Origin of the sequence: Krasilnikovia cinnamomea, assembly GCF_004217545.1 — a bacterium.
Taxonomy (GTDB): domain Bacteria; phylum Actinomycetota; class Actinomycetes; order Mycobacteriales; family Micromonosporaceae; genus Actinoplanes; species Actinoplanes cinnamomeus.
Genome location: NZ_SHKY01000001.1, coordinates 1,781,657 through 1,839,327, shown reverse-complemented (window position 1 = coordinate 1,839,327; position 57,671 = coordinate 1,781,657). Strand labels below are relative to the sequence as shown.

Genomic DNA, 57,671 nt, shown 5'->3' with positions numbered 1-57,671 from the left:
CGAGGATGGTGGCCCGCTTGGCGGGGACGCGGCGCAGCGCCAGCCGGTCGCCGGTGGTCAGCTCGCTCTGCACGATCGCGGGCTCCCACACCACCCGCCAGCCGTCGCTGTCCTGCTTGGTCATCCGCACGGTGCTCTGGTACGACCACGGGGTGCCGCCGGGCAGCGTCCAGTCGAGCTTGATCGCGCCGGCGGCGATGTCGCCGGTGACCTTGGGTTCGCCCTGGGCGTTGAGCACCAGCGGGGAACGGGCCAGGTCGCCGGCCAGCGCCTGGAGCTGATCCAGGACCTCGGTCGCCTTGATCGAGCCGCCGTCGGCCCGGACGAAGCCGACCTTGTCGAGGTTGCCCGAGCGCCAACCGGTCAGGAAGTCGGCCAGGGTGTCGTCCGGGCCGTTCGACGAGGAGCATCCCGTGGCGGCGCCGACCAGCAGCAGCACGGCGGCGGCCGCCGCGGCCGTGCGGCGGTGCCGCAGGTCACGAGCGCGGGCCGAGTGCCGGAAGCGGCGCATGGGATTCTCCCCTCCGAAAGTACGTTTCAGAAACTTAGGGAACGGTAGTCGGACTCGGGCGGTTCCGTGGACCCGCAACGGGTGAGATGTATCAAAACTGGTGCCGGAACGGCCGGTTCCCACCCGCGCGTTTTCGGGGCCCGCCGCCCACGTTCTAGGCTGTGGTCGAGACGTCGAACCCACAGTGTCGTGGGTGAGGGGAGCGCCAGACCATGGCTGTCGCCGACGAGGCAGCGACCGAATCCGATCCCGAGCTCGACTTCGCGGCGGGCCCCGGCTTAGCCCTGACGGGCCGACTGGGCTCCTCCGGCGAGGACGCCGTACTGGACGAGCCCCTGCCGAACGGCGAGAGACTCGTCGCCCAGGCGGTCGCCCTGGCGGGCGACGACCATGTGACGGCCGCGCTGGTCGACCGCTTCTGGCGCTTCGCGCCGGACGAGGAGCTGGTCGGGTACACCCCCAAGGAGATGTACGCCGCCGCGCTCGCGCACCGCGACCTCGCCACCGACCGCCTGCCGGGCGAGCTGAAGCTCGCGATCCACGCTCCGGACAACACCCAGTGTCACACGGTGCTGCAGATTGTCACGGACGACATGCCGTTCCTGGTCGATTCCGTGATCGCCCTGCTCAACGCCCATCAGCTCCAGGTGCACCTGCTGGTGCACCCGCTGATCGTGGTGCGCCGCCAGCCGCTGGGCGCGCTGGCTCAGGTGGAGGCGGACGTCGAGCCGGACGACGCGATCGACGGCGACCTGGTGGAGAGCTGGATCCGGATCGAGCTGGACCCGGTCCGCGACGCGGCCGCCCGGGCGCAGCTGCACAACGAGGTCCGCCGGATCCTGACCGACGTGCGCGACGCCGTGGACGACTGGGCCCGGATGCGCCAGCGGGCCCTGGTGATCTCCGACGAGCTGGCCTCCGCCCGGGGTTCGGACACCAAGCTGCCCGTGCCGGACAAGGACGTCACGGACGCGATCGAGCTGCTCAAGTGGCTGGCCCACGATCACTTCACGTTCCTGGGCTACCGCGAGTACCGGCTGGACGGGGACCTGCTGGTGGCGGTGCCGGGCAGCGGGCTGGGCATCCTGCGCGGCGACCAGAACACCCCGCGCAAGCTGTCCTCGATGACCCCGGAGGCGTACCAGCGGGCGCTGGAGAAGCGCCTGTTGATCATTACGAAGGCGAACTCCCGGGCGACCGTGCACCGCTCCGCGTACCTGGACTATGTCGGGATCAAGGTCTTCGACGCGGACGGTCAGGTGGTCGGCGAGCGCCGGTTCCTGGGGCTGTTCTCCTCCTCGGCGTACCGGACCAGCGTGCGGGAACTGCCGGTGGTGCGGCGCAAGGTGATGGAGGTGCTGGACCGCTCCGGCCTGTCGCCGCGCGGGCACTCCGGCAAGGACCTCATGCAGATCCTGGAGACGTACCCGCGCGACGAGCTGTTCCAGATCAAGACCGATGATCTGTACGAGGCGGTCATCGGCGTGCTGCGCATGGCGGGGCGCCGCCAGCTGCGGTTGTTCCTGCGCCGCGACGGGTACGGCCGGTTCATCTCCTGCCTGATCTACCTGCCCCGGGACCGGTTCACCACGCACAACCGGCTGCGCATGCAGGAGATCCTGCTGCGCGAGCTGAACGGCATCGGGGTCGACTACACGACCCGGGTGACCGAGCGGATGCTGGCCCGGATCCACTTCATCGTGCGGACCGACCCGGCCGACCCGCCGGGCAAGGTCGACCCGAACGCGCTGGCCGAGATCCTCGCCGACGCGACCCGGATGTGGGACGACGACTTCTCCCTGGTGCTGGACCGCAAGCTGGGCGAGGAGCCGTCCCGGGAGCTGTTCGCCCGCTACGCCCCCGCCTTCCCGGACGGCTACAAGGACGACCACACCCCGTACGAGGCGGTGCAGGACATCGCCAAGCTGGAGCTGCTGGAGGAGCGCGGCCAGCTGGAGATGCACCTGTACCGCAAGCCGCACGTGCACGCCGCCGCCACGGCCGCCGAGAACGACGTCCGGTTCAAGGTCTACCGGTACGGCGAGCCGATGATGCTCTCCGCCGTGCTGCCGGTGCTGCACTCGCTGGGTGTCCGGGTGGTCGACGAGCGCCCGTACGAGGTGCGCCGCGGCGACGGCACCATCTACATCTACGACTTCGGCCTGCGCCCGCCCCAGGGGCACCGGGAGCTGAACGAGGTCCGCCCGCAGGTGGAGAACGCGTTCGCGGCGGCGTGGCGCGGCGAGGTGGAGGTCGACGGCTTCAACGAGCTGGTGCTGCGGGCGGGGCTGACCTGGCGCCAGGTCGTCGTGCTCCGGGCGTACGCCAAGTACCAGCGGCAGGCGGGCGGGCACTTCTCGCAGCGCTACGTCGAGTCGACGTTCATCGCGTACCCGGAGATCGCCCGGGGGCTGGTGGAGCTGTTCGAGACGCGGTTCTCGCCACGGCTGGAGATCGGCGAGCAGGAGCGGGCCCGCCGGGCCGGTGAGCTGGTCGAGCGGATCACGGAGCTGCTGGACGGGGTGGACAGCCTCGACCAGGACCGGATCCTGCGCTCGTACCTGACGTTGATCTCGGCGACGCTGCGGACCAGCTTCTTCCAGCGCTCGGTGGGTGGACGCCCGAAGTCGTACGTGGCGTTCAAGCTGGACCCGCAGGCCATCCCGGAGCTGCCCGCGCCCCGCCCGAAGTACGAGATCTTCGTGTACTCCCCGCGCTTCGAGGGGGTGCACCTGCGCTTCGGGGCGGTGGCCCGGGGCGGGCTGCGCTGGTCGGACCGGCGCGAGGACTTCCGCACCGAGATCCTGGGCCTGGTCAAGGCGCAGATGGTGAAGAACGCCGTGATCGTGCCGGTGGGCGCGAAGGGCGGCTTCGTGCTGAAGCTCAAGCCTGGGGACCGGGACGAGGCCGTGGCCTGCTACCGGATGTTCATCACGGCGCTGCTGGACGTCACGGACAACATCCTCAGCGGCAAGATCGTCCCGCCGCGCGACGTGGTGCGCCACGACGCGGACGACCCGTACCTGGTGGTGGCAGCCGACAAAGGCACCGCGACGTTCTCCGACATCGCCAACGAGATCTCGGTGGCCAAGGACTTCTGGCTCGGCGACGCGTTCGCCTCCGGCGGTTCGGCGGGCTACGACCACAAGAAGATGGGCATCACCGCGCGCGGTGCGTGGGAGTCGGTGAAGCGGCACTTCCGGGACATGGGCGTCGACTGCCAGTCGCAGGACTTCACCGTGGTCGGGGTCGGCGACATGTCCGGCGACGTGTTCGGCAACGGGATGCTGCTGTCGGAGCACATCCGGCTGGTGGCCGCGTTCGACCACCGGCACATCTTCCTGGACCCGGACCCGAGCGCCGCGACCTCGTACGCGGAACGCCGCCGCCTGTTCGACCTGCCCCGCTCGTCGTGGGCGGACTACGACACGTCGCTGATCAGCGAGGGCGGCGGGGTGTTCCCGCGCAGCGCCAAGTCGATCCCGGTGTCCCCGCAGGTGCGGGCGGCGCTGGGGCTGGCGGACTCGGTCACGGCGATGAGCCCGGTCGAGCTGATGCGGGCCATCCTGGGCGCCCCGGTGGACCTGTTGTGGAACGGCGGCATCGGCACGTACGTGAAGGCGTCGACGGAGTCGCACGCGGACGTCGGTGACAAGGCCAACGACGCGATTCGGCTCAACGGCAAGGACCTGCGGGTCAAGGTGGTCGGCGAGGGCGGCAACCTGGGCCTGACCCAGCGCGGCCGGATCGAGTTCGCCCGGTCCGGCGGTGCCACCGACGAGGCCGAGCACCGCAGCGGCGGGCGCATCTTCACCGACTTCATCGACAACTCGGCCGGGGTGGACTGCTCGGACCACGAGGTCAACATCAAGATCCTGCTCGGCGGCGCGGTCACCGACGGCGAACTGTCCATCCAGGAGCGCGACGAGCTGCTGGCGGCGATGACCGACGAGGTCGCGGCGCTGGTGCTGCGGACCAACTACGAGCAGGCCACCGCGCTGGGCAACGCCGGCTCGCAGGCCCACTCGCTGCTGCCGGTGCACCGGCGGATGCTCAAGGAGCTGGAGCAGTCGGGGCAGCTCGACCGGGAGCTGGAGGCCCTGCCGACGGACAAGGCGCTGGCCGCCCGGTACGAGTCCGGCGAGGGACTGAGCGCGCCGGAGTTCGCGGTGCTGCTGGCGTACGTGAAGATGACGCTGGAGCGCGAGGTCCTCGCGGACGTCATCGTCGACGAGGCCTGGACCACCGACGTGCTGACCCGGTATTTCCCGACCCCGCTGCGTGAGCGGTGTTCCGGCCGGATGGCCGGGCATCGGCTGCGCCGCGAGATCATCACGACCTCGCTGGTCAACGAGGTGGTCAACCGGGGCGGGACGTCGTTCGTCTTCCGGGCGATGGAGGAGAGCGGCGCGTCGGCGGCGGACGTCATCCGGGCGTACGTGGTGGTCCGTGACGTCTTCGGCCTGCGGGAGGTGTGGCAGGCGGCCGAGCGGCTGGACAACAAGGCGCCGACCGGGGCGCAGATCCGGGTGTTCCTGGAGACCCGGCGGCTGCTGGACCGGGCGGTGCGCTGGCTGGTCAGCACCCGGCGCTCGCCGATCGACGTGGCGGGCGAGACCGCCCGGCTGGGCCCCGGCGTGAGCGAGCTGCTGCCGCAGATGTTCAACCTGGTGGTGGGCGCGGAGCGGCAGGCCATGGCCGAGCACGTGGACGAGATCGTCGCCGCCGGGGTGCCGCAGTCGCTGGCCGAGGCGACCACCCGGGTCGCGTACGCGTTCGGCCTGCTGGACGTGCTGGAGACCGCGGCGCAGACGGGGCGGCCGGCGGCGGAGGTGGCCTCGGTCTACTTCGAGATGTCCGAGCGGTTCCAGATCGACGTGCTGCTGTCGCGCATCTCCGAGCTGCCGCGCAACGACCGGTGGCAGACGCTGGCCCGGATGGCGCTGCGCTACGACCTGTACGCGGCACTGGCGGCGCTCACGGCGGAGGTGTTGCAGTCGACCGAGTCGGAGCTGCCCCCGGCGGACCGCATCTCGGAGTGGGCGCAGGTCAACGCGGCGTCGATCGCCCGGGCGGGCAATGCCATCGGCAACGTGGACGACACCCCCGGGGATCTGGCGGCGCTGTCCGTGCTGCTGCGCCAGATCCGCACCCTGGTGCGTACCTCGGCGGCCGCCGGCTGACCGGCCCGACCGTACGACCCGACGCCCCGCCGCTGCCCTGCGGCGGGGCGTCGCGTCTTCGGGCGGTCGAGGCCCGCGCGGGGAGCTGGCCGGTGCGGGGTACCCCCGAGGGGTATAGAGTGGGGGTGTGACGCGGCAGATCGAGCTTGAGATCGGCGGGATGACCTGCGCGGCCTGCGCCAACCGGATCGAGAAGAAGCTCAACCGGCTCGACGGCGTGACCGCCACGGTCAACTACGCCACGGAGAAGGCGCGGGCCACGGTGTCGCCCGAGATCACCGCCGCGGACCTCATCGCGGTGGTGGAGAAGACCGGGTACACCGCCGCGCTGCCCGCCGCGCCGCAGGAGTCGCCCGCCCCGGCCGCGGACCCGCTGCGTACCCGGCTGATCATCTCCGCGGTGCTGACCGTGCCGGTCGTCGTGCTGGCCATGGTCCCGGCCTGGCAGTTCACCTACTGGCAGTGGCTGTCGCTCACGCTGGCCGCCCCGGTCGTCGGGTACGGCGGGTGGCCGTTCCACCGGTCCGCGTTCGTGAACCTGCGGCACGGCACCGCCAGCATGGACACCCTGGTCAGCCTGGGCACCCTGGCGGCGTTCGGCTGGTCGGTGTGGGCGCTGTTCCTCGGCGACGCGGGGATGCCCGGCATGACGCACCCGTTCGAGCTGCGCGCGGGTGGCGGCGAGGACGCCATCTACCTGGAGGCGGCGGCCGGGGTCACCACGTTCCTGCTGGCCGGGCGCTATCTGGAGGCGCGGGCCAAGCGGCGGGCCGGTGACGCCCTGCGGGCGCTGTTGGAGATGGGCGCGAAGCGGGTCACGGTGCTGCGCGACGGCGCCGAACGCGAGATCCCGGCCGAACAGCTGGCGGTCGGCGACGAGTTTCTGGTCCGGCCGGGGGAGAAGATCGCCACCGACGGCGTGGTGGTCGATGGGGCGTCCGCGCTGGACCTGAGCATGCTCACGGGTGAGTCCGTCCCGGTCGAGGTCCGGGCCGGGGATCCGGTCACCGGCGCCACGGTGAACGCGGGCGGCCGGCTCGTCGTCCGGGCCACCCGGGTCGGTGCGGACACCCAGCTCGCGCAGATGGCCCGCCTCGTCGAGCAGGCGCAGGACGGCAAGGCGGCGGTGCAACGGTTGGCCGACCGGATCTCCGGGGTGTTCGTGCCGGTGGTGATCGCGCTGTCGGTGGCCACGCTCGGGTTCTGGCTGGGCGCGGGGGCGCAGACCACGGCGGCGTTCACCGCGGCGGTGGCCGTACTGATCATCGCCTGCCCGTGCGCGCTCGGCCTGGCCACCCCCACGGCGTTGCTGGTGGGCACGGGCCGGGGTGCCCAGCTGGGCATCCTGGTGCGCGGGGTGGAGGCGCTGGAGTCGGCGCGGCGCATCGACACGATCGTGCTGGACAAGACCGGCACCGTGACGACGGGCCGGATGGAGGTCGTGGACGTGGTGCCCGTGCCCGGCGGCGACCGCGCGGAACTGCTGCGGCTGGCCGGGGCGGTGGAGGCGGCGTCGGAGCATCCGCTGGGCCGGGCGATCGCGCGCGCGGCGGTCGCCGCAGGCGGGCCGTTGCCCGCGATCACGGACTTCCAGGCCTCGGCCGGGGTCGGCGTGCGCGGCCGGGTCGGCGGCGTGGACGTGCGGGTCGGCCGCGAGGACGACGTCGACGCGGCCGGGCGGGCCGACGGCGCGACGGGGCCGGCGGGCCTCGACGTCACGGCTGAGGGAGCACGGACCTGGGTTACGGTCCGCGCGGACGGTGCGGTGCTCGGGCGGCTGGGCCTCGCCGATCGGGTACGCCCGAGCAGCGCGGCCGCCGTCGCGCGGCTGCGCGGGCTGGGCCTGACCCCGATCCTGCTTACGGGCGACGCGCCGGCGGTGGCGCAGGCGGTGGCCGCCGAGGTCGGCATCGACGAGGTGGTGGCCGGGGTGCTGCCCGCGGGCAAGCTCGACGCGGTACGGCGCCTGCAGCGCGACGGCCGGACCGTGGCGATGGTCGGCGACGGGGTGAACGACGCGGCCGCCCTGGCCGGATCCGATCTGGGGATCGCCATGGGCGCCGGTACGGACGTGGCGATCGAGGCGTCGGATCTGACCCTGATGCGCGATGACCTGTTCGCCGCCGTGGACGCCGTGCGCTTGTCGCGGCGAACCCTCGGGGTGATCCACGGCAATCTGTTCTGGGCGTTCGCGTACAACGTGGCGGCGCTGCCGTTGGCGGCGGCCGGACTGCTCAATCCGATGATCGCGGGTGCGGCGATGGCGCTGAGCTCGGTCTTCGTCGTGCTGAACAGCCTGCGGCTGCGCCGCTTCCGGCCGGACCAGCCCGCGTAGACAAGGCAGGGTGAGCCGGGCGCTTACGGCGGCTGCTCCCGAAGCCGCCGGGCCGCGCCCGGCTCACTGTCTGTGCCGCGGGGAGTCAGGATGGTCCCGTATCCCAGCTTCCCGCGGCGTCCCCAGATCCACCTACCAGATGTAACGCTAGGTGGTGATTGCCCTTAATCGGAAGCGCTCCGTACGGGATCTGGCCGTTCGGTTGGCCGGCTCCGGGCGACAGATGCGGATTTCCCGCAGATAAGATCCTCAAACCTCGCAGGCCAACGCCAGAAGATGCGTGCTCCGATTACCTTGCGTAACTGCAGGTAGTTGCGAAAAGTGATCAAGTGTCATTACGCAGTGTGGCGATGAGGCTGGTGACCTGGCGCAGCGCGGGCCGCAGGACCCGCAGCCGGGACAGTGCCACCAGCCGGTCGACCAGGGGAACGACGCCGTCGATCAGCCGCCGCGTCCGGCGCTGATCCGGCGAGGAGTCGTAGACCCAGAACAGCACGACCCCCATCCACCCCAGCCAGAGCAACTCGGGCAGTTCCTTGCGCAGCTCCGGGTCCAGCTTGGCCGACGAGCCCTCCACCACGTCGCGGAAGATCCCGATGGCCGCCTCGCGGGCCGGTGACGACTCCGCCGAGAACGGGCTCAGCGGGGACGACGGCTCGGCGGCGGTCTTGAAGAACGTCGCCGCGAACGCGTGGTACGGCGCGTTCACGTCGATCCCCGCATGCAGCGCCGCACGCAGCCGGGCGGCGAAGTCCCGCTCGGCGGCCAGGACCGGCGCCACGGCAGCCCGGTGCGCGGCCTGGTTCTGGTCGTAGAACCCCTGGATCAGGTGTTCCTTGGAATCGAAGTAGTAGTACGCGTTGCCGACCGCGACCCCGGCCTCCTTCGCGATCGCGCGCATCGTGGTCTCGGCGTAGCCCCGCTCGCGGAAGAGTCGCAACGCGGTCTGCAGGATCAGCTCGCGGGTCTGCTCGCCCCGGGCCCGGCGCGGTTTTCCCTCACCGGCCTGAACCGGGGGCGGGTCAGAGGCAGCGGTCGTCACGGAGGTCACCGTAGTCTGCCGCGCGCGTCCGATCCCGGACGGCGGACGCGGCGGCGATGAAGCGCCGGGCCGTGGGCAGCAGGCGGGGCGAGCTGAGCCGCTCGGCCGTCGCCCGGTGGTCGGCCAGCGCCCAGAGGCAGGCCAGCCAGGCGCCGTCGGACACGTACACGTCCCCGGTGTCCGCGATCACGGTCAGATCCCGCAGCGTGGCGGCGTGGTCGAGGCCCGGGAAGCGCCGCCGGGCCTCGGCGGACCCGGCAGCGACGAACTCCAGGGGTACGAGCTGGGCGCGGCTCGCCAGCCACCGCCGCGCGGTCCGGCACACCGGGCACGCGGCGTCGAACAGGACGGTGAACCCGCTGACCCGGCCGGCCCCGTGTCCGGCCGGATCGGCGGTGCCGGGCCCGGTCACGCCAGGCCCGGCTGCGGTGCGGCCGGTGGGTGCTGCGGGTGCTGGGGGTGGATCGGCAGGCGCCCGGCGGGTGGCAGCGGCGGCTGGCCCTGCTGGCGGCGCAGCCGGCCCCGGCGGTAGCGGCCGAGGAAGAAGACGTTGCAGAAGTGCAGGACGCCGAGGACCAGCAGGACCAGGCCGATCTTCGTGGAGAGCACCTCCAGCGCCCGTCCGGCGTCGGGCACGGTCGCGCTGGACCGCATGGCCACCGTGACGTAGCCGAGGTTGAGCAGGTAGAAGCCCATCACGAGCAGATGGTTGACCGCTCGGGCCAGCCGGTCGTCGTCGAACACGTCCTCCAGGAAGACCAGCCCGTTGCGCGACAGGGTGGTGGCCACCCACACCGTCAACCCGACGCTGACGACCAGGTAGGCGAGATACATCCAGACCTTGTGATCCACGGTGTTGCCTTTCTCGAACGTGTTCAACTATCGCCGGGCTCAGCCTAAGCCCCTTCTTGAACGCGTTCAAGAGATGTGCTGGTGATCACCGCACCGGCTTCGAACCCCTTTTCGGGTCCTGATGCGGACAGCCGGACGACAGTCCTCGTTACGGGATTGGTCGGCCGGTGACCTGGGTAGGCTTCCGGAGGCTGCGTCGCCACCGCCCTGCGGGCGGCCGAGGCAGCTCCTGGGGGGGTGTGTGATGGAAGTCAGCTGCAATGCCGTGCCGGACGATCCGCACGCGGTCCTCGCGGCTGCGCTCGACGCGTACGTGGCGATCGACGCGTCCGGGCGGGTGGTCAGCTGGAATCCCGCCGCCGAGCGGACGTTCGGCTTCTCGTACGCCGACGCCTGCGGGCGGACCGTGGAGGAACTGATCATCCCGGCTCGGTACCGCGCGGCGCACCGCGCGGGGCTGGCCCGGCTCGCGGCGAACGAACCCGGCCGCGTGCTGGGGCAGCGGCTCCAGCTGTTCGCGCTGCACCGCGACGGGCACGAGTTTCCGGTCGAGCTGACGCTGACGGCCACCGACGAGCGGGACGGCCGGATGTTTCACGCCTTCGCGCACGACGTGACGGCCGCCCAGCGGGCCAGCCAGTTCCTCGCGGTCGAGTCGGCGGTGGCGCGCGGCCTGGCCGAGGCCGACTCCAGCGCGACCGCGGCCGCCCGGGTCGTCGAGGCGCTCGGCGTACGGATGGAATGGCCGGTTGTCGAGCTGTGGCTGGTCGACGAGCGTCGGCAGCTGCTGTGCTGCGAGGCCCGCTATGTCGAGCGCGGCCGCAACATCGGCCACTTCGCCGTCGACGAGATGGAACCCGGCATGGGGCTGCCGGGGCGGGTGTTCCTGCACAACCGCGCGCACTGGATCCCCGATCTCGCGCAGGACAGCAGATCGGTACGCAGCCGTGCCGCCGCCCGCGCCGGGCTGCACCTGGCCACCGGGGTGCCGATCTGCGCCGCCGAGCAGTCCCTCGGGGCGTTGTGCGTCTACGGCGACCATGTCGAGGAGACCGACGAGGGAGTCATGGCGCTGCTCTCCGGGGTGGCCGCCCAGCTCGGCCAGTACCTCGACCGGCGCCGCGCCGAGGAACTGGCCATCGAGCTGGCCCGCACCAAGGACGAGTTCCTCACCCTGGTCACGCACGAGCTGCGCAACCCGCTGTCGGTGATCATGGCAACGGCGTCGCTGGCCGAGGAGGAACTCGACACCCTGTCGCTGGAGGACCAGCGGGGCTATCTGCGCACCATCTCCCGGAGCGCGCAACGGCTGTCCGTGCTGGCCGAAGACCTGCTCGACCTCGGTCGCCTGGAGTCCGGCCACCTGGGGATGCGTCCGGAGCCCACCGACCTGAGCGCGATCGTCGGCGCCGCGGTGCAGGCCCACGCCGGTCTCGCCGAGGCCAAGGCGCTGACCGTCAACGTGCTGGTGCCGCCCGAGGTGCCGCTGTACGCCGATCCGCACCGGCTGCGCCAGGTCGCCGACAACCTGCTCTCCAACGCGATCAAGTACACCCCGTCCGGTGGGACGGTGACGGTGTCCGTCAACACCGGTCCGACCGACCAAGTCACCTGGACGGTCGCCGACACCGGCATCGGGATCCCGCTGGCGGACCGCCCCCGGATGTTCCGCCGCTTCTACCGCGCCTCGACCGCCGTGGACAAGCGCATCCCGGGCACCGGCCTGGGTCTGGTCATCACCCGCGCCATCATCGAGCGCCACCACGGCACCATCGACCTGGCCGACGGGCACACCCCGGGCACCAAGTTCGTGATCCAGCTACCCACCAAGCCGCCACCGTCGCCCGAGTAGGGCCGCACCACCCGACAGCGTGAGTTCGCGCCGTCGGCCGGACCTCGGACCCCGGTCACGGCAATGCTGCGGCGAGGACGGTGATCAGATGGCAGTGGTTGTGACGGCGGAAGACGACGAGGACATCCGGTTCGTGATCCAGCGGGTCCTGCGCGGTGCGGGGCACACGGTGATCGACACCGCCGACGGCGTCGCGGCGCTGGCGGCCGTGCGGGAGCACCATCCGCAGGCCGTGGTGACGGACTTTCGCATGCCGAACATGGACGGCCAGCAGTTGTGCCAGGCGATCCGCGACGACCCGCAACTGCGGCACATCCCGGTGGTGGTCGTCAGCGGCTCGATCGACGCGTACGACGAACACGCCCTGGCGTGTTTCGACGCGGTGGTGGGCAAGCCGTTCCTGCCCGATGCGCTGCTCACCGAGGTGACCGACGTGCTCACCCGGACGGCGGTCGACCCCTAGCGGGCGGCCAGGCCCAGAACCTCCGCGGCCGCCCGCCCGTTCGCGTGGCTGGCGCCGTACGTGGTGACGAACGCGCGGACGCCCACCGGGCGCCAGGCCGAGGGCCAGCCCATCTCCACCACCGCGACCGGGCGGGCGGCGGCCAGCCGCTCGATCAGCGCGCGGGTGGCCGTGGCCCGGTGGGTATGCCGTCCGACCACGACGATCGGCCGGGCACCGGCCCGGCCGAGCAGCGCCTCGGCGGACGCCTCGGCGGCCACCACGGACACCTGCTCCGTGCCGTCGAGGTGCGGCAGCAGGCCCCACGGGACCCGGCCCTCCGCGATGGAGTGGCCGGATTCCAGGTGCACGACGAGCGGGCCGGCCAGGCCGGTGAGCGAGCCCTCGACGCGGACCGCGCGGCGCGCCGCGGCGTACCCGAGTGTGGTGTCGAGCGGTGCCGCTCCGTTCCCGGACTTGGCCCAGGCGGCCAGGGTGGCGGTGCGCTCGGCGGCCTCCTCCAGCCGGCCCGCCGCCAGGCGGCCGTCGCGCACGCCGGCCGCGATCTCGGCGACCACCGCCTCGACCAGGGCGTGATCCACGTCGGCGCCGACGCAGAGCAGGTCCGCACCGGCGGCGAGGGCACGCACCGCGGCCTGGCCGATGCCACCGGCGGACTCGGCGGCGCCGCGCATCTCCAGCGCGTCCGTGACCACCGCGCCGCGGAAGCCGTACTCGTGGCGCAGCAGGCCGGTCACGGCCGCCGGGCTGAAGGTGGCCGGACCGTCGCCGGTCAGTTCCGGCACCCGGATGTGCGCGGTCATCACCGCCTGGACGCCGGCCGCGACGACCGCCGCGAACGGCGGCAGGTCCCGCTCGCGCAGCACGGCCAGCGGCACGTCGACCGTGGGCAGCTCCAGGTGGGAGTCGGCGACCGTGGCGCCGTGCCCGGGGAAGTGCTTGGCGCAGGCGGCAACGCCGACCTCCTGCAGGCCCGCGACGGCGGCGGCCGCGTGCCGGGCCACCCGGGCCGGATCGGCGCCGAAGGACCGGGTGCCGATGATCGGGTTGTCGTCCGCGGTGTTCACGTCGACCGTGGGGGCCAGGTTCAGGTTCACCCCGGTGGCGGCCAGGTCCGTGCCGATGGCGGCGTACACCGATCGGGTGAGATCCACGTCGTCGACCGCGCCCAGGGCGGCGTTGCCCGGGTACGGGCTGCCCGTCCGGTGTGCCAGCCGGGTGACGTCGCCGCCCTCCTCGTCGATGGCGATGAGGACGTCCGGCCGTGCCCGGCGCAGCTCGGCGGTGAGCCCGGCGACCTGGTCGCGGTCGGCGACGTTCGTGCCGAACAGGGTGTGACCGGCGAGCCCCTCGTCGAGCAGGGCCACGGCCCAGTCCGGTGCGGAGGTGCCGGGGAACGCCGCCAGCAGGGTCCGCAGGCCGAGGCGGCGCAGTCCGGGATCGGTCGCCATGGGTGTCCTTTCCGTTCGCGGGTCCGGCCGTTCGCACCCTGGTCCTCGCGGGCCGTGAACTGTCATGATCGTCGGGTGTCGATAGGCCACGTACCGCAGTCGGGTAGCGTGCCGACCGTTACGCTGCGGCTACCTGATGTGCGCCGCCACTGTAATAGGAAACAATCCTAAATACTAGGGGACAGAGGAGCTATGGCCGCCACCCGCCTCCCGGGCACCCCCCGGCTGTTGCGCGCGCTCAACGACCGCGCGGCCCTCGAACTGCTGCTCACCCGTGGCCCGCTGACCAGGGCGCAGCTCGGCGCCATGACCGGCCTCAGCAAGGTAACCGCCTCGCAGCTGGTCGAGCGGCTGGAGGAGCGCGGCCTGGTGCGCCGCGTCGGGGAGCAGGCCGGCGGGCGCGGGCCCAACGCCCAGCTCTACGCCGTGACCCCCGGCAGCGCGCACGTCATCGGCGTCGACGTCGGCCCCGACCGGGTGCTCGCCGCCTGCGCCGACATCACCGGGGCCATCATCGGCCGGGTCGAGCTGTCGACCAGGGACACCGACGACCCGGTCGGGGTCGTGCACAGCGCGGTCGTGCAGGCCGCGGCGCGGGCGGGCGCCGACATGAGTTCCGTACGCCGCGTCGTGCTCGGCACCCCCGGCCTGGTGGAACCGACGACCGGCGAGATCTCCTTCGCCTGGGACCTGCCCCGCTGGCACCGCGGCCTCCTCGACGAGCTGCGCAAGGACCTCAGCACGCCGGTGGTCTTCGGCAACGACGTGAACCTCGCCGCGATCGCCGAGGCGCACACCGGCGCGGCCGTCGGGGTCGACGACTTCGTGCTGTTCTGGGTCGGCCGCGGCGTCGGCCTGGCCAGCGTCATCAACGGGCGGCTGCACCACGGCGCCTCCGGCGCGGCCGGCGAGATCGGCTACCTGCCGGTGGCCGGGGCCGAGATCCCGCGCAACGCGTCCCGGCACGGCGTCAAGGGCGCGTACCAGACGATCGCCGGGGCCGACGCGGTCAAGGCCATCGGCCGGGAACACGGCTTCAAGGGCGCCGCCGCGGCCGACGTGGTGCGGGCCGCGGTCGCCGCGGGCGAGCCCGGTGAGCCCGTTCTCGACGAACTGGCCCGGCGCTTCGCCCTCGGCGTCGCCGCCACCTGCGCCGTGCTCGACCCGCCGCTGATCGTCCTCGGCGGCGAGGTCAACCAGGCCGGCGGCGCCGCCCTCGCCGAACGGGTCGAACGTGAGGTCGCCACGATCAGCCTGGTCTCGCCGCGCGTCGTACTCAGCGAGGTGGCCGCCGAGCCCGTGCTGACCGGGGCGCTGCGCACCGCGCTCGACGCCGTACGCGACGAGGTGTTCGGCTCCACCACGGGATGAGCGCGGCACGCCGTCCGGGGCCCGGACCGGTGCGTGGTTGGATGGAGCCGTGCTCGACGCTGCCGCACCCACGCCCCCCGACGCCGACACCGTCCTGAAGTTCGACCGCGTGAGCGTGATCCGCGGCGGCAACTTCCTCGTCCGAGGCCTGTCCTGGCAGGTCGAGTTGGACGAACGCTGGGTGGTGCTCGGCCCCAACGGCGCGGGCAAGACCACCCTGCTCAACCTCGCCTCGGCCCGGATGCACCCGTCGCGCGGCACGGCCTGGGTGCTGGGGGAGCGGCTGGGCCGCACGGACGTCAACGAGCTGCGTACCCGGGTCGGCCTGACCACCGGCGCGTTCGCCGACCGGCTGCCGCCCACCGAGCGGGTGCTCGACGTGGTGGTCACCGCGGCATGGTCCGTGGTGGGCCGGTGGCGCGAGCAGTACGACCCCCAGGACGAGGCCCGCGCCCGCGCCCTGCTCGACCAGCTCGGCATGGGCCCCCTCGCGGAACGCGAGTTCGGCACCCTGTCCGAGGGCGAACGCAAGCGCACCCAGATCGCCCGGGCCCTGATGACCGACCCGGAGCTGATGCTGCTAGACGAGCCGTCGGCCGGGCTGGACCTGGGCGGCCGGGAGGACCTCGTCGCCCGCCTCACCGACCTCGCCCTCGACCCGGACGCTCCCGCCATGGTGCTGGTCACCCACCACGTCGAGGAGATCCCGCCCGGCTTCACCCACGCCATGCTGCTGCGGGAGGGCACGGTGGTGGCCGCCGGTCTGCTCGGCGAGACCCTGACCGCGGAGAACCTGTCCAAGACCTTCGGCCTGCCGCTGGTGGTGCAGCGCACCGGCGACCGGTACACCGCGCGTGGCGCGTGAGCGAGAGCACCGAGCGCACGCACATGCCGGCACCGCCTGAGCCCGGGATCGTCGTCGCCGGCAGCGCCAACATGGACCTGGTCGGCCTCGCCGAGCGGCTGCCGCTGCCGGGGGAGACCGTGCTCGGCGACGACTTCCTCATGGTCCCCGGCGGCAAGGGCGCCAACCAGGCCATCGCGGCGGCCCGCGCGGGCGGCCGGTGTACCTTCCTCGGCGCCATCGGCTCGGACGCGTTCGGGGTGACGCTGAAGGCCCGGCTGGCCGCCTCCGGAGTGGACACGGATCACGTACGGGTCAGCTACGGCCCCTCCGGGGTGGCCGTCATCATGGTGGACCGCCGGGGCGAGAACTCGATCATCGTGAGCCCGGGCGCGAACAGCACCTTCACCGACCTCACCGCGGCGGAGCGGGCGGTGATCGGCGCCGCCGACGTCCTCGTCTGCCAGCAGGAGATCCCCGCCGCGACGGTCACCGAGGCCGCCCGGGTGGCCCGCGCCGCCGGGACCCGGGTGGTGCTCAACGCGGCCCCGGCCCGGCCCCTGCCACCCGACCTGCTGGCGGCCGTGGACCTGCTCGTCGTCAACGAGAACGAGGCGCGGGCCGTCACCGGGCAGGCGGAACCCGACGTGGACGCCCTGCTGGCCCTGGCGCCCCGGGTGGTGCTCACCCTCGGCGCCGACGGCGCCCGCTACGCCGAGCGCGACGGCCGCGACGAGCGGATCGGTGCGTACCGGGTGGCGGTGGCCGACTCGACCGCGGCGGGCGACGCCTTCACCGGCGCGCTCGCGGTGGCCTGGGGCGAGGGACGCGACCTGGTCGAGGCGGTGCGGTGGGCCGCCGCGGCGGGCGCCGCCTGCGTGCGTACGGTCGGCGCCTCGGTCTCGCTGCCCACCCGCGCCGACATCGACGCGCTGTACGGCGGCGACTGAGCGGACCTCAGCCCTGGCGGGCCGTGGTGACGAAGCGGTTGACCTCGCTGCGCAGCACCTCGGCCAGCTGGGACAGCCCGGTCGTCCCGGCGTCCCGGCCGCCGTCCACGGCGGTCGCGATGCCGTCGACCAGGCCGCTCATCTCCCGGATGTTGGCCGTCACGGCCTCCAGCACGGCGATGGCGTCGGCGGCCGCCTGCTGCACCGTGCTGACCTGGGTCATGATCTCCTCGCTGGAGCTGCTGGTCTCGTTCGCCAGCGTCTTGACCTCGCCCGCCACCACGCTGAAGCCGCGACCGGCCTCCCCGGCCCGGGCCGCCTCGATCGTGGCGTTCAGCGCCAGCAGGCGGGTCTGCGACGCCACCTGGTTGATCAGGTCGACCGCGTGCCGGATCTGTTCGGACGACGTCCGCAGCGACCCCACCGTCTCCAGGCCCCGCTCGGCGTCGGCCACCGCGTCGCGGGCGAAGTCCGCCAGCCCTTTGGCCGACGCACCCATCTCCGTCGCGGCGGTCGCCACCTGCTCGGAGACCGTCAGCACGGCCGATTCCAGCTCGTCGGCCAGCGACACCCGGGACTGCCGCGCCTCGACCAGGTGCTCCGCCGAGTCGCTCATCGCGTCGGTCGACCGGGCGATCAGCTCCGCCCCGGAGCGGAACGCGCCGCCCAGGCCCCGGGTCAGGAACCGGCGGTGGAACCGCCCTTCGGCGGCGGCGGCCAGCGAGGCACCCGATTCCCGGACGTACGCGTCCGTGACGTCCAGCAGTCCGTTGATCGCCGAGCGCGCCGCCACGGCCGCCTCCGAGTCGCCCAGCGGGGGCAGCCGCGCCTCCAGGTCACCGGCCTGCGCGCGACGGCACACCTCGGCGATGAACCGCAGCGCCGTGCCGGCGTCGGCCGGGGTGACGGCCGGTGCCTCGGCCCGATGCCGGACGGCCGTTCCCTTGGCGCGATGCTTCACGGGTTGGCCTTGTTCGTGAGCTCCCACACGAACTCCTCATAGGTCTGTCCGCGCGCGACCAGCTTCTCGTCCAGCAGGGCGAGCGACGCCGCCACCGCCTGTCGCGCCCCGGCGTGCCGTTGCTCCTCCGCGCGCAGCTCCGCGTACAGCTCCGCGGCCGCGGCCACCGCGGGCGGGTCGGGGCGGCGCCGGTTGGAGTGGTAGCCGACCACCTGCCCGGTCACGTCGACGGTCGGCGTGACGTGGGCGAACACCCAGTAGTGCGCGCCGTCGACGGCCAGGTTCTTGATGTAGGCGAACATCTCCTGGCGCTGCTCCAGGGTGTCCCAGAGCAGCTTGAACACCGCGCGCGGCATGTCCGGGTGCCGGATCAGGCTGTGCGGGTAGCCGATCGCGTCGTTCTCGGTCAGCGCCGAGACCCGCAGGAACACGTCGTTGGCGTACGTGATGATGCCCCGCGGGTCGGTCTTCGTGACGATGATCTCGTCATCGCCGAAGGTGCGCTCGACGCCCGTCGGGCGTACCTGGGTGTGGGCTGTCATGGTGCCCTGATCCTCGCCCGTCCGGCCGCCGGTGCGCGGCGGTTTCGCGAACTCGGCTCAGCGCGCCGAGCGGGCCACCCGTAGCGCCCACCAGACCAGCGGCACCTGCAGGGGCAGGCGGGCGTACGCGGCGGCCCGGTACACCGGCGGGGCGTGCCGCCAGTCGAGCGCCATCTTGACGTTGGCCGGGAACACCGCGACGAACAGTCCGGCCGCCGCCAGCGCACCCCGCCGCCGGCTGCCCGGCCGGACCAGGGCCGCGGCCACCGCCAGCTCCGCCGCCCCGCTCAGGTACGTCCACGTCCGGGGGCTGCCCGGCAGGGCCTGCGGGACGATGCGGTCGAAGGGCCCCGGCCGCGCGAAGTGACCGATGCCCGAGGTGGCCAGCAGCGCGGCCAGGGCGATCACGTCCCGCTTCACCGCTTCACCGGACCGGACTCGAGGGCCCGCTGCAGCGCCCGGTAGATCTGGCCGAACCGCCGCCGGTCCGTGGTGTTCAACAGCAGCACGTCCGTGCCGCGCACCCGGCCCCAGATCTGCAGCGGCCGGCTGCCCCGGTCGTACGAGCGGTCGACCCGGTCCAGAACCACGTCCGCCGTAGGCACCGCGGCGAGCCCCAGCAGGACGCCGCCCCCGCCCAGGATGATCGTGGTGGCCGCCGGGGCCTCCAGAATCAGCGCCAGCAGGACACCGAGCGCACCGAGGAGAACCGGGACGAGGATCAGCATGCCCGCCGCGCCGCGCCCGGCGACGGTCGTCCAGGACCGGGGGCCCCGCCGGTGCCACACCAGGTCGAGATCGTCGGGCCGGTAGTCGTGACCTCCGATGCGGATGCGGGCCGACGTGACTACGACCTCCGGGTCCCGGTAGTACGTGATCAATCCCGCCTCCTCCGCCGCCGCCACCCTATCGGGTACCCGTCGTAGGCTGACGTGAATCGACACTGGAGGAGGCGGCAGCGTGGGCGACTTCGTACGGCTCGAGACCACCGAGGGCATCGGCACCATCAGGCTCGAACGGCCCCCGATGAACGCGTTGAACACGCAGGTCCAGGAGGAGCTGCGGGCGGCGGCGCAGGCGGCCGAGCAGGACCCGGACGTGCGCGCGGTCATCGTGTACGGCGGGGAGAAGGTGTTCGCGGCCGGCGCGGACATTACGGAGTTCACCACCACCAGCTACCAGGACATGACCGTACGCGCGGCCGCGCTGTCCTCGGCGTTCGACGCGGTCGCGCGGATCCCCAAGCCGGTCGTCGCCGCGATCACCGGGTACGCCCTGGGCGGCGGCTGCGAGCTGGCCCTGGCCTGCGACTGGCGGGTGGTCGCCGACGACGCGAAACTCGGCCAGCCGGAGATCAAGCTCGGGCTGATCCCGGGCGCCGGTGGCACCCAGCGGCTGGCCCGGCTGGTCGGCCCGGCCCGCGCCAAGGACCTGATCTTCTCGGGCCGGATGGTCGACGCCGAGGAGGCGCTGCGGATCGGGCTCGCCGACCGGGTCGCACCGGCCGCCGACGTGTACGAGACGGCGGTCGAGCTGGTCCGGCCGTACCTGAATGGTCCCGCCCTGGCGCTGCGCGCCGCGAAGCTGGCGGTCGACGGCGGCCTCAGCATGGACCTGGCCGCCGGTCTGAGCTGGGAGAGTCAGCTGTTCGCGGGCCTGTTCGCCACCGACGACCGGGTCGAGGGCACGACCGCGTTCGTGCAGAAGCGCAAGCCGAAGTTCACCGGGCGCTGAGCCCGGTCCCCGCGTCTCGGCGGTGCCCGGAGCTGGGAGATCATCCGGCGGCGGGCACCGCCTAGACTGGCGCGCATGTCCACCGACCAGGGCCGGGCCCAGCGGCACGCGCTCGGCGTCGACTTCGGCACCTCCAACACGGTCGCGGTGGCCCGCTGGCCCGACGGGCGGGCCCGGCCGATCCTCGTCGACGGCTCGCCGCTGCTGCCCTCCGCCGTCTACGCCGAGCCCGACGGGCAGCTGATCGTCGGCCGGGACGCGGTGCACAGCGCCCGCCTGGAACCGGCCCGCTTCGAACCCAACCCGAAGCGCCGCATCGACGACGGCACGGTGCTGCTCGGCGACCACGAGCTGCCGGTGGTGGACCTGATCGCGGCCGTGCTGGCCCGGGTCGCCGAGGAGTGGCACCGGGCGGTCGGCCCGGTACGCCCCGACGTGACCCTCACCTGCCCCGCGACCTGGGGCGCCGCCCGGCGCGGCCTGCTGGCCGAGGCCGCCGCCCGGGCCGGGCTGACCGGTGCCCGGCTGGTCGCCGAGCCGGTCGCGGCCGCCACCTACTTCGCCGAGGTGCTGGGGCGCGACGTGCCGATCGGCTCGGTCGTGGTGGTGCACGACTTCGGTGCGGGCACCTTCGACGCCAGCGTGGTGGCCCGTACCGCCGAGGGTTTCGAGGTCATGGCGGTGGACGGCCGCGACGACATCGGCGGGCTGGACGTGGACGCGGCGATCGTCGAGCATCTCGGCGCGTACTGCGAACAGCGCGACGCGGCCGCCTGGCAGCGGCTGGTCGAGCCCACGACGGTCGAGGAACGGCGCGCCCAGCGCCAGCTCTGGGACGACGTACGGGTGGCCAAGGAACGGCTGTCCCGGACCCAGTCCGCCGATCTCGTGGTGCCGCTGCTGGGGCTGGAGGTGCATCTCACCCGCGACGAGCTGGAGACCCTGGCCCGGCCGGTGCTGGAGCAGACCGTACGGGTCACCGCCGACCTGCTGCGTTGGGCGGACCTGCCGGCGGGCCGCCTGGCCGGGGTGTTCCTGGTGGGCGGGGCGAGCCGGATCCCGCTGGTGGCGACGCTGCTGCACCGGGCGCTGGGCGAGGCGCCGGTGGTGATCGAGCAGCCGGAGCTGGTGGTGGCCGAGGGCAGCATCCTTGCCGACGCCGCCCTGCTGGCGGCCGAGCCCGCCGCCCCGGGGCCGACCGCGGAGATCCGGCTGATGGCCGCCCGCCGCGCCGAGGCGACCCGCCGTTCGGCCGGTGTCGACGACGCGGAGACGGTGTTGTCGGGGTCGGTGTTGTCGGGGTCGGGGTTGTCGGGGTCGGGTGCGTCGGCCGGGGTCGATGACGCGGAGACCGTGTTGTCGGGGTCGCGGGCGTCGGCCGCGGTCGACGACGCCGAGACGGTGCGGTCCGGGCCGCGCGGGGCTGACCTGCCGCCACCGGCGGTGGATCCGTGGCCGCACGCGGATCCCGAGCCGTGGCTGCCCGATCCGGACGCCACGGTCGCCTGCGAGCCGACTCCGCTGCCGAAACCGACCTCCTCGGCCGGTCCGACTTCCTCGGCCGGTCCGACTTCCTCGGCCGGTCCGACTTCCTCGGCCGGTCCGACTTCCTCGGCCGGTCCGACTTCCTCGGCCGGTCCGACTTCCTCGGCCGGTCCGACTTCCTCGGCCGGTTCGGCGACGCGTCCGCTGTCGTCGGCGGCGGGCCGGGCGAGCTCCAGTGCCGCGCGGACCCGTCCGGTGTCCCCGGCGGCCCGATCCGGCACCACCCGCGCGATGCCAGCGGCGGATCCGGTGTCCCCGGCCGCCCGGCCCGTGTCCGGTTCGGCGCGGCCGGTCTCCGGTGCGGTGCCGCCCCCGCCCGTCGCGGCGCGGCCCGCGTCGAAGGAGCGCCGGAAACCGGCGCCCGTCGCGAAGCCGCGGCGTCCCCGCCGTCGCGGCCGGTTCGTACGGTTCCTGCAGTTCCTGCTCAGCGCCGCGGTACTGATCGCGGCGCCGGTGGCGGCGCTGGTGGTGGCGTACGCGATGAAGACCGATCAGTCGGTCCGCGACGCGGCCTACGAGCTGGCGCGCGACGCGTACCGCCTGTTGCGTCAGTGGAACGGTGGTTGAACCCCTTAGGTGAGTCGGATTCATCTTTCGCTCGCGGCCCGGTAGCGTGCACCCGGAGACCCCAAGGACGGGAGCGGACATGGCGGACATGATCGAGGGCCACGGCGGAGATCTCGCGCTGGCGACCCTGCGGGCGTACGGCGTCACGGAGATGTTCACCCTCTCCGGCGGCCACGTCTTCCCGCTGTACGACGCGGCGCACAAGTCCGGCTTCCCCATCTACGACGTCCGGCACGAACAGTCCGCCGTGTTCGCCGCCGAGGCGGTCGCCAAGCTCCAGCGCCGTCCCGGCCTCGCCGTGCTCACCGCCGGTCCCGGCGTCACCAACGGCATCTCCGGCCTGACCAGCGCGTTCTTCAACGCCTCCCCGGTGCTCGTGATGGGCGGCCGGGCGCCCGCGTTCCGGTGGGGCGCCGGGAGTCTGCAGGAGATCGACCACATCCCGCTGGTCGCCCCGGTCACCAAGTACGCGGCCACGATCCCCGACCCGGACGCCATTTCGGGCGAGGTGTCGCGTGCGCTCACCGCGGCGCTCACGGCGCACCGCGGTCCCGCCTTCCTGGACGTGCCGCTGGAGGTGTTCTTCTCCACCGGCGAGGTCGCCGCGCCCGCTGCGGCGCAGATCCCGGCGGTCGAGCCCGACCCCGACGAGGTGGCCCGGGCGGCCGCGCTGGTGGCGGGCGCCGAACGCCCGGTGTTCATCGCGGGTTCCGACGTCTGGACCGGCGACGCGGTCGAGGCGCTGCGCGCCGCCGCCGAGGCGCTGCGGGTGCCCGTGTTCACCAACGGCATGGGCCGGGGCGCGCTGCCGCCCGGTCACCCGCTGGCGTTCGCCCGGGCCCGCCGTCCCGCCCTCGACGGCGCGGACGTCGTCGTGGTGGTCGGCACCCCGCTGGACTTCCGGCTGGGCTTCGGCGAGTTCGGCGACGCCCAGGTGGTGCACGTCGTGGACGCGCCGAGCCAGCGCGCCACCCACGTGACCCCGGCCGCCTCCCCGGCCGGTGACCTGCGGGCGATCCTCACCGCGTTCGCGAACCACCCGGGCAGCCGCGCCGACCACTCCGACTGGGTGGCGGGCCTGCGTACCGCCGAGGACGCGGCGAAGGCGCGCGACGCCGAGGCGATGGCCGCCGAGACCGACCCGATCCGCCCCGCGCGCATCTACGGCGAACTGCGCCAGGTGCTGGACGCGGACGCGGTGACCATCGGCGACGGTGGCGACTTCGTCTCGTACGCGGGCCGCTACCTGGAGCCCGCCCAGCCGGGCACCTGGCTCGACCCCGGCCCGTACGGCTGCCTCGGCACCGGCATGGGATACGCCATGGGCGCCCGGGTGACCTACCCGGACCGGCAGGTCTGCGTGCTGATGGGCGACGGCGCCGCCGGGTTCTCCCTGATGGACGTCGAGTCCCTGGTACGCCAGCAGCTGCCCGTGGTCATCGTCGTGGGCAACAACGGCATCTGGGGCCTGGAGAAGCACCCCATGCAGGCCATGTACGGCTACGACGTCGCGGCCGACCTGCAACCGGGCCTGCGCTACGACGACGTGGTCCGGGCGCTGGGCGGGGCGGGGGAGACCGTGGAGAAGTCCGCGGACCTGGGGGCGGCGCTGCGGCGGGCGTTCGACTCGGGCGTGCCGTACCTGGTCAACGTGCTGACCGACCCGACGGACGCGTACCCCCGGTCGTCCAACCTGGCCTGAGCCGCTACTCGTCGTCGGGCTTGCGCAGCTCGCGTTCCCACTGCGCGAGCAGTTCCCGGTCGCGGCGGGCCTGTTCGGTGTCCATCGAGCGCAGGAAGTCCGGGTCGTCGTCCGGTGAGGCGGGCCGGGCGGTCCGGCGGGGCGGTCCGCCCTCGGCCGGGGCGGGCAGCGGGCGCCCCCAGAAGTAGTACGCGATCGGTCCGCACAGCGGGATCAGCAGGATGACCAGGACCCAGACGGCACGCGGCAGGGTGCGGACCCGGTCGGCGGACAGCGCGCCGATCAGGGCGAGGACCAGTAGTGCGAGCTGCACGGCAGCCAGGAAGATGAACGACCGGACCATGAGGCAATGATGACGCGGCCTGACCGGTACGTCATCGATCAGGCCAGGACAACCACGGCGCCGAAGGCCGCGAAGCTCGCGCACAGCAGCGCGTACGCGACGACCGTGCGGCTGCCGGGGCGGGGCGGGCGCGCGATCAGCCCGTGGACCCGGCGGTAGCCGAGCCCGACCAGGGTGGCCCAGACGCCCATCGCGGCGGCGACGGCCAGCACGGTGCCGACGCCCGGGCCGGGCACGAAGGCCGGACGCAGGATCAGCAGGGCGACGACGGTGGCGGACAGGCCGGTGCGCCGCCACGCCAGCCGGGTGCGCTCGGCGGAGGCGCCGTGGTCGTCCTCGCCGTCCGGGGCACTCATCACAGCGCCCGCATGAGTACGGCGACGACCAGCAGCAGCGCCCCCACGGCGACCACGATCGCCAGCACCGCCGGGAACCGGGACCGGGGCAGGTCCGTGCCGAGCCGCATGGCCCGTTCCGTACGGGCCCAGTGGTCGACCGCCCGCAGCGCGACGAGCCCGCCGAGCACCAGCAGCGACACGGCGATGATCTCGCGCAGGTGGGCGATGGGCAGCGGTGGCAGGAACTGCGCACAGGCCAGCCCGCCCGCGATCAGCGCCAGCCCGGTACGGATCCAGGCCAGGAACGTCCGTTCGTTGGCCAGGGAGAAGCGGTAGTCGGGGGTCTTGCCGACCCGCGGCGACCGCCCGGGGTCGAACCACTGTCGCAGGTCGTCAAGCACGCTTGGATTATCGAACGTTCAGTTTCGGGACCGCCCGGGGACGGCGGCATTTGGGCGTGGGGGAGGATGGGTCGGCGGCGGGGCGTCCCCCGCTCGTGAGGCAAGGAGTGAGTTGGCCGGACATGTCCCGACAAATCCCCCGGTCTGATGGCAGCGAACAGGTGGTCCGAGGTCGTGAGGTGAGTCACCCTCGGCGGCGGAGACCGGTTAGCTACTGGCGGGTAACCTTTCCGGGGTGACACGTGGCCGTGGGCGTTCGTAAACAGGAGGTCGTCGAAGCGCGATGAACATCGTCGTACTGGTCAAGCAGGTACCCGACTCCGGTGCCGAGCGCACCCTGAGCCCGGGCGACAACACCGTCGAGCGAGCCTCGGCTAGCAACGTCATCAACGAGATGGACGAGTACGCCATCGAAGAGGCGCTCAAGCTCAAGGAGGCGCACGGCGGCGAGGTGACCGTCCTGACGATGGGTCCCGCGGGCGCCACCGAGTCCATTCGCAAGGCCCTGTCCATGGGCCCGGACAAGGCCGTCCACGTGCAGGACGACGCGCTGCACGGCTCCTGCGCGGTCGCCACCAGCAAGGTGCTGGCCGCCGCCCTCGGCACCCTCAACGCCGACCTGGTGCTCTGCGGCGCCGAGTCCACCGACGGCCGGGTCCAGGTCCTGCCGCACATGCTGGCCGAGCGCCTCGGCATCGCCGCGCTGACCGGCGCCCGCAAGCTCACCGTGGACGGTGCCAACCTCACCATCGAGCGCCAGACCGACGAGGGCTACGAGGTCGTCACCGCCGCCACCCCCGCCGTGGTCAGCGTGTGGGACACCATCAACGAGCCGCGCTACCCGTCCTTCAAGGGCATCATGGCCGCCAAGAAGAAGCCGGTGCAGGGCCTCGCGCTCGGCGACCTCGGCGTGAGCGCCGACGAGGTCGGCTTCGCCGGGGCGACCAGCACCGTGGTCGAGTTCGCGAAGCGCCCGGCCCGGTCCGCCGGCACCAAGATCACCGACGAGGGTACGGGCGGCACGCAGTTCGTCGAGTTCCTCGCCACCGAGAAGTTCGTCTGAGGAGGCCCACAATGGCTGAAGTACTGGTCGTCGTCGAAGCCTCCCAGGCAGCCGGCGTCAAGAAGGTCACGCTCGAGATGCTCACCATCGCCCGCGGTCTGGGCGAGGTCTCCGCGGTCGTGCTCGGCGGAGCCGGTGCGGCCGCCCAACTCGCCGACAAGCTCGGCGAGTTCGGCGCCGCGAAGATCTACGCGGCCGAGGGCGAGGAGATCGACGGTTACCTCGTCGCCCCCAAGGCCACCGTCGTCGCCGAGCTGGTCAAGCGGGTCCAGCCCGCGGCCGTCCTGCTGGCCTCCACCCAGGAGGGCAAGGAGATCGCCGGTCGCCTCGCGGTCAAGCTCGACAACGGGCTGCTCACCGACGCGGTCGAGGTCGCGGCCGACGGCACCGCCACCCAGGTCGTCTTCGCCGGCTCCACGATCGTCAAGTCCAAGGTCACCAAGGGCCTGCCGATCGTCACCATCCGGCCGAACTCGGTGACCCCCGAGGCCGCCCCCGCCACCCCGGCGGTCGAGCAGCTCACGATCGCCTCGACCGACGCCGACAAGCTGGCCAAGGTCGTCGAGCGGGTCGCCGAGCAGAAGGGGTCGCGCCCCGAGCTCACCGAGGCCTCGATCGTCGTCTCCGGCGGCCGCGGCGTCGGCAACGCGGAGAACTTCTCCCTGGTCGAGGAGCTGGCCGACCTGCTCGGCGGCGCGGTCGGCGCGTCCCGGGCCGCGGTCGACTCCGGCTACTACCCGCACCAGTTCCAGGTCGGGCAGACCGGCAAGACCGTGTCTCCGCAGCTGTACATCGCGCTGGGCATCTCCGGTGCCATCCAGCACCGGGCGGGCATGCAGACCAGCAAGACGATCGTCGCCATCAACAAGGACCCCGAGGCGCCGATCTTCGAGCTGGCCGACTTCGGCGTCGTGGGTGACCTGTTCAAGGTCGTACCGCAGGCCGCCGAGGAGATCCGCAAGCGCAAGTAACACCGGCACGGCCACGTCCCAGCCCCGGCGGAGTTCGCTCCGCCGGGGCTGGGTGCGTTTCGCGGGCGCCGGTGCCGCCGTGCCCGCGGGTGCGTTTCGCGGTACCGCACGGCGCCGGGGCCACCGTGCCCGGAATGCCGGGTGAGGGTCGCGACGCGGGGATCGCCGCCGGGGCGGCGACCGCCGTCCGGGTCCCATCGACGGCGGGGGCATAAGCTTTCCGGTGATGGCCTACCTGGATCACGCGGCGACCACGCCGATGCTTCCCGAGGCGCTCGACGCGTACGTCGCGGCGGCCGGGATGATCGGCAACCCGTCGTCCCTGCACGCCGCCGGGCGCACCGCGCGCCGGCTGGTCGAGGAGTCCCGCGAGCGCATCGCCGCGGTGCTCGGCGCTCGCCCCTCCGAGGTGATCTTCACCAGCGGCGGCACCGAGAGCGACAACCTCGCCACCAAGGGGATCTACTGGGCGCGACGGGCCGCCGAACCCGGCCGGACCCGGGTCGCCGCGTCGGCGGTCGAGCACCACGCCGTGCTGGACTCGGTCGAGTGGCTCGGCGCGCACGAGGGCGCCGACGTCGACTGGCTGCCCGTGGAGACTTCCGGGCGGGCCACCCCCGCCGCCCTCGCCGAGCTGCTCGACGAGCGCGGGGACGACGTCGCGGTCGTCAGCGTCCAGTGGGCGAACAACGAGGTCGGCACGATCCAGCCCATCCACGAGCTGGCCGCGCTCGCCGCCGAGTCCGGCGTACCCCTGCACACCGACGCGGTCCAGGCGGTCGGGCAGGTCCCGGTCGACTTCGCGGCCAGCGGGGTCGCCGCGCTCACCGTCACCGGCCACAAGCTGGGCGGCCCGGTCGGGGTCGGCGCGCTGCTGCTGGGCCGCGACGTCGCCTGCACCCCGCTGCTGCACGGCGGCGGCCAGGAGCGCGACGTGCGCTCCGGCACCCTGGACACCCCCGGCGTGGTGGCGTTCGCGGTGGCGGTCGAGGCCGCGGCCAAACGCCAGCCCGAGTACGCGGCCCGCGTCGCGGCGCTGCGCGACGACCTGGTCTCCCGGGTACGCGCCGCGGTGCCGGACGCGGTCTACAACGGCGCCGCGAGCGACCGGCTGCCCGGCAACGCCCACTTCTCGTTCCCCGGCTGCGAGGGCGACGCCCTACTGCTGCTGCTCGACGCGCAGGGGATCGCCTGCTCGACCGGCTCGGCCTGCTCGGCCGGGGTGGCGCAGCCCTCGCACGTACTGCTGGCCATGGGCGCCGACGACGACCGGGCCCGGTCGTCGCTGCGGTTCACGCTCGGCCACACCAGCACCGCGGACGACGTGGACGCACTGCTGACTGCGCTGCCCGGAGCGGTCGAACGGGCCCGCCGCGCCACCGCCTGGAAAACCCCCCGCTGAATTGGTTTCTAGTGATCTTGATGGGTTCGGGTCGGCCTCTGACCGGAACTCATCAACGATCTTCCGGTGGCAAGCCGACCAGCTCCGGACCTGCGTCCGGGTGCCCGGACAACCCCCGGCGCCGGTGCGTGTGGGTGCCGCTTCCGGGGGCGGATAGGCTGGAGGAATGCGTGTACTGGCGGCGATGTCCGGCGGAGTCGACTCCGCCGTGGCCGCCGCGCGCGCCAAGGACGCCGGGTACGACGTCACCGGGGTGCACCTGGCCCTGGCCCGCAACCCGCAGACCTACCGCACCGGGGCGCGCGGCTGCTGCACGCTGGAGGACTCGCGGGACGCCCGCCGGGCCGCCGACGTGATCGGCATCCCGTTCTACGTCTGGGACATGGCCGAGCAGTTCCACGCCGACGTGGTCGACGACTTCGTCGCCGAGTACGCGGCCGGCCGTACTCCTAATCCCTGTCTGCGCTGCAACGAGAAGATCAAGTTTGCGGCGGTGCTGGACCGGGCGGTCGCCCTGGGTTTCGACGCCGTGGTCACGGGACATCACGCCCGGCTCGGCGCGGACGGGCTGCTGCGCCGCAGCGTCGACCTGGCCAAGGACCAGTCGTACGTGCTGGCCGTGCTGACCCGCGTCCAGCTGGACCGCGCGGTCTTTCCGCTGGGTGACTCCACCAAGGCGCAGGTCCGCGCGGAGGCGGCCGAGCGTGGCCTGGCCGTGGCCGACAAGCCGGACTCGCACGACATCTGCTTCATCGCCGACGGCGACACCCGCGGCTTCCTGGCGCGCCAGCTCGGCGAGGAGCCCGGCGACATCGTGGACGCGCACAGCGGCGCGGTCCTGGGCCAGCACCGGGGGGCATACGCCTACACGGTCGGTCAGCGCAAGGGTCTGGACCTGCGGGTTCCCGCCCCCGACGGCCGCCCCCGGTACGTACTGTCGATCACTCCCAAGACCAACACGGTGACCGTCGGCCCGCGCGAGGACCTGGCGGTGGACACGGTCACCGCCACCCGCCCGATCTGGCACGGCGCAGCCACCCCGGTGGCCTGCGACGTGCAGTTGCGCGCGCACGGGGAGGTCGTCGCGGCCGAGGTGACCGTGGCCGGGGGCGAGCTGACCGCCCGGCTGCGCGAGCCGGCCCGCGGGGTCGCGGCCGGGCAGGCGATCGTCGCGTACCGGCCCGATCCGGCGGGGGACATCGTGCTCGGCTCGGCCACGATCACGGCCGGTCTGTCGTCCGACGCGGACGTCCCGGCGGCCGGGTCGTCGTCCGCGGCGGGGGTCGCGGTGGCTGGGCCGTCGTCTGTGGCGGACGTTCCGGCGGCCGGGTCGGGGGCCGCGGCCGGTGCCTGAGTTTCCCTGGCCGGCCGGTGCTGCCACCGGGCTGGGCTCGCTGCCCGGTACGGACATCGCCGAGGCGCAGCGCCTGATCTTCGGCGAGCTGCCAGACCTGCCGCACCTGGCGGAGCTGCCCGAGCGCGGCCCCGGGGCGGACATCATCGGGCGCGGTGCCGGGCTGCTCGTCGATCTGCCGGTGCAGCTCTACGCGGGTCGCTGGCAGATCGCCCGCCGGCCCGGTCAGGACCTGCGCCGCGCGGCCGACCTGTGGGAACGCGACCTGGATCAGCTCACCGAGCAGGGCGACGGGTACGCGGGTGTGCTCAAGTTGCAGGCCGCCGGGCCGTGGACGCTGGCCGCGAGCCTCGACCTGGCGATCGGTGGGCTGCTGCTGCGCGATCCCGGTGCCGTACGTGACCTCACCGATTCGCTGGCCGAGGGGCTGCGGCGGCACGTCGCCGAGGTCCGCAAGCGGCTGCCGCACGCCACCGTGCTGCTGCAGGTCGACGAGCCGGCCCTGCCCTCGGTCGTGGCGGGGCGGGTGCCGACCGAGAGCGGGCTGGGCGCGTACCGCGCGGTGGAGCGACCCGACGCGGCGGGCGGGCTGCGGAGGGTGGTGGAGGCGGCCGGCGCGCCGGTGGTCCTGCACTGCTGCGCGCCCGACGTACCCCTGGATGTGGTGCGGGATGCCCGCGCCGCCGGTGTCGCCCTCGACCTGTCGCTGCTGTCGGATCTCGACCCGCTCGGCGAGGCGCTCGACGCGGGCCTGGGCCTGTTCGCGGGCGCGGCCGCCACTCGCCCGCCGTCGTCCGGGCGGGCGCCCACCTCGGCCGAGGTCGCGGACCGGGTCCGTACGTTGTGGACCCGTCTCGGTTTTCCGGTGCAGCGGCTGGCCGCCCAGGTCGTGGTCACGCCCGCCTGCGGCCTGGCGGGCGCACCGGACCGGTACGTTCGGGCGGTTCTCGCCGCCTGCCGCGACGCGGGCCGCCGCCTGGCCGAAGTCTGACGCTCCGCCCGGCCTGGTGATCCGTGCCCGGCCTGGTGATCCGTGCCCGGCCTGGTGATCCGTGCCCGGCCTGGTGATCCGTGCCCGGCCGGTGATTCGTCCTTGGCCCGGTCTTCTGCCGTTGGCGATGGTGGTTCCGGCTCCGGCCCGGCGGGTGGACGGCGGCCCGCAAACTGTCGTAGGTGCCGACTAACGTGCTGGTGGAAGCACGAATGACGGAGGGTTCCCGGTGGCCAACAGTTCGGTGTCCAAAGGCTCGGCGTCCCAGGAGGCGAAGGGCTCGGCGTCTCGCGGGCGGTCGGGCGACGCGGCGACGCGCGAGTCGTCCGACGAGGTCGCGGTCGCCGCGGAGATCGCCGAGGGGCGCCCCACCGCCGCGCAGGTGGCCGCGGCCGGCGCCGACCCGACCCCGGAGGCCAGTGCCCGGCACGCCGAGTTGAGCGACGAGGTCCGCGGCCACCAGTACCGCTACTACGTGCTCGACTCGCCGACGGTCTCCGACGCGGAGTTCGACCGGCTGCTGCGCGAGCTGGAGGAGCTGGAGGGGCGGTATCCGGCGCTGCGCACGCCGGATTCCCCGACGCAGAACGTCGGCGGGACGTTCTCGACCCAGTTCACCCCGGTGGAGCACGCCGAGCGCATGATGTCGCTGGACAACGTCTTCGACGCGGGTGAGCTGGCCGCGTGGGCCGAGCGTACGGTGCGCGACGCGGGCGGCCCCGTCGACTTCATCTGCGAGCTGAAGGTGGACGGCCTGGCCATCAACCTGACGTACGAGAAGGGGCGGCTGGTGCGCGGGGCGACGCGGGGCGACGGGCGCACCGGCGAGGACGTCACGTCGAACGTGCGCACCATCCGCGAGATCCCGGAGCGGCTGGCCGGGGACGACCCGCCGGATCTGCTGGAGGTGCGCGGGGAGATCTACTTTCCGGCGTCGGCGTTCGCGGATCTCAACGCGTCGCTGGTCGAGCAGGGCAAGGCACCGTTCGCCAATCCGCGCAACGCGGCGGCCGGCAGCCTGCGCCAGAAGGATCCGCGGATCACGGCGTCACGCGGCCTGCGCATGGTGGTGCACGGGATCGGCGCCCGGGTGGGCTTCCAGCCGACGTCGCAGTCCCACGCGTACGAGCAGCTCAAGGCGTGGGGCCTGCCGACCAGCGACCGGTGGCGCCAGGTCGGTGACATGGCCGGGGTGACCGGGTTCATCGACTACTACGCCGAGCACCGGCACGACGTCGAGCACGAGATCGACGGCGTGGTCGTCAAGGTGGACTCGGTCGCGATCCAGGGCCGGCTCGGTTCGACCAGCCGCGCGCCCCGGTGGGCGATCGCGTTCAAGTACCCGCCGGAGGAGGTGACCACCAAGCTGCTCGACATCGACGTCAACGTCGGGCGGACCGGGCGGGTGACCCCGTTCGCGGTGCTGGAGCCGGTACGGGTCGCGGGTTCCACGGTCGCCCTGGCCACCCTGCACAACGCCCGGGAGGTCGAGCGCAAGGGGGTGTGGATCGGCGACACGGTCGTGTTGCGCAAGGCCGGGGACGTCATCCCCGAGGTGCTCGGCCCGGTCATGGATCTGCGCCCCGCGGACGCCCGCCAGTTCGTGATGCCGACCGAGTGCCCGGCATGCGGCACGGGGCTCGCCCCGGCCAAGGAGAGCGACGTCGACATCCGCTGTCCGAACACCCGGTCCTGCCCCGCGCAGTTGCGCGAGCGGGTGTTCCACCTCGCCGGCCGGGGCGCCTTCGACATCGAGGTGCTGGGCTACAAGGCGGGCCAGGCACTGCTGGACTCGGGCATCATCACCGACGAGGGCGACCTGTTCGCGATCACGGCCGAGCAACTGGCGTCCGCGCCCTTCTTCGTCAACAAGGACGGCAGCCTCGGCAGCAACGCCGTGAAGCTGCTGGACAATCTGGCCGAGGCCCGCGAGCGTCCGCTGTGGCGGGTGCTGGTGGCCCTGTCGATCCGGCACGTCGGCCCCACGGCGGCCCAGGCACTGGCCCGGCAGTTCGGCTCGATGGAGGCGATCGAGGCGGCGGTGCGCGAGGAGCGGGTCGAGGAGCTGTCCGCGGTGGACGGCGTCGGGCCGACGATCGCCGAGAGCCTGCGCGAGTGGTTCGCGGTGGACTGGCACGCCGACATCGTGCGCAAGTGGCGCGAGGCCGGGGTGCGGATGGCCGACGAGCGTACCGACGAGGGGCCCCGCCCGCTGGAGGGCCTGACCGTGGTGGTCACGGGCACGCTGGCCAGCCACTCGCGCGACCAGGCCACCGAGGCGGTCACGTCCCGGGGCGGCAAGGTCAGCGGCTCGGTGTCGAAGAAGACCGCGTTCGTGGTGGTCGGCGACAACCCGGGCAGCAAGTACGACAAGGCGCTGGCGCTCAAGGTGCCGGTGCTGGACGAGGACGGCTTCGCGGTGCTGCTGGCCGACGGACCGGACGCGGCCCGCCAGGTCGCCGAGCTGACCCCGCCGGGTGACAAGGAGTAGGACCCCTATGGGGTGAAAAAGAGGGCCTTCGGCGGTAGCTCACGCATGTGCGTTTGGTAGCGGCGAGCCTGTTTCGCGTCGTTTTGTCCATGCGGATCTATGGTGAGGGGGATCGGTCGGTCCGACACCATCGGGGAGGTCGCATGGGTGCCGCACAGCCGCGCCGCGCGCCGGGCAGCCCGCTCCCCGAGACGTGCTTCGGCCAACCGGCCCAACAAGGCCAACCGGCCCAACAAGGCCAGGCGGGCCAGCTAGGGCAGGCGGCCCAGCCGGGCGGCTTCGGGGCGGCGCTGGAGACCCCCGGCTACGGGCTACGGACGGCCGGGTCCCTGCGGTGGCCGCCGGTCCCCCAATGGCGCGGCATCCTGCTCACGGCCGCCGGCGTGGCGCTGGCCGACGGTGCACTGTGGGCGATCTCGGCGGACACCTTCGCGGCGCTGCCGCCGGCGTACTGGGCCATGGCCGTGCTCGCGGTCACCGTCGACGCCCGGCCGTACGTCCTGGCCAACCGGCGCGCCAGCTCCGTCGTCCTGCCCTCCATCTGCTTCACCTTCGCGATCGCCCTCGCCTGGGGTTTCGTGCCCGCCGTCGCGGCCCAACTGGTGGCCGTGACCGTCGCCGGGGCCCGGATGCGCCGGCCCGCCCGGCGGGTACCGCACCTGGCCGTGCAGCACGCCGGTGGGCTGGCCGGGGCGTCGCTGGTCGCGGCCGTGACGGGGCTGCACCTGGGTCTCGCGCCGCACTGGGACGACGCGGTACTGACGGTCGCCGCGGCCGCCGCCTGGATCGGCGCCCGGTACGGCCTCGCCGCGGTGGCCGCCCGGTGGCGCCACGAGGGCGGACCGCCCCGGCACCACGAGCGCCGGGGCGTGGAACTGTTCGCCACCGCCGCGCTGCTGCTGCTCGGGCCGGTGGTGCTGGCCGCCGCGCAGGTCGGCCTGGTCCTCGTGCCGCTGGTCCTGCTGGCGCTGCAGGCCGTACACCGGATGGTCCGCTCGGCCGGGGAGTACGAGCGTGCCGCCCGTATCGACGCCCTCACCGGCCTGCCCAACCGCCGCGTCCTGCAGGCCGCGGTCGTGGACCGGGGCGGCGAGGGCGGCCCGCAGCGGCAGCTCGCCCTGCTGTTGCTGGACCTGGACCGGTTCCGCAACGTCAACGACGCGCTGGGCCACCTGCTGGGGGATCGGCTGCTGGTCGAGGTGGCACACCGGCTGGCCGCCGCCGTGCCCACCCACGACCTGCTGGTCCGGCTCGGCGGCGACGAGTTCGCGGTGCTGGCCACGCGGGTCGACGGGCCGGCGGCGGCGCGGGCCGTCGCGGGACACCTCGCCGATGTCCTGCACCGGCCGTTCCACCTGGACGGCCTGGCGGTCGACGTCAGTGCCACGATCGGGATCGCGTTGCAGGCGCCCGGCGCGGCCGCCGGTGCGGGCGACGCCGCCACGTTGCTGCGCCAGGCCGAGGCCGCCATGTACGACGCCAAGCAGCGCGGCGACCAGATCGCGGTGTACGGCCCCGACGCGGCGCACCACTCCCCGGAGCGGCTGACCCTGCTGGCCGACCTGCGGGGTGCCCTGCGCGAGCACCCGAGCACGTTCGACCCGGCGCTGCCGGGCCGCACCGAGCCGTCCGGCCCGGTGCTCGCGGGCCGCACGGAGCCGTCCGGTCCGCGCCCGGCCGTGGACCGGCCCGGTTCGCCGGACGACGGCATCCAGCTCTTCTATCAGCCGCAGATCGCGATCGCGACCGGCGAGGTCGTCGGCGTCGAGGCGCTGCTGCGCTGGCAGCACCCCCGGCGCGGCCTGGTCGGCGCCGAGGAGCTGATCCGCGTCGCCGAGCAGACCCCGGTGATGCGCCTGCTCACCGCGCGGGTGCTGCACGAGGTGGTGGCGCAGCTCGCGGCGTGGCAGGTGGCGGGCCGCCCGGTCCGGGCCGCGGTCAACGTCAGTGTGCGGGACCTGCACAGCGCGGAGATCGCCGAGCGGGTCGACGCCCTGTTGCGCCGCTACGGCGTACCGGCGAGCCTGCTGCAGCTCGAGATCACCGAGAGTGCCCTGATGGCGGACCCGCACCGGGTGCTCACCACGATCACCCGGCTGGACCGGATGGGGGTGGCCATCTCCCTGGACGACTTCGGCACCGGGTACTCGTCGCTGCAGCATCTGCGCCGGCTGCCGCTGACCGAGGTGAAGATCGACCGGTCCTTCGTCCTGGGCATGGTGGCCGACCGCGGCGACGCCGCCATCGTCCGTTCCGTGATCGACCTCGCGGAGGCGCTGCGCCTGCGGGTGGTCGCCGAGGGGGTCGAGGACGAGAGCACGTGGCGGATGCTGGCCCGGGCCGGTTGCCACGCCGCGCAGGGCTGGTTCCACGCCCGCCCGATGCCCGCGGACGACCTGCTCGGCTGGATGGCCCGGTACCGCCCGCTGCGCCCGGTACCCACCACGTGACTACCTTCCAGGAATCGGGAGTCGCCGGACGGCCCGGCCACCCGGCGAAATAGACTCGCTCGGGTCAGCGGCGACGCCGATGATCGCCGTACCGACGACCAGCAGGGGGCACGATGACCGCCATCTCCCGCGAAGAGGTCGCGCATCTCGCGCGCCTGTCGCGGCTCGCCGTGACCGAGCAGGAACTGGACCAGTTCGCGGGCCAGCTCGACGTGATCCTGCAGTCGGTCGCCCGGGTCGGTGAGGTGGCGGCCGAGGACATCCCGCCGACCTCGCACTCCGTACCGCTGACCAACGTGTACCGCGACGACGTCGAGCAGCCGTGCCTCACGCAGGACGAGGCGCTCTCCGGCGCCCCGGACGCCGCCGAGGGCCGGTTCCGCGTACCCCGAATCCTGGACGAGGAGGACTGAAGCCGTGAGTGACGTCACGCGGATGACCGCGACGGAGGTCGCGGCGCTCATCTCCGGCGGCGAGGCCTCGGCGGTGGAGGTCGCGACCGCCCACCTGGACCGGATCGACGCGGTCGACCCCCGGGTGCACGCGTTCCTGCACGTGGACCGCGAGGGCGCGCTGGCCGCCGCGCGGGCGGTGGACGAGAAGCGGGCCGCCGGTGCGCAGCTCGGGCCGCTGGCCGGGGTGCCGGTCGCGGTCAAGGACATCGTCGCGACCCGCGGCGTGCCCACCACCGCCGCCTCGAAGATTCTCGAAGGCTGGCGGCCGCCCTACGACGCGACCGTGGTCGCGCGGCTGCGGGCCGCCGGCACGGTCATGCTCGGCAAGACCAACATGGACGAGTTCGCCATGGGCTCCTCCACGGAGTACTCGGCCTACGGGCCGACGAACAACCCGTGGGACCTGGGGCGCATCCCGGGCGGCTCCGGCGGCGGCAGCGCCGCGGCGCTGGCCGCCTACGAGGCACCCCTGGCCATCGGTACGGACACCGGCGGCTCCATCCGCCAGCCCGGCGCCGTCACCGGCACGGTCGGCGCCAAGCCCACGTACGGCGGGACCTCGCGGTACGGCCTGATCGCGTTCTCGTCCTCGCTGGACACCCCCGGCCCGTGCGCGCGCACCGTGACGGACGCCGCGCTGCTGCACGCCGTGATCGCCGGGCACGACCCGCGCGACTCCACCTCCATCCCGCAGCCCGTCCCGGACGTCGTGGCCGCCGCCCGGCAGGGCGCGACCGGCGACCTCACCGGCGTACGTCTGGGCCTGGTCACCGAGTTCTCCGGGGAGGGCGCGGAGCCCGGCGTGATGGCCGCGTTCCGCGACGCGGTGGAGAAGCTGGTCAAGCTCGGCGCCGAGATCGTCGAGGTGTCCTGTCCCCACTTCCAGTACGCCCTGCCCGCGTACTACCTGATCGCGCCCAGCGAGTGCTCGTCCAACCTGGCCCGCTTCGACGGCGTCCGGTACGGCCTGCGGGTCGGCGACGACGGCAACCGCTCGCTGGAGGAGGTCATGTCGCTGACCCGGGAGGCCGGGTTCGGGCCCGAGGTCAAGCGCCGCGTCATCCTCGGCACGTACGCCCTGTCCAGCGGCTACTACGACGCGTACTACGGGCAGGCGCAGAAGGTCCGTACCCTGATCACCCGGGACTTCACGTCCGCCTTCGAACGGGTCGACGCGCTGATCTCGCCGACCACGCCGTTCGTGGCGTTCCCGTTCGGGTCGCGTACCTCGGATCCGTACCAGATGTATCTGGCGGACCTGTTCACCATCCCCACCAACCTGTACGGCGGCCCGGCGATCTCCGTGCCGTGTGGGCTGTCGGAGGGTCTGCCGGTCGGTTTCCAGGTGATGGCGCCGACGATGGCCGACGACCGGATGTACCGGGTGGCCGCGGCGCTGGAGTCCGCGGTCGGCACGCTCACCCCACCGCCGCTGTAACGGCGAAGGGCGATTACACCGATCTTGAGGACTTCCGGTTAGGAGCTAGCCGGAAGTCCCCAAGATCGCGGGGGACGCTCAGTTCGGAGTGGACGGTGAATCCAGCCAGGCGTTGATCAGCCCGGTGAAGTCGCGGCCGCTCTGCCTGTTCACGAACGCGGTGAAGGACGCCCGCGTCTGCTGCGTGTTCCGCTGCGTCTGCACCCACGCCGTCGCCAGCGCGAAGAACCTCTTGTCGCCGAGCGCGTCGTTCAGCTCCTTGAGCATCGCGGCGGGGCAGATGTACACGTTGCTCTCGGCGAAGTTGGCCGCCTTCGGGTGCGCGGGCGGCCCCAGCCCCTTGCGCAGTTCGGCGTCCCGCTTGCGCAGCGAGTATTCCAGCTGCTCGTCGGAGAACTTCTGGATCGACTGGGCGTAGAGGAACTGGGCGTACGTCGCCCAACCCTCGTTGAGCCATAGGTCGTTCCAGTTGGTGGGCGTCACGGAGTTGCCGAACCACTGGTGCGCGTACTCGTGCAGCAGGTCCTCCTCGAAGCCCGCCGCGTCCAGCTTTCTGATCTTCCCACCCATGGTGATCATCTGCTGGGTCTCCATGCCGGAGGCCGAGTCCACCATGACGATCCCGCCGGTGGGGAACGGGTACGGCCCGAAGCGCTTCTCCAGGAACGCGATGAAGGCCGGCGACTTGCGCAGCGACGGCACCACCTTGTCGTCGACGCCGGGGCGGTACCAGTACGTCAGCGGAAGGCCGTGCGGCCCCCGCGCGGTGATCTTCCGGTACCGGCCCACGGCCAGGGTCTGCAGGTACGTCGCGACCGGGTCGGTGCTGCGATACCGGAACGTGGTGCCGCTGCGCCCGGCCGGGGTACCGGCGGCCACCGCCGACCAGCCCTTCGGCACCGTCACCGCGATGTCGTAGAGGGCCTCGTCGGACGGGTGGTCGTTGGCCGGATACCAGGTGTACGCGCCGTACGGCTCCTGCATCGTCCAGAGCGCGCGGTCCTTGGTGACGGTCAGTCCCAGCGGCTCGGTGTCGGTACGGTGCGACGGCATCGGCGTGGTGCTGGGCGCGCCGTGGTAGGCCACCACCAGGGTGACCGGACGGTCCCTGCGCACGGCGACCGGGACCACCAGCTTCTCGGCGGTCACCGCCGCACCCGGGACGGCGGCACCGTCCACCGTCACCCGGTCCAGCCGGTACGGCTTGAAGTCCAGCTTGATCTGCGCGGCGTCCGCCGCCGGGCGGATGCGCAGGGTGGCGGTCCCGGTGAGGGTCGCGGTGCCCGGCTGCCAGGCCAGGTCGAGGCCGTAGTGCAGTACGTCGAGCGCGGGGTTGCCGAGCCGTGGATAGAGCGGGTCGGCCACCGGCGCGGACATGCCGGCCCGCCACTGCGCGTAGTCGATCACCGGCGCGTTGACCGGTGCCGCCGGCCGCGCGGGGGCGCTTTCCGCCTTGTCGGTGCAGCCGCCGATCAGGGCGGTGGCGACGAGGGCGGCGACCAGACTCCTACGGTGCATGACCCGGAACCGTACCCAATCGATCGTGACCCTTGGGGATACGCCGGGTCAGCGGAAATTCGGTCGGTGGGGCCCACTAGGCTGGAGACCGTCAGTCGCCGGGTCCAGTTCCTGGGAGCTCACCGCATGACCACGATCGCGTTGCCCTCGTATTCCGACGCCGTCGGCCGGTACGAGCCGGTCATCGGCCTGGAGACCCACGTCGAGCTGGGCACCCGGACGAAGATGTTCTGCGGCTGCCCCACGGTCTTCGGCGCGGAGCCCAACACCCAGGTCTGCCCGGTCTGCCTGGCCCTGCCGGGCGCCCTGCCGGTCGCCAACCGGGCCGGCATCGAGGCCACGATCCGCATCGGTCTCGCGCTGAACTGCTCGATCGCCACCTGGTGCCGGATGGCCCGGAAGAACTACTTCTACCCCGACATGCCGAAGAACTTCCAGATCAGCCAGTACGACGAGCCCTTGTGCGTCGACGGCTTCGTCGACGTGGAGATTGACGGCGAGACGGTGCGCATCGGCATCGAGCGGGTCCACCTGGAGGAGGACACCGGCAAGACGCTGCACGTCGGCGGCGCCACCGGGCGCATCCACGGGGCCACCGAGTCGCTGGTCGACTACAACCGGGCCGGCATCCCGCTGGTGGAGATCGTCACCAAGCCGGTGCCCGGCCTCGGGGCCAAGGCCCCCGAGGTGGCCCGGGCGTACGTGACCGAGCTGCGCGACATCATCCGCTCGCTGGGCGTCTCGGACGTGCGCATGGAGCAGGGTTCGCTGCGCTGCGACGTCAACACCTCGCTGAACCTGCCCGGCGACGAGTGGGGCACCCGCACCGAGACGAAGAACGTGAACTCGCTGCGTTCGGTCGAGCGGGCCGTCCGGTCGGAGATCATCCGGCAGGCCGCGGTGCTCGACGGCGGCGGCTCGATCACCCAGGAGACCCGGCACTTCCACGAGGACACCGGCGACACCACCTCGGGGCGCTCCAAGGAGACCGCCACGGACTACCGCTACTTCCCCGAGCCCGATCTGGTGCCGATCGCGCCGGACCCGGCCTGGGTGGCGCAGCTCAAGGCCGCACTGCCGGAGAAGCCGAGCGTACGGCGGGCCCGCCTGCGCGAGGAGTGGGGCCTCAGCGAGCTGGACATGCAGTCGGTGGTCAACGCGGGCGCGGTGGACCTGATCGCGGAGACCATCGCGGCCGGGGCCAGCCCGACGGGGGCGCGCAAGTGGTGGATGGGCGAGCTGGCCCGCCGCGCGAACGAGACCGGCGTCGAGCTGTCCGCGGTCGGGGCCACCCCGGCGCAGGTGGCGCAGCTCCAGGCGCTCGTCGACGAAGGAAAGATCAACGACAAGCTGGCCCGTACGGTGCTGGAGGGCGTCGTGGCGGGCGAGGGTGACCCCGCCGCGGTCATGGCCGCGCGGGGCCTGGAGGTCGTCTCCGACACCGGCGCGCTGACCGCCGCCGTGGACGAGGCCATCGCCGCCAACCCGGATATCGCGGCCAAGATCCGCGACGGCAAGGTGGCGGCGGCCGGGGCGCTGGTCGGCGCCGTCATGAAGACCACCCGTGGCCAGGCGGATGCCAAGACCGTCCGGGAACTGATCCTGTCCCGCCTCGGCGTCCAGGGCTGAGCCTTCGGCTCAGCGGCGTGATGGGCTGACCGACGGCGTGGCCGCGCTGCGGGCCGTCGCGGTGGTCCTGGGCTCGGGGCCGCCGATGACGTTGCGCTGCACGGTCACGTTGGACTGGCCGGTGCCACCGAGCTGGATGTCGTCGTATGCCTTGAGCTGGTGCTGCTCGTCGAAGTAGAGCACGGACAGGGTCAGGGGCGTGGGCTCCTCGTGCTCCAGCCCGCGCAGCCCGGCACCGCCCGTCGAACCCTGCACCATGAGCCGGGTCGCCATCGCCGGCTGGGTCCTACCGGCAGCCGCAGCGGCCGACTGCGTCACCGCGCCCGGTGTCGTGGTCGGCGTGGGAGCCGGTGACGGCGCCGGCAGCATGTTCACCTCGCGGCGGTGCTTGTGCCCGGACAGCACGAGCGGGACTTCACCGGAGAGCGGCTGCGCCATCGCCGGGTCGTGCACGAGCGCGACGTTCACCGGCGGGGTGGCACCCCGGATCGTGGCGGCCAGCCGTTCACCGCTCACCTGCAGCGGCGACGTCACCGAGCCGTCGGCGGCGGGCGGAGTCTCGGACTTGTCCGGGGTGAACTCGGGGTCGCCGATGCCCGCGAGGGTCAGGCCGTTGATCGTGACGACCGAGTTGTCGAGCACCTTCGCGTTGGGCTGCCGGGCCACCGCCGCCTGGATCGCGGTCGAGTCGTGGTTGCCCCGCACGTAGATGTACGGGACGCCGATCTGCCCGATCGCGGACACGTACGAGGTCTCCGGGTTGCTGCCCCAGTCGACGATGTCGCCGGTGTCGACCACCGCGTCGATGTTCCACTGCTTGACCACGGTGCGGATCAGACCCCACGACGACGGGTTCAGGTGCAGGTCCGAAACGTGCAGGATGCGGGTGGTGTCCGCCTGCGGGGCGTACACCGGCAGGCTCGACACCGTGGTGTAGATGCGGCTGACGTTGCTGACCAGCTGCTGGAGCTGGTCGGCGTACCGCCCGTAGTTGTCCGCGATCCGGCGCGCGTCACCCACCACGGCCGGGGCGTTGACCAGCAGGCCCTCGTACCGTGGCTCGGCGATCGAGTCCCGGCGGACCGTGCCGACCGCCAGGCCGAGGCTGCCGCCGGTCACCGCGAGTGCGGTCACGCCCGCCCACGCCACCCGCCGGAAGTCGCGGAAGATCAGCGCGGCCAGCAGCATCGACCCGGCCAGGGCCGCGCCCAGCGCGCGCAGCCCCAGGCGCAGCACACCGGCGGTCACCTCGTCGACCGCGCGCTTGCCCGTGACAGTCAGGGCGGTGGGGTCGTCGATGAGGGCCTCGGTCCGGTTCTGATCCAGCGAGCCCAGGTTGACTTTGAGGTGGATGGGGCCGTCGTGACTGTCGAGGTGCAACGACCCGAGCGGCGGGATGTTCACCTCGGTGCCGCCCTTGACGGACGGGGTGATCGACATTTCCGCGCGGAACGGGCCCACGTCGATGTGTGTCTGCGCCAGCAGCATCGTGCCCAGGACCGTGCCGGTGAGGGCGACCAGGACGACCGCGGCCGTCAGCAGGGCACGCCGGCCCCACACGGTGCCCAGGACGCGCGCGGTGGCGGACCGGACGACCCGTGGGAGGTCTCGGAGGGAGGTCATCAACGGCTCACCGTGCCCCGGGTGGTCGCGTGCGAAACAGACGTCACCGTTAACTTCGGCCAGCGCCGCCGTCGGCAAAGACAAGGCGGATGATGCGATCGTCGTCCGGGCCGGGATCGCCGCCGTCCTCCTGGTTCGAGGTGGCGACCCACAGCGAGCCGTCCGGGGCGGTCGCCAGCGCGCGCAGGCGGCCGTACTCGCCCGTGAGCAGGGCCTGCGGCTGACCGATCAGGGTGCCGTTGCCGGTGGTGTCGGCCAGCCAGAGCCGCTTGCCGAGCAGGCACGCCGAGGCGATCATGCGCTCCAGGACGGCCACGCCCGCGCAGTTCGACTCCGCGATCGGCCAGCTCACCAGCGGGTTCACGTACGCGGGATCGGCGCCCTCACCCTCGACCCTGCCCCAGCCGTAGTTCTTGCCCTTCTGGATGAGGTTCAGCTCGCCGTACGTTTTCTGGCCTGACTCACTGGCGTACAGCCGCTTGCCCGAGTCCCAGGCCAGGCCCCGTACGTTGCGGTGGCCCGAGGACCAGACGCGGGAGTTCTTCACCGGGTTGCCCGGGGCGGGCTTGCCGTCCGTGGTGACCCGCAGGATCTTGCCGCCGAGGCTCTTCGGATCCTGCGCCTGCGTGCCGGGCGTCGCGTCTCCCGTGCCCACGTACAGGAAGCCGTCGGGGCCGAACGCGACCTGGCCGCCGTTGTCGCCCGGCGAGCGGGGGATGCCGGTGAGGATCGGCTGCGGCTTGCCACCCAGGGTCAGTTTGGCCACCCGGTTGTCCTTGGCCGTCGTGTAGTAGATGAACACCGTCCGGTCGGTGGCGTAGCGCGGGGAGACCGCGATGCCGAGCAGCCCGCCGTCGCCGCTCGCCTGCGCCTCGGGCAGCCGCTGCACCTCGCTGACCTTGAGCCCGTTGGTGTCGGTCTCCGGGCCGACCCGCAGGATGCGGGCGGTGTCCCGCTCGGTGACCAGCGCCGCGCCGTCGGGCAGGAACGCCATACCCCACGGCACCTCCAGATCCTTGGCCAGGACGGTGACGGCGACCTCCTGGCTGCCCGCCGGATCGCCGCTGGTCGCGGCCGACGGCGGCGGCAGGTTGGGCGGCTGGCCGGCCTGGTCGGGGTCGGGTGGGCCGAAGCTGCACGCCGTGCCGAGGATCAGCACCAGCCCGAGCGCCACCAGCCCGGCACCGGCCCGCCGCAGGGCTGACGGCGCCCGCCGGGTGGCCGACGGGTCATCGGTCCGGCCCGGCCGTGCCGGTTGTCGTAGCCCGGCGGGGCGGGTGGCTGACGGTGCGCCGATCCGCCGGGTGACCAGCCGCGCGGCGGCACGCCGGCGGCGCGGGATCACGCGATCTCCTCGTCCACCAGACCAGGGTAGCGGCGGCCCCTGACACCTCCGGCGCCTCGGATTCCGCCGTGCCGATCGAGCGGCGGCGGCACCTGCCGGTCAGTCCGGCGGTGGCGGAGTGCTGATCTCCTGTCCGGCGGCGGCCAGCACCGCGGGCAGGTCGGACCGGTTGACGCCGGTCAGCCGGATCACCGTGCCGTCCGTGAGCAGCGCGGATACCCGACCGCGCGGGTCCGGTGCGAGCTCGTCCACCCGGTCCCACGGCACGGTCGTCGCGCCGAACAGCGCCCGTACGCGCAGCCGGTCGGGGTAGACGTCCGTACCGGCCCGCCACGCCCACGCCACCACGGCCAGCGGGATCAGCAGCAGGGGCGCCAGCGACCAGCGGGCGCCGGCCAGCGGGATCGTGCCGACGAACGCGATCATCGCGGCGACCAGCAGCGCACCGGGTTTGCGTACGCGGAGGACGGGCTTGGAACTCACGGTGCCATCCTCGCATTCGCGCGCGGCGCGGACCTGACGGAGGGCCTACGCATGATCTCGAACGCTCGGCGGACGCCGCCCTCGCGCGCCACCCGACGCCGAACGGCCCTCCCGAGAACCGGGAGGGCCGTCACCGCAGGCCCGTCCGCCCCGCACCGGCTGGTGTCAAGCCGCGTTACTCAGGGCGTTGTTGAGTTCAGCGGGGCGCGTTGAGGGTGATGGGGTCACAGTCCGAACAGGTCTTGTGCCGACTCTGCTGGATCCGCTGCCCGGCGGGAGCGGGCAGCTTCGCCTCCTGGTAGTCGTGCTTCCAGGCGGACCAGGAGTTGTTGACCTTGATCTGAACCCAACCGTGCCCGGAGCAGTCGTTGGGGGACGAGCGATGGGTCTCCGCCTCGAATCCCCAGTTCTCCGCCGTCCAGAGACAGCCACTGCGCTCGATGATGCGCTTGGTGGGACCGGCCACGGCGAACGCCGACGACGGCGCCGCCACCACGGCGACCGCCGCCATCGCGAGTGCGGCAACCGATCCGATCGTGGAGTTCCGCTTCTTCAGGTGCACTGTTTCCCCGTTCATGTTGCTTGTCGGTGGTGGAGCTAGAAAGTCGGAGTGAGCGTGTAGACCCGGCAATCGGAGCAGGTCTTGTGCTGGCTCTGCTGAATCGGGTGCCCGGCGCTGGGCAGCGGGATGACGATCCACCGCTCCTTGTGCTGCCACGAGCGCCAGGATCCGTCGACCTTGATTCGGGCCCAGCTGTGCCCGGCGCAGTCACCGCTGTTGCCGACGCGCTCGGTCTCGGCCTCTCCCGACCACACCTCCGCGTGCCACCGGCAGGAACCGCGGTCGATGAAGGTGCTGTTCGCGGCGAGCGCGGGGGCGGGGAACGCGACCACGCCGGTGACCATCGCAGCAGTCACCGCCAGAGTCTTCGCGAGTCGTGGCCTCGCTGCCTTGATTACTGCCACAGAGAAACTCCCAATTTTCATTGACTGGATGAGTTCCTACCCACGGAGCAGCCTCCGGCGAGTAGGTTCATTGAGCGCAGGGAATGCTTGTGCTTCCCGTTCAACCGCCGACGTATATCGACCGGTTGGGGTAGAGCTTCTGCGCGGATTCCTTGATGCACTTCACGACGGTCTTGAACTGTTGCTGTCCCGCGCTGGCGATCAGCTCGTTCACGTTCGTTTCTTTCGAGGTCGTCTGGATCCCCTGCATGGCCAGGCAATCCTGCGACTCCTTGAGTACGGCGGGATTCATGACCGGCTTGGACGACGTCCCGTAGCCTTCCTGGATCCTCTCCAGGTACGCCTTTTGGCAGCCGTCCCCGAGGCTCAGCACCTCATCGTCCGATAGCTTCGGATTGCCGAAGGTGAAATCTATCGTCTGGTTTGCGACGGGATCCCAGCCTTCGTTGGTGAACTGTAGATCGTGCCGTGCGAAACACTCGCCTACCGCTTTGACCGCTTCTTCGTAGTCGCCACGGCTCACGGAACCATCGGCCAGCAGCTTCGCCTGCAACTTCGCGCCCTCTTTGATCTCGCGATCAGCGATGCGGGGAGTTGCCGGGCCGGCTGCGGTGGTTTGACCGTTCGGCGGTTCCTTGGCTGAATCACTGCAGCTCATCAGCCCGCATGCGAGCAGTAGTACGACAATTGACGACAACCGCTGGTATCGCATGAGGTGCCGATCAGGGACGCCCGCGCCACGCGCTTTCGTTGCTCTGGGTTTTGTGTTCACTCCAGGTGATCTGGTAGTCGGACGGCTCGCCCGTGCCGCCGTAGCTACCCTCGGAGATGAACTTGGGATCGTGCCGCCACGAGCTGGTGACTCCGTTTTCCCAGTGCACCCGGATCCATGCGTGACCGTTGCAGGTGCCGAAATCCCGCTTGCTGGTGTACGAGTAGTTCGCTCCACTGTGGAAGTCGAACTTGCACCCGGCGCGCGTGACCGTGCGGTCATTGGCCAGGGCGGCGGTGGGCGCTACGGCAACAGACAGCAGCGTTGCGGCAATGCCGAGCCCGGCCCCAAATGCAAGTGTTCGTCCGTTTTTGGACATGCGAAAGTTCCCCCGATTCTTTCTTTCGCCTATACGCGACGTTCTACCCCGAGCGGATTCAAGTCGGCCGGGTCTCGCGCAAAGAGAAAGTAACAAGCGGTCTCTCGACTTATCGCCCAAAAACCTCCATAACGGGTATGTGATCATCGCCACTTTGGACACGTCCGGTGTGGATCCTTGCTCTGTGCTGTGGTGCGCCGGTGGTTGTCACGCGACCGGTCGGCCGCACGGACGAGGTAATGCGCCGGTCGCCGCATTGACCACGGTAGGTCCATAGTCGACGATCCGAACATGCGAAGGATTTCTATCGCCCCGTAACCCGAACTGGGGACAGCTCGTTGCCGGAGGTGAGGTGCAGTAGCGCCGCACCGACCCCCTTCGATCCGACCGCACGCCGATTTGACCGCAGAGGATCCACCGACGTGGCAGTGCCGCCGCCCCTCGCGCATGCCCGCCTCGGGAGACAGTCCTGGGTGAGGCCCACCGTCGTGCCCGCCGTGGGTGCGCTCGTCCTGCTGTCCGGTGTGGCCGGTCGGCTGTCGCCGACCACGGCCCTGGCGCTCGGTGCGGGCGGCGTCGCTGTCTGGGCCGCGGTCCTGCTCGTGCGTGCCGCGCTGGCCATCCACCACGACACCGGCACGTACGCCGCCTGCAAGGGCGCGGGTTTCATCGGCATGGGCGCGCTCGCGACCGCCGCCACGGTGCTGCTACCGGCGCTCGGCGACCCGACGGCGGCCCTCGCCGGCGCCCCGGTTCCCGGCGCGGCGGATCTGAGCGCCCCGGTTCCCGGCGCGGCGGGTCTGCGGGTTCCCGGCGCGGCCGGCCTGAGCGGTCCGGATTCGGGTGCGGCAGGTCTGGAGACGGTGGGCGCGGGCCCGTCCGGCCTGACCATCGTGGGCCTGGGCGTGGTGACCTTGTTCTTCGTGCTGGGCACGATGCTGCTGCCGGGCGGTGCGACCACGTGGCCGGTCCGGTTGCGCCGGGCCTTCGACGGGCTGGGCCTGGGGATCAGCCTGGGCTTCGCCGCCTGGCTGATCCCACCCACCAGCAGCGCGCCCGCCGCGACCCTGCCCGCCACGCTGATCACCACGGCCGGAGTCGCCATGATCGTGGTCGTGGTGCTCCGCGCGGGTGCGCACCGGCGGGCGGCCCTGCGCTGCGGGGCCGGGGCGGTCCTGGTGCTGACCGCGCTGTGCGGGGTGGCGACCATCGGTACCCTCGGTGCGCCGACCTGGACGCTGCCCGCCGTCGGCCTGCTCCTGGTCGCCGGGCTGGGCCTGGCGGCGGACGGTGGTTCCCGGCGCGGCGGGACGGCGCCGCGTGCCGACGTACGCGAGCCCGAGCAGTACCTGTCCGGTTACCCGCTGCTGGCCGTGCCCGCCGGGGTGGGCGTGGTCGCCGCCCTGTACCACCTGATCACCGTCGGCCACTTCGACACGGTGACCATCATGCTGGGCATCACGATGGTCGCGGTGCTCACCGCCCGCGAGCTCCTGGTGGTCAGCGACATCCGCCGGTACGCGGGCCAGCTGCGCACCAAGGAGGCGCATTTCCGCTCCCTGGTCGCGGGCGCCACCGATCTGACCTTGGTGCTGGACGGGCGCCTGCTGATCCAGTGGCAGTCACCCGCGGCGGCGCGGTTGTTCGGCCTTTCCGACGCCGAGGTGGTCGGCCGCCGGTTCGGCGAACTCATCCACCCCGACGACGTCACGGACGCACACGCGGTCATCGGGTCCGTGCTGGCCGGTGAACACGCGGACGGGCCGCCGGCCCTGGTGAACGCGCGACTGCGCGACGGCCACGGGATGTGGCGCGACACCGAGTCGACGGTCTCGGATCAGCGCGACGTGCCGGAGGTCGCGGCGCTGGTGGTGCACGTCCGCGACGTCGGCGAGCGGCGCCACCTGGAACGCACGCTGCACCGGCTGTCGTACACCGACCAGCTCACCGGGCTGGCCAATCGGCGGGCCCTGATGCGTGAGCTGTTGGAGTTCCGGCGCCGCCCCGGCCAGCACGGCACCCTGCTCGTCGTCGACCTGCACGGGCTGGCCGAGATCAACGACGCCCGCGGCCGGGAGACCGGCGACGCGGTGCTCATCGAGGTCGGGCGCCGCATCCGTGGCCTGCTCGGCGACACGGACCTCGCGGCCCGGCTGGCCGGCGACGAGTTCGCGGTGCTCACCCCGGATGGGGCGGTGCTGGCGTACGCGCTGGCCACCCGGCTCGTCACGCTGCTCGGCGAGGCGTACCAGCTACCCGGGTCGATTGTGGAGCTGCACACCAGTGTGGGGCTGGCGGAGCTGGCCGGGGGCGCGGACTCCGAGGAGGTACTGCGCCACGCCGACCTGGCCCGCAAGCGCGCCCGCCAACTCGGCCAGGACCGCGTCGAGTGGTACGACACCGACGTCGAGATCCAGCTGCACCGGCGGATGGAGCTGGAGCGGGAACTGCTCGGTGCGGCCGAGCGGGGCGAGCTGGATCTCGTGTTCCAGCCCGCGGTGAGCCTGCGAGACGCTCAGCCGGCCGGGGTGGAGGCGCTGCTGCGCTGGCGGCACCCCCGGCTCGGCACGATCCTGCCCGCCGAACTGCTGCCGATCGCCCGGGCGGTGGGCATCGCCGCCGAGCTGGACGAATGGGTCCTGGACACGGCCTGCCGTCACCTGTCGACCTGGACCGCGGGCGGCGCCGACTGCTGGCTCTCGGTCAACGTGGCGCCGCGCGAGCTGCTCACGGCGCGCTTCCCCGAACAGGTCGAGACCATCCTCTCCCGGTACGAGCTGGCCCCGGAACGCCTCGTCGTGGAGGTGGCGGAGGCGTGGATCGCGGAGGACGTCCCGGCCATTGTGGCGTCCCTGGCCGGGCTGCGCCGCCTCGGCGTCCGGGCCGCCCTGGACGACTTCGGCGCGGGTCAGGCGTCCCTGGCGCATCTGCGCCGCCTGCCGGTGGACATGCTCAAACTGGACCGGGCGTTGCTGAGCGCGCCGGACGAGCCGGTCACCGCCCCGGCCGTCCTCGACGTGGTGGTGAGCCTCGGCCGCCGGTTGGGCCTGGAGATCGTCGCCAAGGGCCTCGAGACCCAGGAGCAGGTGGAGCGGGCCCGTCGCGCCGGCTGCCAGTACGGCCAGGGGTTCGCGCTGGCCCGCCCGGCCCCGGCGGAGCGCATGGAGGCGTACCTGGAAACCCACCGTGGCTGATCAGGTCTCCCGTGGTGGGGCCGTGCTGCCGCGCGGGGTGAGGTGGGCCATGCCCTCCTCGACGTCGCCGACCGGTTCCCCGGCGATCGCGGCCAGCAGCAGCCGGGCGGCGTGCGCGCCGTACGCGGCGATGTCGCGGCTCAGCGCGGTCAGCGGCGGGTGCACCAGCGAGCACAGCGGCGAGTCGTCCCAGGCCACGATGGACAGATCGCCCGGCACGGACAGCCCCATCTCCTGGGCCACGGACAGGCCGGCCACCGCCATCACGTCGTTGTCGTAGATGATCGCGGTGGGGCGTTCCCCGGCGATGAGCAGCCGCCGGGTGGCCCGGCCGCCCTCCTCGCCGGTGTAGTCCGACGACACCGTGATGGCGTCGTCGAGCCCGAGTGACGCGCAGACCTCGGTGAACGCGCGGGTCCGCGTCTGGGTGTGCAGCAGGCCGGGCAGGCCGCCCACGCGGGCGATGCGCCGGTGTCCGAGAGCCATCAGGTAGCGCACCGCCTCGGTGATCGCTCCGGCGTCGTCGGACCAGAGCTGGGTGAGCGACCCGGTGTCGCCGGGGCCGCCGATGACCACGGCCGGGAGCTGCAGTTGCTGCAGGACGGGGATGCGGATGTCGTCCTCGCGCAGATCGGTGACGAACACGCCGTCGACGCGGCGCTCGCCCCACCAGCGGCGGTACACCTCGGTCTCCTGCTCGGCGGTGCCGACGACCTGCAGCGTCAGCGCGTACGAGCGGGCCCCGAGTTCGGCCTCGAAGCCGCTGATCAGGCCCATGAAGAACGGCTCGATGCTGAGGATGCGGGCGGGCCGGCACAGGGTGAGGCCGACCGCCTTGGCGCTGGCGCCGGAGAGGGCGCGGGCGGCGCTGTGCGGGCTGAACCCCATCTCCTGGGCGATCGCGACGATGCGTTGCCGGGTCGCGTCGGACACCCCGGGTTGGCCGTTGAGCGCGTACGACACCGCGCCTTTGGACACTCCCGCCCGCTTCGCGATGTCCGCGATGGTCGGCCGCTTCACTGGGCGTCGCCTTTCTCTGAACCGCTGGCGCGGGCGTCGATCCGAGCTGAACCGAGCGAGCTCGACGGCTCACGCTACCGCCCGCCGGTCTCGCCGTACTCGGAACTCTTGGCTTGATCGGTTAAGTGTCACAGACCACAGGCATCCAACCGCGCTTCGGGAGCGCTTCCACCGGCCATGACTAAGGGCAGACGCGAAGCCGTCACGCGGTATTGACGGTGACGAGACCAGAGCATGTGGTCACGACGCTTATCCGGTTCAGTAATCGCGAGCGACACTTTCCCCGGGGGTGGAGGAGCACACGAAACGGTTCGGAAGCCGAGGGCGGGGCTGCTGGCCGCCGATGGGCAGCCAGACGACCCGCGCACGGGCGCGAACCGGCCTGTCGGAAGCGTTGCGAGGCCCCAGAAGTTGATGAGTTCAGGACAGCTCCGAACCCGAACTCTTCACGATCGCCGCGATCGCCGCGATCGGCGGGTGGCGCAACGCGCCGCGTGACGTGCACCGCCCGCCCCGGCCGGATGCCGTCGGGGCGGGCGGTGGTGTTGCGGTTGGGGCGGGGTGCGCCCGTAGTTGAATGGCTATGGAACTCGGCGGTAGGCGCCGTCGCTGGCTGAGGTGGCCATGGAGGCGTAGGCGCGCAGCGCCGCCGAGACCGGACGCTCCCGGTCGACCGGCGTGTACGGCTTCGGCCGGCCCTCCTGGACGGCGCGGCGGCGGGCCAGTTCCTCGTCGGAGACGTTGAGGGAGATGGAGCGGCCCGGGATGTCGATGGTGATCTCGTCGCCGGTCTCGACCAGCGCGATCAGCCCCCCGGCCGCCGCCTCGGGCGAGACGTGGCCGATGGACAGCCCGGAGGTGCCCCCGGAGAACCGCCCGTCCGTGATGAGCGCGCACGCCGTGCCCAGCCCGCGACCCTTGAGGAACGAGGTGGGGTACAGCATCTCCTGCATGCCGGGGCCGCCGCGCGGGCCCTCGTAGCGGATCACCACGACGTCGCCCTCGACCACCTGCTTGCCGAGGATGCCGTCGACGGCCGCGTCCTGGGATTCGTAGACGCGCGCCGGGCCGGTGAACTTCCACAGCTCCTCGGCCACCCCGGCGGTCTTCACGACGCACCCGTCCGGGGCGAGGTTGCCGAACAGGATCGCCAGCCCGCCGTCGGCGGTGTACGCGTGCTCCACCGACCGGATGCAGCCCTCGGCCGCGTCGGTGTCCAGGGATGACCACCGGTTGGTGGTGGAGAACGGCTGCGTGGTGCGCACCCCGCCGGGGGCGGCGTGGAACAGCTCGACCGCCTCGGCGGACGGCTGGCCGCCACGGATGTCCCACGCGTCGAGCCAGGTCCGCAGGTCGGGGGAGTGCACCGCGCGGACGTCGGTGTGCAGCGCACCGCCCCGGTTGAGCTCGCCGAGCAGGGCGGGGATGCCGCCGGCCCGGTGCACGTCCTCCATGTGGTACTTCGGACTGTTCGGGGCGACCTTGGACAGGCAGGGCACCCGGCGCGAGATCGCGTCGATGTCGGCGACGCCGAAGTCGAGCTGCGCCTCGCGGGCGGCGGCCAGCAGGTGCAGCACCGTGTTGGTGGAGCCGCCCATCGCCACGTCGAGGGCGACCGCGTTCTCGAACGCGGCCCGGCTGGCGATCGCGCGGGGCAGCACCGAGGTGTCGTCGTTCTCGTAGTACTGCTTGGCCAGGTCGACGATCAGCGCGCCGGCCCGCTCGAACAGCGCCTTGCGGGCCGCGTGGGTGGCCAGGGTCGAGCCGTTGCCGGGCAGGGCGAGGCCGATCGCCTCGGTGAGGCAGTTCATCGAGTTCGCGGTGAACATGCCGGAGCAGGAGCCGCAGGTGGGGCACGCCGAGCGTTCGATCGTGTCGAGCTGCTCGTCGGTGACCTTGTCGTTGGCGCTGGCGGCCATCGCGTCGATCAGGTCGAGCTTCTCGTGCACGATGCCCTCGATGGCGATCGTCTTGCCGGCCTCCATCGGGCCGCCCGAGACGAAGACCGTGGGGATGTTGAGGCGCAGCGCGGCCAGCAGCATCCCCGGGGTGATCTTGTCGCAGTTCGAGATGCAGACCAAGGCGTCCGCGCAGTGCGCGTTGACCATGTACTCGACCGCGTCGGCGATCAGCTCGCGGCTGGGCAGGGAGTAGAGCATCCCGCCGTGGCCCATGGCGATGCCGTCGTCGACCGCGATCGTGTTGAACTCGCGCCCGACGCCGCCCGCCTGCGCCACCGCCCCGGCGACCAGCTGGCCGAGGTCCTTGAGGTGCACGTGGCCGGGTACGAACTGGGTGAAGCTGTTGGCGATCGCGACGATCGGCTTGCCGAAGTCATCGTCGGTCATGCCGGTGGCGCGCCACAGGGCGCGCGCGCCGGCCATCGTCCGACCGTGGGTCGAGGTCCGGGAGCGCAGCTCAGGCATGTCCTCAGTCTGCCACCGTGGGTAAGGGGCGGACAGCCGCCGGGAGCGGCGGGTCCACAGCGCGGGACGACAAAACTCCGTTCCGGTGCGAAACCAGTCGCCCGCGAGGCCCCCGCGGCGGCCGATTTTCCGGCAAAGTAGTCCCGTGCACTCACCGTCCGGCGTGGAGCTGGCCGGGCTGGCGAGCCTTCTGGTCGCGGTCCTGGCCGTGGCGCTGCTGGGCGAGTCCGGCCGCCGGCACACCGGGGCGCCACGCCGCGCCCACCTGCTGCTGGCCCTCGGGGGTGCGGTGGTCACGGCCGCCGCGCTGGCGGGAACGCTCAGCGCGCTGCTGCTGCCGCACGCGGCGGCTCAGGCGCACCGGCAGATGCTCGGGCAGGCCGTCGCCGTGGGCATGGCGCTGGGCACGGTCATCCTGCTGGCCGGCACGCTGGTGCTTCCGGGTGCCGCGGAGAGCCCCGGGGCGGCCCTGCGGCACCTGCTCGACGGGTTGATCATCGCGGCCGCGGGCTGCTTCGTGGGCTGGGTGCTGCTCTCCCCGCCCGCCCGGATCCTGGGCGACCACACGCCGTACGGGTGTGTGGCGCTGATCCTGCCCGCCAGCATGGCCGTGGTGACGTTCGGGTTGACCGTGGTGCTCGGCATGCACGCGTACCGGCCGCGGACGGTCACGGTGTGGGTGGCCGCCGGGGTGAGTGTGGTGGCCGTGGCGGCGACCGGGCTGTCCGGCGGGATCTGCCGGGCCTCCAGCGTGGTGTCGCTGCTGGCCGCGCTGGCGCTGTCCGTGGGCCTGCTGGTGGTGGCGCGCGCGGTGAAGGTCGCCGACCGGCCGGTTCTGGTCACCGGGGATGTCACCCAGCGCGGCACGGCGTACGCGTTCGTGCCGATGCTGGGGATGGTCGGCTCGGCGGCCTTGCACTACGGCAACGGCGGCAAGGTCGCCGCGTACGGGCTGGCCGCCGCGAGTGTGGAGGGCTTCGCGCTGGTCGCCCGGCAGTACCTGGCCCTGGTCGACGTGAAGCGCTACACGTTGCAGTTGCGCCAGCGGGAGGCGCACTTCCGGGAGCTGGCGCACACCGACCCGTTGACGGGGCTGGCGAACCGGCGGGGGCTGCTGCGGGCGCTGCGGGAGCAGGAGGCCGGCGGGCGTCCCCGGGTGCTGATCGGCATCGATCTGGACGGTTTCAAGAACGTCAACGACATGCGCGGCCACGACGTCGGCGACGACGTGCTGGCCCAGGTGGGTGTGCGCCTGCGGGCCAACCTGCTGCCCGGTGACGTGGCGGCCCGGCTGGGCGGCGACGAGTTCGCGGTGCTGATGACCGCCACCCCGGACGAGGCGATGCTGGCGGCGAAGCGGCTGCTGGCGGTGCTGGGCGAGCCGTACGAGGTGGGTGACGCCTCGGTGTTCCTGTCGGCCAGCGTCGGGGTCGCCGGGCGCCCCGGGCCGGGTGACACCGGGGAGTTGATGCGCGATACCGACCTGGCCCTTCGGTACGCGAAGCAGCGCGGCAAGAACCGCGTCGAGCGCTACCAGAAGCGCTACGACGAGCTGCTGCGCCGGCACAGCGTGCTGGAGACCGAGCTGCGCCACGCGATCGCCCGCGACCAGCTGCGGCTGGTGTTCCAACCGGTGGTGGCGCTGCCCTCGATGCGGATCGTGGGCGCGGAGGCGCTGCTGCGCTGGTACCACCCGGAGCTGGGTGCGGTGCGGCCGGACGAGTTCATCCCGGTGGCCGAGGAGTCCGGCCTGATCAACCGGCTCGGCGCGTGGGTGCTGCAGCAGTCGTGCCGGCAGCTGGCTCAGTGGCTGGTGGCGGGCCACGACGTGTGGGTCTCGGTGAACCTGTCGCCGAAGGAACTGCACGCCGCCGACTACGCGGGCCAGGTGGCGGACGCGCTGGAGGAGTACGGCGTGCCGGCGCAGCGGCTGGTGCTGGAGGTCACCGAGCACGCCGTGGCCACGGACATGGACGAGCTGATCGCCCGCCTCGGTGAGCTGCGCGCGACGGGGGTGCGGATCGCGCTGGACGACTTCGGGGCGGGGTATTCGTCGCTCGGGCAGTTGCGCAGCCTGCCGGTGGACATCCTCAAGATCGACCATGCGCTGGTGGCGGAGCCGGAGTCCCGGACGGGCATGGCGGCGCCGCTGGTCGACGTGGTGGTGCGGCTCGGGCACCGGCTGGGCCTCGAGGTGCTGGCCGAGGGGATCGGCACCCCGGCGCAGCGCGCGGTCGTCGAGGAGGCGGGCTGCCGGCTGGGGCAGGGCTCGCTGTTCGGCTGGGGGGTGCCCGCCGAGCACCTCGAAGTGCAGTTGCGCACACTGCGCTCCGGCGCCGCCCGTCCGGCGCCCGCTCCGCGCGCCGCGGCGTCCCCCGGCGGACCGGCCCGCAGCCAGGTGATCATGCTTGGACCTGGGGTTCGGCAGGTCAGAGCGCTGCTGCCCACCGATCCCGCGTTCGCCTCTCCGGCGGGTGACCAGGATGTGGGATCAGTTGACTCAGCGCATGAGATCGGGCAGGCTTGACCGCATGTCGAAGTGCTGGTCTTCCCGAGTACTTACGTGAGCGCGCTGTCTCTCACGCCTCACTGGCGGGGATAGCGCGCAGAGGTCCCGTGCACTCGGTGCACGAGGGCCTTTTTTGTTGGGCAGAACACGCACCATCCGGACCGGCGCAGCAGTCTGCGCAGCCACCGAAGCACCACCGAACGAAGGTCTGATCGCCATGACGAGACCCACGCCAGAGACGCTCGCCAACCGTGCTCACGCCGCCAGCCCCGCCACGGTCGCCGCGGCCGTCGGCACCCCGGCGGTAGCCACGGTGTCGCCGACCCCCACCACCGGGGCCGGATCGCTCGTGCGGTCGCTGGAGGCGCTCGGCGTCGAGGTGGCGTTCGGCATTCCGGGCGGGGCGATCCTGCCGGCGTACGACCCGCTGTTCGACTCGAAGGTCCGGCACATCCTGGTCCGCCACGAGCAGGGCGCGGGCCACGCCGCCACGGGGTACGCGCAGGCCACCGGCAAGGTCGGCGTCTGCGTGGCGACCAGCGGGCCGGGCGCCACGAACCTGGTGACCCCGATCGCGGACGCGTACATGGACTCGGTGCCGATGGTGGCGATCACCGGACAGGTGCCGCGCCCCGCGATCGGCACGGACGCCTTCCAGGAGGCGGACATCCAGGGCATCACCCTGCCGATCACCAAGCACAACTTCCTGGTGCAGAGCGCCGAGGAGATCCCGCGCGTGCTGGCCGAGGCGTTCCACCTGGCCGCCACGGGCCGCCCCGGCCCGGTCCTGGTGGACATCCCCAAGGATGTGCTCCAGGCGCAGACGACCTTCTCCTGGCCGCCCTCCCTGGACCTGCCCGGCTACCGGCCGACGCTGCACCCGCACGGCAAGCAGATCCGCGAGGCGGCCCGGCTGATCGCCGCCGCCAAGCGCCCGGTCCTGTACGTGGGCGGCGGGGTGCTCAAGGCCGGGGCCACGGACGGGCTGCGCAAGCTGGCCGAGCTGACCGGCATCCCGGTGGTGACCACGCTGATGGCGCTCGGCGCGTTCCCCGACTCGCACCCCCAGCACCTCGGCATGCCTGGCATGCACGGCACGGTCCCCGCGGTGTTCGCGCTGCAGAAGGCCGACCTGCTGGTCACGCTCGGCGCCCGCTTCGACGACCGGGTCACCGGCAAGCTGGACTCGTTCGCCCCGGACGCCAAGGTGGTGCACGCCGACATCGACCCCGCCGAGATCGGCAAGAACCGGCACGCGGACGTCCCGATCGTCGGCGACGCCCGGCACGTCATCGACGAGCTGATCGCGGCGGTCTCCGGCTCGGCGGGTGGCACGGCGGCGTACCAGGCGTGGTGGGCCCAGCTGGAGGACCTGCGCAAGCGCTACCCGCTCGGGTACGACGAGCCGACCGACGGCACCCTCGCCCCGCAGTACGTCATCGAGCGCATCGGCGCCCTGGTCGGCCCGGACGCGGTCTACGTTGCCGGGGTGGGCCAGCACCAGATGTGGGCGTCGCAGTTCATCTCGTACGAGAAGCCGGGTACCTGGCTCAACTCGGGCGGCGCCGGGACCATGGGCTACGCGGTGCCCGCCGCGATGGGTGCGAAGGTCGGCAGGCCGCAGACCGCGGTGTGGGCGATCGACGGTGACGGCTGCTTCCAGATGACCAACCAGGAGCTGGCCACCTGCGCGCTGGAGGGCATCCCGATCAAGGTGGCGGTCATCAACAACGGCAACCTCGGCATGGTCCGCCAGTGGCAGACCCTGTTCTACGAGGGCCGGTACTCCAACACCGAGCTGGGCACGCACAAGCACCGGATCCCGGACTTCGTGAAGCTGGCCGAGGCGCTGGGCTGTGTCGGCATGCGCTGCGAGTCCAAGGACGACGTGGACAAGGTCATCAAGGCGGCGATGGAGATCGACGACGCCCCGGTGGTCATCGACTTCACGGTCGGCAAGGACGCGATGGTGTGGCCCATGGTGGCGGCCGGCACCAGCAACGACGAGATCATGTTCGCCCGGGACGTGCGCCCGAACTTCGACGACGACGACCTGTGATCGGCATGGCTGAGTGCACCGGGCGCAGCGAGGGCCGCGAAGACATGCCAAAGGTTAGGAAGGATCAGCCATGACCATGCACACGCTCTCCGTGCTCGTGGAGAACAAGCCCGGCGTGCTGGCCCGGGTGTCCGGCCTGTTCTCGCGGCGCAGCTTCAACATCCACTCGTTGGCGGTGGGGGAGACGGAGAACCCGGACGTCTCCC

46 protein-coding genes (2 of these 46 running past the window's edge) are annotated in these 57,671 nt (G+C 72.5%); 24 read left to right on the top strand and 22 right to left on the bottom strand.

The window, feature by feature from the left end:
- A protein-coding gene (locus EV385_RS08085; RefSeq protein WP_130508891.1) for a penicillin-binding transpeptidase domain-containing protein crosses the window boundary here: on the bottom strand, positions 1-511 show its 5' portion. The gene continues 1,442 nt to the left of window position 1, outside the view; 511 of the gene's 1,953 nt are visible here — the first part of the coding sequence; its start codon is at positions 509-511; its stop codon lies beyond the left edge, outside the window.
- A 212-nt stretch (positions 512-723) separates the two neighbouring features.
- Here EV385_RS08085 and EV385_RS08080 point away from each other — a divergent pair, with 212 nt between their 5' ends.
- Entirely contained in the window at positions 724-5,694 is a 4,971-nt protein-coding gene (locus EV385_RS08080) for an NAD-glutamate dehydrogenase (protein WP_130508890.1), read from the top strand.
- A gap of 160 nt (positions 5,695-5,854) precedes the next feature.
- Entirely contained in the window at positions 5,855-8,029 is a 2,175-nt protein-coding gene (locus EV385_RS08075; protein ID WP_130513160.1) for a heavy metal translocating P-type ATPase, read from the top strand.
- A gap of 325 nt (positions 8,030-8,354) precedes the next feature.
- Here the strand turns inward: EV385_RS08075 and EV385_RS08070 are convergent, their stop codons facing one another.
- From EV385_RS08070 to EV385_RS08060, 3 genes are read right to left on the bottom strand one after another with little or no spacing between them, the layout of a single operon-like run.
- A complete protein-coding gene (locus tag EV385_RS08070) occupies positions 8,355-9,071 on the bottom strand; it encodes a TetR/AcrR family transcriptional regulator (protein ID WP_130508889.1) in 717 nt (238 codons plus the stop codon).
- Complete coding sequence (locus EV385_RS08065; protein WP_130508888.1) at positions 9,052-9,483, bottom strand: thiol-disulfide oxidoreductase DCC family protein; 432 nt, start codon at positions 9,481-9,483, stop codon at positions 9,052-9,054. The genes EV385_RS08070 and EV385_RS08065 overlap by 20 nt, the downstream gene beginning before the upstream one ends.
- The gene (locus EV385_RS08060) at positions 9,480-9,950 is read right to left on the bottom strand and encodes a hypothetical protein (RefSeq protein ID WP_242624771.1); all 471 of its coding nucleotides are present in this window, start codon (positions 9,948-9,950) and stop codon (positions 9,480-9,482) included. The genes EV385_RS08065 and EV385_RS08060 overlap by 4 nt, the downstream gene beginning before the upstream one ends.
- Positions 9,951-10,167: 217 nt before the next feature.
- Between EV385_RS08060 and EV385_RS08055 the strand changes: the two genes are divergently transcribed.
- Together EV385_RS08055 and EV385_RS08050 are read left to right on the top strand one after the other, a co-directional pair.
- Positions 10,168-11,775: a sensor histidine kinase gene (locus EV385_RS08055; RefSeq protein ID WP_165449414.1), complete on the top strand. Its 1,608-nt coding sequence runs from the start codon at positions 10,168-10,170 to the stop codon at positions 11,773-11,775.
- A gap of 88 nt (positions 11,776-11,863) precedes the next feature.
- Positions 11,864-12,238, top strand: a complete 375-nt coding sequence (locus EV385_RS08050) for a response regulator (protein ID WP_130508886.1) — start codon at positions 11,864-11,866, stop codon at positions 12,236-12,238.
- Here the strand turns inward: EV385_RS08050 and EV385_RS08045 are convergent.
- Positions 12,235-13,689: a glycoside hydrolase family 3 N-terminal domain-containing protein gene (locus EV385_RS08045; protein WP_130508885.1), complete on the bottom strand. Its 1,455-nt coding sequence runs from the start codon at positions 13,687-13,689 to the stop codon at positions 12,235-12,237. The two genes, EV385_RS08050 and EV385_RS08045, sit on opposite strands and share 4 nt — an antisense overlap.
- 192 nt (positions 13,690-13,881) lie before the next feature.
- Here EV385_RS08045 and EV385_RS08040 point away from each other — a divergent pair, with 192 nt between their 5' ends.
- Genes EV385_RS08040 through EV385_RS08030 form a run of 3 tightly spaced genes read left to right on the top strand, consistent with a single transcriptional unit; the run spans position 13,882 to position 16,854 of the window.
- Positions 13,882-15,060: an ROK family transcriptional regulator gene (locus EV385_RS08040; RefSeq protein ID WP_130508884.1), complete on the top strand. Its 1,179-nt coding sequence runs from the start codon at positions 13,882-13,884 to the stop codon at positions 15,058-15,060.
- Between the two features lie 49 nt (positions 15,061-15,109).
- Positions 15,110-15,925 carry an ABC transporter ATP-binding protein gene (locus tag EV385_RS08035; protein ID WP_242624770.1) on the top strand — a complete coding sequence of 272 codons (816 nt, stop codon included), beginning with the start codon at positions 15,110-15,112 and terminating at the stop codon, positions 15,923-15,925.
- A gap of 23 nt (positions 15,926-15,948) precedes the next feature.
- Complete coding sequence (locus EV385_RS08030; protein WP_130513158.1) at positions 15,949-16,854, top strand: ribokinase; 906 nt, start codon at positions 15,949-15,951, stop codon at positions 16,852-16,854.
- A 7-nt stretch (positions 16,855-16,861) separates the two neighbouring features.
- Here the strand turns inward: EV385_RS08030 and EV385_RS35630 are convergent, their stop codons facing one another.
- The 4 genes from EV385_RS35630 to EV385_RS08010 are packed head-to-tail and all read right to left on the bottom strand — an operon-like array spanning position 16,862 to position 19,238.
- The gene (locus EV385_RS35630; protein WP_130508882.1) at positions 16,862-17,815 is read right to left on the bottom strand and encodes a methyl-accepting chemotaxis protein; all 954 of its coding nucleotides are present in this window, start codon (positions 17,813-17,815) and stop codon (positions 16,862-16,864) included.
- The gene (locus tag EV385_RS08020; protein WP_130508881.1) at positions 17,812-18,357 is read right to left on the bottom strand and encodes a PAS domain-containing protein; all 546 of its coding nucleotides are present in this window, start codon (positions 18,355-18,357) and stop codon (positions 17,812-17,814) included. Before EV385_RS08020 ends, EV385_RS35630 begins: the two co-directional genes overlap by 4 nt.
- A 57-nt stretch (positions 18,358-18,414) precedes the next feature.
- Complete coding sequence (locus EV385_RS08015; protein ID WP_130508880.1) at positions 18,415-18,777, bottom strand: DoxX family protein; 363 nt, start codon at positions 18,775-18,777, stop codon at positions 18,415-18,417.
- Positions 18,774-19,238 (bottom strand): DUF6232 family protein, encoded by a 465-nt coding sequence (locus tag EV385_RS08010; protein WP_130508879.1) that lies wholly within the window; start codon positions 19,236-19,238, stop codon positions 18,774-18,776. The genes EV385_RS08015 and EV385_RS08010 overlap by 4 nt, the downstream gene beginning before the upstream one ends.
- A 79-nt stretch (positions 19,239-19,317) precedes the next feature.
- On the opposite strand from EV385_RS08010, the gene EV385_RS08005 reads away from it, so the two are divergent.
- The 3 genes from EV385_RS08005 (at position 19,318) to EV385_RS07995 (ending at position 23,905) form a co-directional block, all read left to right on the top strand.
- A complete protein-coding gene (locus EV385_RS08005; RefSeq protein WP_130508878.1) occupies positions 19,318-20,091 on the top strand; it encodes an enoyl-CoA hydratase/isomerase family protein in 774 nt (257 codons plus the stop codon).
- Between the two features lie 75 nt (positions 20,092-20,166).
- Positions 20,167-22,203 carry an Hsp70 family protein gene (locus EV385_RS08000; RefSeq protein WP_242624769.1) on the top strand — a complete coding sequence of 679 codons (2,037 nt, stop codon included), beginning with the start codon at positions 20,167-20,169 and terminating at the stop codon, positions 22,201-22,203.
- A gap of 79 nt (positions 22,204-22,282) precedes the next feature.
- A complete protein-coding gene (locus EV385_RS07995) occupies positions 22,283-23,905 on the top strand; it encodes an acetolactate synthase (protein WP_130508877.1) in 1,623 nt (540 codons plus the stop codon).
- Positions 23,906-23,909: 4 nt separating this feature from the next.
- Here the strand turns inward: EV385_RS07995 and EV385_RS07990 are convergent, their stop codons facing one another.
- Genes EV385_RS07990 through EV385_RS07980 form a run of 3 tightly spaced genes read right to left on the bottom strand, consistent with a single transcriptional unit; the run spans position 23,910 to position 24,987 of the window.
- Complete coding sequence (locus EV385_RS07990) at positions 23,910-24,248, bottom strand: PLD nuclease N-terminal domain-containing protein (protein WP_130508876.1); 339 nt, start codon at positions 24,246-24,248, stop codon at positions 23,910-23,912.
- 38 nt (positions 24,249-24,286) lie between these two features.
- On the bottom strand, positions 24,287-24,604 hold the full coding sequence (locus EV385_RS07985) for a DUF202 domain-containing protein (protein WP_130508875.1): 318 nt from the start codon (positions 24,602-24,604) through the stop codon (positions 24,287-24,289).
- A complete protein-coding gene (locus tag EV385_RS07980) occupies positions 24,604-24,987 on the bottom strand; it encodes a YidH family protein (protein WP_130508874.1) in 384 nt (127 codons plus the stop codon). The genes EV385_RS07985 and EV385_RS07980 overlap by 1 nt, the downstream gene beginning before the upstream one ends.
- A 283-nt stretch (positions 24,988-25,270) precedes the next feature.
- Between EV385_RS07980 and EV385_RS07975 the strand changes: the two genes are divergently transcribed.
- From EV385_RS07975 to gatA, 9 genes are all read left to right on the top strand, one after another.
- Positions 25,271-26,050 carry an electron transfer flavoprotein subunit beta/FixA family protein gene (locus EV385_RS07975; protein WP_130508873.1) on the top strand — a complete coding sequence of 260 codons (780 nt, stop codon included), beginning with the start codon at positions 25,271-25,273 and terminating at the stop codon, positions 26,048-26,050.
- Positions 26,051-26,061: 11 nt separating this feature from the next.
- Positions 26,062-27,021 (top strand): electron transfer flavoprotein subunit alpha/FixB family protein, encoded by a 960-nt coding sequence (locus EV385_RS07970; protein WP_130508872.1) that lies wholly within the window; start codon positions 26,062-26,064, stop codon positions 27,019-27,021.
- Between the two features lie 226 nt (positions 27,022-27,247).
- Positions 27,248-28,423: a cysteine desulfurase family protein gene (locus tag EV385_RS07965; protein ID WP_130508871.1), complete on the top strand. Its 1,176-nt coding sequence runs from the start codon at positions 27,248-27,250 to the stop codon at positions 28,421-28,423.
- Positions 28,424-28,589: 166 nt separating this feature from the next.
- The gene (gene mnmA / locus EV385_RS07960; protein WP_130508870.1) at positions 28,590-29,777 is read left to right on the top strand and encodes a tRNA 2-thiouridine(34) synthase MnmA; all 1,188 of its coding nucleotides are present in this window, start codon (positions 28,590-28,592) and stop codon (positions 29,775-29,777) included.
- Entirely contained in the window at positions 29,770-30,768 is a 999-nt protein-coding gene (locus tag EV385_RS07955; protein ID WP_130508869.1) for a uroporphyrinogen decarboxylase/cobalamine-independent methonine synthase family protein, read from the top strand. Before mnmA ends, EV385_RS07955 begins: the two co-directional genes overlap by 8 nt.
- A 352-nt stretch (positions 30,769-31,120) precedes the next feature.
- Positions 31,121-33,259 carry an NAD-dependent DNA ligase LigA gene (gene ligA, locus EV385_RS07950; protein ID WP_130513157.1) on the top strand — a complete coding sequence of 713 codons (2,139 nt, stop codon included), beginning with the start codon at positions 31,121-31,123 and terminating at the stop codon, positions 33,257-33,259.
- A 143-nt stretch (positions 33,260-33,402) separates the two neighbouring features.
- The gene (locus tag EV385_RS07945) at positions 33,403-35,709 is read left to right on the top strand and encodes a putative bifunctional diguanylate cyclase/phosphodiesterase (RefSeq protein ID WP_130508868.1); all 2,307 of its coding nucleotides are present in this window, start codon (positions 33,403-33,405) and stop codon (positions 35,707-35,709) included.
- A gap of 113 nt (positions 35,710-35,822) precedes the next feature.
- On the top strand, positions 35,823-36,122 hold the full coding sequence (gene gatC, locus EV385_RS07940) for an Asp-tRNA(Asn)/Glu-tRNA(Gln) amidotransferase subunit GatC (protein ID WP_130508867.1): 300 nt from the start codon (positions 35,823-35,825) through the stop codon (positions 36,120-36,122).
- Positions 36,123-36,144: 22 nt separating this feature from the next.
- Complete coding sequence (gene gatA / locus EV385_RS07935; protein WP_423203107.1) at positions 36,145-37,602, top strand: Asp-tRNA(Asn)/Glu-tRNA(Gln) amidotransferase subunit GatA; 1,458 nt, start codon at positions 36,145-36,147, stop codon at positions 37,600-37,602.
- 78 nt (positions 37,603-37,680) lie between these two features.
- On the opposite strand, the gene EV385_RS07930 is transcribed toward gatA, so the two are convergent.
- Complete coding sequence (locus tag EV385_RS07930) at positions 37,681-39,120, bottom strand: M1 family metallopeptidase (protein WP_130508865.1); 1,440 nt, start codon at positions 39,118-39,120, stop codon at positions 37,681-37,683.
- Positions 39,121-39,246: 126 nt separating this feature from the next.
- Between EV385_RS07930 and gatB the strand changes: the two genes are divergently transcribed.
- Positions 39,247-40,749 carry an Asp-tRNA(Asn)/Glu-tRNA(Gln) amidotransferase subunit GatB gene (gene gatB, locus EV385_RS07925; protein WP_130508864.1) on the top strand — a complete coding sequence of 501 codons (1,503 nt, stop codon included), beginning with the start codon at positions 39,247-39,249 and terminating at the stop codon, positions 40,747-40,749.
- Positions 40,750-40,758: 9 nt separating this feature from the next.
- On the opposite strand, the gene EV385_RS07920 is transcribed toward gatB, so the two are convergent.
- The 7 genes from EV385_RS07920 to EV385_RS07890 all read right to left on the bottom strand — a co-directional run bounded on the left by EV385_RS07920 (position 40,759) and on the right by EV385_RS07890 (position 46,257).
- Positions 40,759-42,372, bottom strand: a complete 1,614-nt coding sequence (locus EV385_RS07920; protein WP_130508863.1) for a metallophosphoesterase family protein — start codon at positions 42,370-42,372, stop codon at positions 40,759-40,761.
- A gap of 49 nt (positions 42,373-42,421) precedes the next feature.
- Positions 42,422-43,669 (bottom strand): PQQ-dependent sugar dehydrogenase, encoded by a 1,248-nt coding sequence (locus tag EV385_RS07915; RefSeq protein WP_130513156.1) that lies wholly within the window; start codon positions 43,667-43,669, stop codon positions 42,422-42,424.
- A gap of 147 nt (positions 43,670-43,816) precedes the next feature.
- On the bottom strand, positions 43,817-44,200 hold the full coding sequence (locus EV385_RS07910; protein ID WP_423203026.1) for a PH domain-containing protein: 384 nt from the start codon (positions 44,198-44,200) through the stop codon (positions 43,817-43,819).
- 196 nt (positions 44,201-44,396) lie between these two features.
- Positions 44,397-44,777 (bottom strand): hypothetical protein, encoded by a 381-nt coding sequence (locus EV385_RS07905; protein ID WP_130508862.1) that lies wholly within the window; start codon positions 44,775-44,777, stop codon positions 44,397-44,399.
- A 20-nt stretch (positions 44,778-44,797) separates the two neighbouring features.
- A complete protein-coding gene (locus EV385_RS07900; protein ID WP_130508861.1) occupies positions 44,798-45,118 on the bottom strand; it encodes a hypothetical protein in 321 nt (106 codons plus the stop codon).
- A gap of 148 nt (positions 45,119-45,266) precedes the next feature.
- Positions 45,267-45,824 carry a hypothetical protein gene (locus EV385_RS07895; RefSeq protein ID WP_165449413.1) on the bottom strand — a complete coding sequence of 186 codons (558 nt, stop codon included), beginning with the start codon at positions 45,822-45,824 and terminating at the stop codon, positions 45,267-45,269.
- Positions 45,825-45,888: 64 nt separating this feature from the next.
- The gene (locus tag EV385_RS07890) at positions 45,889-46,257 is read right to left on the bottom strand and encodes a hypothetical protein (protein ID WP_130508859.1); all 369 of its coding nucleotides are present in this window, start codon (positions 46,255-46,257) and stop codon (positions 45,889-45,891) included.
- A gap of 473 nt (positions 46,258-46,730) precedes the next feature.
- Between EV385_RS07890 and EV385_RS07885 the strand changes: the two genes are divergently transcribed.
- Positions 46,731-49,451, top strand: coding sequence for a putative bifunctional diguanylate cyclase/phosphodiesterase (locus EV385_RS07885; protein ID WP_242624768.1), 2,721 nt, complete (start codon positions 46,731-46,733; stop codon positions 49,449-49,451).
- On the opposite strand, the gene EV385_RS07880 is transcribed toward EV385_RS07885, so the two are convergent.
- On the bottom strand, positions 49,452-50,471 hold the full coding sequence (locus EV385_RS07880; protein WP_130508858.1) for a LacI family DNA-binding transcriptional regulator: 1,020 nt from the start codon (positions 50,469-50,471) through the stop codon (positions 49,452-49,454).
- Positions 50,472-51,052: 581 nt separating this feature from the next.
- Positions 51,053-52,897, bottom strand: coding sequence for a dihydroxy-acid dehydratase (gene ilvD, locus EV385_RS07875; protein WP_130508857.1), 1,845 nt, complete (start codon positions 52,895-52,897; stop codon positions 51,053-51,055).
- A 145-nt stretch (positions 52,898-53,042) separates the two neighbouring features.
- Between ilvD and EV385_RS07870 the strand changes: the two genes are divergently transcribed.
- The 3 genes from EV385_RS07870 to ilvN form a co-directional block, all read left to right on the top strand.
- Complete coding sequence (locus EV385_RS07870; protein ID WP_242624767.1) at positions 53,043-55,424, top strand: putative bifunctional diguanylate cyclase/phosphodiesterase; 2,382 nt, start codon at positions 53,043-53,045, stop codon at positions 55,422-55,424.
- Positions 55,425-55,623: 199 nt separating this feature from the next.
- Entirely contained in the window at positions 55,624-57,465 is a 1,842-nt protein-coding gene (locus tag EV385_RS07865; protein ID WP_130508856.1) for an acetolactate synthase large subunit, read from the top strand.
- A gap of 70 nt (positions 57,466-57,535) precedes the next feature.
- Positions 57,536-57,671 carry the start of an acetolactate synthase small subunit gene (ilvN, locus tag EV385_RS07860; RefSeq protein ID WP_130508855.1) on the top strand. 380 nt of this gene lie beyond the right edge of the window, so only the first 136 of its 516 coding nucleotides appear in the window; it begins with the start codon at positions 57,536-57,538; its stop codon lies beyond the right edge, outside the window.

Excerpts from the sequence above, each read along its gene's own strand:
- EV385_RS08080 (WP_130508890.1), top strand. The coding sequence starts at position 724 with ATGGCTGTCGCCGACGAGGCAGCGACCGAATCCGATCCCGAGCTCGAC.
- EV385_RS08075 (WP_130513160.1), top strand. The coding sequence starts at position 5,855 with ATGACCTGCGCGGCCTGCGCCAACCGGATCGAGAAGAAGCTCAACCGG.
- EV385_RS08055 (WP_165449414.1), top strand. The coding sequence starts at position 10,168 with ATGGAAGTCAGCTGCAATGCCGTGCCGGACGATCCGCACGCGGTCCTC.
- EV385_RS08050 (WP_130508886.1), top strand. The coding sequence starts at position 11,864 with ATGGCAGTGGTTGTGACGGCGGAAGACGACGAGGACATCCGGTTCGTG.
- EV385_RS08045 (WP_130508885.1), bottom strand. The coding sequence starts at position 13,689 with ATGGCGACCGATCCCGGACTGCGCCGCCTCGGCCTGCGGACCCTGCTG.
- EV385_RS08040 (WP_130508884.1), top strand. The coding sequence starts at position 13,882 with ATGGCCGCCACCCGCCTCCCGGGCACCCCCCGGCTGTTGCGCGCGCTC.
- EV385_RS08030 (WP_130513158.1), top strand. The coding sequence starts at position 15,949 with ATGCCGGCACCGCCTGAGCCCGGGATCGTCGTCGCCGGCAGCGCCAAC.
- EV385_RS08020 (WP_130508881.1), bottom strand. The coding sequence starts at position 18,357 with ATGACAGCCCACACCCAGGTACGCCCGACGGGCGTCGAGCGCACCTTC.
- EV385_RS08000 (WP_242624769.1), top strand. The coding sequence starts at position 20,167 with ATGTCCACCGACCAGGGCCGGGCCCAGCGGCACGCGCTCGGCGTCGAC.
- EV385_RS07995 (WP_130508877.1), top strand. The coding sequence starts at position 22,283 with ATGGCGGACATGATCGAGGGCCACGGCGGAGATCTCGCGCTGGCGACC.
- EV385_RS07990 (WP_130508876.1), bottom strand. The coding sequence starts at position 24,248 with ATGGTCCGGTCGTTCATCTTCCTGGCTGCCGTGCAGCTCGCACTACTG.
- EV385_RS07985 (WP_130508875.1), bottom strand. The coding sequence starts at position 24,604 with ATGAGTGCCCCGGACGGCGAGGACGACCACGGCGCCTCCGCCGAGCGC.
- EV385_RS07975 (WP_130508873.1), top strand. The coding sequence starts at position 25,271 with ATGAACATCGTCGTACTGGTCAAGCAGGTACCCGACTCCGGTGCCGAG.
- EV385_RS07970 (WP_130508872.1), top strand. The coding sequence starts at position 26,062 with ATGGCTGAAGTACTGGTCGTCGTCGAAGCCTCCCAGGCAGCCGGCGTC.
- EV385_RS07965 (WP_130508871.1), top strand. The coding sequence starts at position 27,248 with ATGGCCTACCTGGATCACGCGGCGACCACGCCGATGCTTCCCGAGGCG.
- mnmA (WP_130508870.1), top strand. The coding sequence starts at position 28,590 with ATGCGTGTACTGGCGGCGATGTCCGGCGGAGTCGACTCCGCCGTGGCC.
- EV385_RS07945 (WP_130508868.1), top strand. The coding sequence starts at position 33,403 with ATGGGTGCCGCACAGCCGCGCCGCGCGCCGGGCAGCCCGCTCCCCGAG.
- gatC (WP_130508867.1), top strand. The coding sequence starts at position 35,823 with ATGACCGCCATCTCCCGCGAAGAGGTCGCGCATCTCGCGCGCCTGTCG.
- gatA (WP_423203107.1), top strand. The coding sequence starts at position 36,145 with ATGACCGCGACGGAGGTCGCGGCGCTCATCTCCGGCGGCGAGGCCTCG.
- EV385_RS07930 (WP_130508865.1), bottom strand. The coding sequence starts at position 39,120 with ATGCACCGTAGGAGTCTGGTCGCCGCCCTCGTCGCCACCGCCCTGATC.
- gatB (WP_130508864.1), top strand. The coding sequence starts at position 39,247 with ATGACCACGATCGCGTTGCCCTCGTATTCCGACGCCGTCGGCCGGTAC.
- EV385_RS07920 (WP_130508863.1), bottom strand. The coding sequence starts at position 42,372 with ATGACCTCCCTCCGAGACCTCCCACGGGTCGTCCGGTCCGCCACCGCG.
- EV385_RS07905 (WP_130508862.1), bottom strand. The coding sequence starts at position 44,777 with ATGAACGGGGAAACAGTGCACCTGAAGAAGCGGAACTCCACGATCGGA.
- EV385_RS07895 (WP_165449413.1), bottom strand. The coding sequence starts at position 45,824 with ATGAGCTGCAGTGATTCAGCCAAGGAACCGCCGAACGGTCAAACCACC.
- EV385_RS07890 (WP_130508859.1), bottom strand. The coding sequence starts at position 46,257 with ATGTCCAAAAACGGACGAACACTTGCATTTGGGGCCGGGCTCGGCATT.
- ilvD (WP_130508857.1), bottom strand. The coding sequence starts at position 52,897 with ATGCCTGAGCTGCGCTCCCGGACCTCGACCCACGGTCGGACGATGGCC.
- EV385_RS07865 (WP_130508856.1), top strand. The coding sequence starts at position 55,624 with ATGACGAGACCCACGCCAGAGACGCTCGCCAACCGTGCTCACGCCGCC.